General features: G+C 61.2%; 48 protein-coding genes and 1 pseudogene (1 of these 49 running past the window's edge). 26 read left to right on the forward strand and 23 right to left on the reverse strand.

Annotated features, from left to right (window positions below):
• Both CKO42_RS28495 and CKO42_RS11465 read left to right on the forward strand, forming a co-directional pair.
• Nucleotides 1-99: pseudogene (locus CKO42_RS28495) on the forward strand (IS1 family transposase); the annotation flags it as partial.
• Nucleotides 100-137: 38 nt separating this feature from the next.
• Entirely contained in the window at nucleotides 138-857 is a 720-nt protein-coding gene (locus CKO42_RS11465; protein WP_274608907.1) for a dicarboxylate/amino acid:cation symporter, read from the forward strand.
• A 97-nt stretch (nucleotides 858-954) separates the two neighbouring features.
• Here CKO42_RS11465 and CKO42_RS11470 read toward each other — a convergent pair whose 3' ends face one another.
• A complete protein-coding gene (locus CKO42_RS11470) occupies nucleotides 955-1,584 on the reverse strand; it encodes a cytochrome c3 family protein (protein ID WP_200243920.1) in 630 nt (209 codons plus the stop codon).
• Entirely contained in the window at nucleotides 1,581-3,119 is a 1,539-nt protein-coding gene (locus CKO42_RS11475) for a multiheme c-type cytochrome (RefSeq protein ID WP_242479317.1), read from the reverse strand. Before CKO42_RS11475 ends, CKO42_RS11470 begins: the two co-directional genes overlap by 4 nt.
• Before the next feature lie 320 nt (nucleotides 3,120-3,439).
• On the opposite strand from CKO42_RS11475, the gene CKO42_RS11480 reads away from it, so the two are divergent.
• Complete coding sequence (locus tag CKO42_RS11480) at nucleotides 3,440-4,744, forward strand: cytochrome c family protein (RefSeq protein ID WP_200243928.1); 1,305 nt, start codon at nucleotides 3,440-3,442, stop codon at nucleotides 4,742-4,744.
• Between the two features lie 329 nt (nucleotides 4,745-5,073).
• Here the strand turns inward: CKO42_RS11480 and CKO42_RS11485 are convergent, their stop codons facing one another.
• Genes CKO42_RS11485 through CKO42_RS11505 form a run of 5 tightly spaced genes read right to left on the reverse strand, consistent with a single transcriptional unit; the run spans nucleotide 5,074 to nucleotide 8,858 of the window.
• Nucleotides 5,074-5,811 carry a type IV pilus modification PilV family protein gene (locus CKO42_RS11485; RefSeq protein ID WP_200243932.1) on the reverse strand — a complete coding sequence of 246 codons (738 nt, stop codon included), beginning with the start codon at nucleotides 5,809-5,811 and terminating at the stop codon, nucleotides 5,074-5,076.
• Nucleotides 5,812-5,814: 3 nt separating this feature from the next.
• Entirely contained in the window at nucleotides 5,815-7,038 is a 1,224-nt protein-coding gene (locus CKO42_RS11490; RefSeq protein ID WP_200243935.1) for a PilX N-terminal domain-containing pilus assembly protein, read from the reverse strand.
• A 25-nt stretch (nucleotides 7,039-7,063) separates the two neighbouring features.
• Nucleotides 7,064-7,897, reverse strand: a complete 834-nt coding sequence (locus CKO42_RS11495) for a PilW family protein (RefSeq protein ID WP_200243937.1) — start codon at nucleotides 7,895-7,897, stop codon at nucleotides 7,064-7,066.
• On the reverse strand, nucleotides 7,888-8,406 hold the full coding sequence (locus tag CKO42_RS28500; protein ID WP_420844290.1) for a GspH/FimT family pseudopilin: 519 nt from the start codon (nucleotides 8,404-8,406) through the stop codon (nucleotides 7,888-7,890). The genes CKO42_RS11495 and CKO42_RS28500 overlap by 10 nt, the downstream gene beginning before the upstream one ends.
• The gene (locus tag CKO42_RS11505) at nucleotides 8,403-8,858 is read right to left on the reverse strand and encodes a type IV pilin protein (protein ID WP_200243950.1); all 456 of its coding nucleotides are present in this window, start codon (nucleotides 8,856-8,858) and stop codon (nucleotides 8,403-8,405) included. Before CKO42_RS11505 ends, CKO42_RS28500 begins: the two co-directional genes overlap by 4 nt.
• 319 nt (nucleotides 8,859-9,177) lie before the next feature.
• On the opposite strand from CKO42_RS11505, the gene CKO42_RS11510 reads away from it, so the two are divergent.
• The 3 genes from CKO42_RS11510 (at nucleotide 9,178) to CKO42_RS11520 (ending at nucleotide 11,764) form a co-directional block, all read left to right on the forward strand.
• Nucleotides 9,178-10,065 carry a carbon-nitrogen hydrolase gene (locus CKO42_RS11510; RefSeq protein ID WP_207148717.1) on the forward strand — a complete coding sequence of 296 codons (888 nt, stop codon included), beginning with the start codon at nucleotides 9,178-9,180 and terminating at the stop codon, nucleotides 10,063-10,065.
• Between the two features lie 156 nt (nucleotides 10,066-10,221).
• Nucleotides 10,222-11,322, forward strand: a complete 1,101-nt coding sequence (locus tag CKO42_RS11515; protein ID WP_200243953.1) for an anthranilate phosphoribosyltransferase — start codon at nucleotides 10,222-10,224, stop codon at nucleotides 11,320-11,322.
• A 112-nt stretch (nucleotides 11,323-11,434) separates the two neighbouring features.
• Complete coding sequence (locus tag CKO42_RS11520; protein WP_200243955.1) at nucleotides 11,435-11,764, forward strand: Rieske (2Fe-2S) protein; 330 nt, start codon at nucleotides 11,435-11,437, stop codon at nucleotides 11,762-11,764.
• On the opposite strand, the gene CKO42_RS11525 is transcribed toward CKO42_RS11520, so the two are convergent.
• Nucleotides 11,754-12,359, reverse strand: coding sequence for a DUF2726 domain-containing protein (locus tag CKO42_RS11525; protein ID WP_200243957.1), 606 nt, complete (start codon nucleotides 12,357-12,359; stop codon nucleotides 11,754-11,756). The two genes, CKO42_RS11520 and CKO42_RS11525, sit on opposite strands and share 11 nt — an antisense overlap.
• A 344-nt stretch (nucleotides 12,360-12,703) precedes the next feature.
• Between CKO42_RS11525 and CKO42_RS11530 the strand changes: the two genes are divergently transcribed.
• The 4 genes from CKO42_RS11530 to CKO42_RS11545 all read left to right on the forward strand — a co-directional run bounded on the left by CKO42_RS11530 (nucleotide 12,704) and on the right by CKO42_RS11545 (nucleotide 20,716).
• Nucleotides 12,704-15,049, forward strand: a complete 2,346-nt coding sequence (locus CKO42_RS11530) for a methyl-accepting chemotaxis protein (protein ID WP_200243959.1) — start codon at nucleotides 12,704-12,706, stop codon at nucleotides 15,047-15,049.
• 409 nt (nucleotides 15,050-15,458) lie between these two features.
• Nucleotides 15,459-16,244 (forward strand): hypothetical protein, encoded by a 786-nt coding sequence (locus CKO42_RS11535; RefSeq protein ID WP_200243961.1) that lies wholly within the window; start codon nucleotides 15,459-15,461, stop codon nucleotides 16,242-16,244.
• A gap of 132 nt (nucleotides 16,245-16,376) precedes the next feature.
• The gene (locus CKO42_RS11540; RefSeq protein WP_200243963.1) at nucleotides 16,377-18,398 is read left to right on the forward strand and encodes a sodium-translocating pyrophosphatase; all 2,022 of its coding nucleotides are present in this window, start codon (nucleotides 16,377-16,379) and stop codon (nucleotides 18,396-18,398) included.
• A 419-nt stretch (nucleotides 18,399-18,817) separates the two neighbouring features.
• Nucleotides 18,818-20,716 carry a mechanosensitive ion channel domain-containing protein gene (locus tag CKO42_RS11545; RefSeq protein ID WP_200243964.1) on the forward strand — a complete coding sequence of 633 codons (1,899 nt, stop codon included), beginning with the start codon at nucleotides 18,818-18,820 and terminating at the stop codon, nucleotides 20,714-20,716.
• 28 nt (nucleotides 20,717-20,744) lie between these two features.
• Here CKO42_RS11545 and CKO42_RS11550 read toward each other — a convergent pair whose 3' ends face one another.
• The 3 genes from CKO42_RS11550 to CKO42_RS11560 all read right to left on the reverse strand — a co-directional run bounded on the left by CKO42_RS11550 (nucleotide 20,745) and on the right by CKO42_RS11560 (nucleotide 24,718).
• On the reverse strand, nucleotides 20,745-21,575 hold the full coding sequence (locus CKO42_RS11550) for an endonuclease/exonuclease/phosphatase family protein (protein WP_200243973.1): 831 nt from the start codon (nucleotides 21,573-21,575) through the stop codon (nucleotides 20,745-20,747).
• A 5-nt stretch (nucleotides 21,576-21,580) separates the two neighbouring features.
• Nucleotides 21,581-24,067 (reverse strand): VTT domain-containing protein, encoded by a 2,487-nt coding sequence (locus CKO42_RS11555; protein WP_200243979.1) that lies wholly within the window; start codon nucleotides 24,065-24,067, stop codon nucleotides 21,581-21,583.
• Between the two features lie 87 nt (nucleotides 24,068-24,154).
• Nucleotides 24,155-24,718 (reverse strand): hypothetical protein, encoded by a 564-nt coding sequence (locus tag CKO42_RS11560; protein WP_200243980.1) that lies wholly within the window; start codon nucleotides 24,716-24,718, stop codon nucleotides 24,155-24,157.
• A gap of 224 nt (nucleotides 24,719-24,942) precedes the next feature.
• Here CKO42_RS11560 and CKO42_RS11565 point away from each other — a divergent pair, with 224 nt between their 5' ends.
• From CKO42_RS11565 to CKO42_RS11590, 6 genes are all read left to right on the forward strand, one after another.
• Nucleotides 24,943-25,512: a hypothetical protein gene (locus CKO42_RS11565; RefSeq protein ID WP_200243981.1), complete on the forward strand. Its 570-nt coding sequence runs from the start codon at nucleotides 24,943-24,945 to the stop codon at nucleotides 25,510-25,512.
• Nucleotides 25,509-25,868, forward strand: coding sequence for a response regulator (locus tag CKO42_RS11570; RefSeq protein ID WP_200243984.1), 360 nt, complete (start codon nucleotides 25,509-25,511; stop codon nucleotides 25,866-25,868). The genes CKO42_RS11565 and CKO42_RS11570 overlap by 4 nt, the downstream gene beginning before the upstream one ends.
• Nucleotides 25,869-26,287: 419 nt before the next feature.
• Nucleotides 26,288-27,397, forward strand: coding sequence for an efflux RND transporter periplasmic adaptor subunit (locus CKO42_RS11575; protein WP_200243987.1), 1,110 nt, complete (start codon nucleotides 26,288-26,290; stop codon nucleotides 27,395-27,397).
• Nucleotides 27,394-30,552, forward strand: coding sequence for an efflux RND transporter permease subunit (locus tag CKO42_RS11580; protein WP_200243991.1), 3,159 nt, complete (start codon nucleotides 27,394-27,396; stop codon nucleotides 30,550-30,552). The genes CKO42_RS11575 and CKO42_RS11580 overlap by 4 nt, the downstream gene beginning before the upstream one ends.
• A gap of 33 nt (nucleotides 30,553-30,585) precedes the next feature.
• Complete coding sequence (locus CKO42_RS11585; protein ID WP_200243994.1) at nucleotides 30,586-31,011, forward strand: BLUF domain-containing protein; 426 nt, start codon at nucleotides 30,586-30,588, stop codon at nucleotides 31,009-31,011.
• A 22-nt stretch (nucleotides 31,012-31,033) separates the two neighbouring features.
• Nucleotides 31,034-31,720, forward strand: a complete 687-nt coding sequence (locus CKO42_RS11590) for a hypothetical protein (RefSeq protein WP_200243997.1) — start codon at nucleotides 31,034-31,036, stop codon at nucleotides 31,718-31,720.
• A gap of 29 nt (nucleotides 31,721-31,749) precedes the next feature.
• Here the strand turns inward: CKO42_RS11590 and CKO42_RS11595 are convergent, their stop codons facing one another.
• The 5 genes from CKO42_RS11595 to htpG all read right to left on the reverse strand — a co-directional run bounded on the left by CKO42_RS11595 (nucleotide 31,750) and on the right by htpG (nucleotide 37,658).
• A complete protein-coding gene (locus tag CKO42_RS11595) occupies nucleotides 31,750-32,271 on the reverse strand; it encodes a hypothetical protein (RefSeq protein ID WP_200244000.1) in 522 nt (173 codons plus the stop codon).
• A 53-nt stretch (nucleotides 32,272-32,324) separates the two neighbouring features.
• A complete protein-coding gene (locus CKO42_RS11600; RefSeq protein WP_200244002.1) occupies nucleotides 32,325-32,870 on the reverse strand; it encodes a hypothetical protein in 546 nt (181 codons plus the stop codon).
• Nucleotides 32,871-32,965: 95 nt separating this feature from the next.
• Nucleotides 32,966-35,230, reverse strand: a complete 2,265-nt coding sequence (locus CKO42_RS11605) for a cache domain-containing protein (RefSeq protein WP_200244004.1) — start codon at nucleotides 35,228-35,230, stop codon at nucleotides 32,966-32,968.
• Nucleotides 35,227-35,727, reverse strand: coding sequence for an ATP-dependent zinc protease family protein (locus CKO42_RS11610; protein ID WP_200244006.1), 501 nt, complete (start codon nucleotides 35,725-35,727; stop codon nucleotides 35,227-35,229). Before CKO42_RS11610 ends, CKO42_RS11605 begins: the two co-directional genes overlap by 4 nt.
• Nucleotides 35,728-35,732: 5 nt before the next feature.
• Nucleotides 35,733-37,658: a molecular chaperone HtpG gene (htpG, locus tag CKO42_RS11615; RefSeq protein ID WP_200244008.1), complete on the reverse strand. Its 1,926-nt coding sequence runs from the start codon at nucleotides 37,656-37,658 to the stop codon at nucleotides 35,733-35,735.
• Nucleotides 37,659-37,837: 179 nt separating this feature from the next.
• On the opposite strand from htpG, the gene CKO42_RS11620 reads away from it, so the two are divergent.
• The 6 genes from CKO42_RS11620 to CKO42_RS11645 all read left to right on the forward strand — a co-directional run bounded on the left by CKO42_RS11620 (nucleotide 37,838) and on the right by CKO42_RS11645 (nucleotide 45,274).
• Nucleotides 37,838-39,472: an alpha-D-glucose phosphate-specific phosphoglucomutase gene (locus tag CKO42_RS11620; RefSeq protein ID WP_200244010.1), complete on the forward strand. Its 1,635-nt coding sequence runs from the start codon at nucleotides 37,838-37,840 to the stop codon at nucleotides 39,470-39,472.
• 126 nt (nucleotides 39,473-39,598) lie between these two features.
• Nucleotides 39,599-39,802 (forward strand): hypothetical protein, encoded by a 204-nt coding sequence (locus CKO42_RS11625; protein ID WP_200244012.1) that lies wholly within the window; start codon nucleotides 39,599-39,601, stop codon nucleotides 39,800-39,802.
• 483 nt (nucleotides 39,803-40,285) lie between these two features.
• A complete protein-coding gene (locus tag CKO42_RS11630) occupies nucleotides 40,286-41,023 on the forward strand; it encodes a glutathione peroxidase (RefSeq protein ID WP_200244104.1) in 738 nt (245 codons plus the stop codon).
• A gap of 121 nt (nucleotides 41,024-41,144) precedes the next feature.
• Nucleotides 41,145-42,506: a glutathione-disulfide reductase gene (gene gorA, locus CKO42_RS11635; RefSeq protein WP_200244015.1), complete on the forward strand. Its 1,362-nt coding sequence runs from the start codon at nucleotides 41,145-41,147 to the stop codon at nucleotides 42,504-42,506.
• Nucleotides 42,507-42,694: 188 nt separating this feature from the next.
• Nucleotides 42,695-43,438 (forward strand): Fic family protein, encoded by a 744-nt coding sequence (locus CKO42_RS11640; RefSeq protein ID WP_200244024.1) that lies wholly within the window; start codon nucleotides 42,695-42,697, stop codon nucleotides 43,436-43,438.
• A gap of 39 nt (nucleotides 43,439-43,477) precedes the next feature.
• A complete protein-coding gene (locus tag CKO42_RS11645) occupies nucleotides 43,478-45,274 on the forward strand; it encodes an AAA family ATPase (protein WP_200244028.1) in 1,797 nt (598 codons plus the stop codon).
• Between the two features lie 3 nt (nucleotides 45,275-45,277).
• Here CKO42_RS11645 and CKO42_RS11650 read toward each other — a convergent pair whose 3' ends face one another.
• Nucleotides 45,278-45,913 carry a TolB family protein gene (locus tag CKO42_RS11650; protein ID WP_200244029.1) on the reverse strand — a complete coding sequence of 212 codons (636 nt, stop codon included), beginning with the start codon at nucleotides 45,911-45,913 and terminating at the stop codon, nucleotides 45,278-45,280.
• Nucleotides 45,914-45,996: 83 nt separating this feature from the next.
• On the opposite strand from CKO42_RS11650, the gene CKO42_RS11655 reads away from it, so the two are divergent.
• Nucleotides 45,997-47,784: an AAA family ATPase gene (locus tag CKO42_RS11655; RefSeq protein WP_200244031.1), complete on the forward strand. Its 1,788-nt coding sequence runs from the start codon at nucleotides 45,997-45,999 to the stop codon at nucleotides 47,782-47,784.
• Nucleotides 47,785-47,823: 39 nt separating this feature from the next.
• On the opposite strand, the gene CKO42_RS11660 is transcribed toward CKO42_RS11655, so the two are convergent.
• Nucleotides 47,824-47,985, reverse strand: a complete 162-nt coding sequence (locus CKO42_RS11660; RefSeq protein WP_200244032.1) for a hypothetical protein — start codon at nucleotides 47,983-47,985, stop codon at nucleotides 47,824-47,826.
• Between the two features lie 332 nt (nucleotides 47,986-48,317).
• Here CKO42_RS11660 and CKO42_RS11665 point away from each other — a divergent pair, with 332 nt between their 5' ends.
• Nucleotides 48,318-50,453 (forward strand): NAD(+) synthase, encoded by a 2,136-nt coding sequence (locus CKO42_RS11665; protein WP_200244035.1) that lies wholly within the window; start codon nucleotides 48,318-48,320, stop codon nucleotides 50,451-50,453.
• Between the two features lie 105 nt (nucleotides 50,454-50,558).
• Here the strand turns inward: CKO42_RS11665 and CKO42_RS11670 are convergent, their stop codons facing one another.
• Nucleotides 50,559-51,158, reverse strand: a complete 600-nt coding sequence (locus CKO42_RS11670; RefSeq protein WP_338034904.1) for a hypothetical protein — start codon at nucleotides 51,156-51,158, stop codon at nucleotides 50,559-50,561.
• Nucleotides 51,159-51,164: 6 nt separating this feature from the next.
• The gene (locus tag CKO42_RS11675) at nucleotides 51,165-52,247 is read right to left on the reverse strand and encodes a hypothetical protein (protein WP_200244036.1); all 1,083 of its coding nucleotides are present in this window, start codon (nucleotides 52,245-52,247) and stop codon (nucleotides 51,165-51,167) included.
• Between the two features lie 206 nt (nucleotides 52,248-52,453).
• Between CKO42_RS11675 and CKO42_RS11680 the strand changes: the two genes are divergently transcribed.
• Nucleotides 52,454-53,101, forward strand: coding sequence for a DUF938 domain-containing protein (locus CKO42_RS11680; protein ID WP_242479319.1), 648 nt, complete (start codon nucleotides 52,454-52,456; stop codon nucleotides 53,099-53,101).
• A 163-nt stretch (nucleotides 53,102-53,264) separates the two neighbouring features.
• On the opposite strand, the gene CKO42_RS11685 is transcribed toward CKO42_RS11680, so the two are convergent.
• The 3 genes from CKO42_RS11685 to CKO42_RS11695 all read right to left on the reverse strand — a co-directional run bounded on the left by CKO42_RS11685 (nucleotide 53,265) and on the right by CKO42_RS11695 (nucleotide 56,644).
• Entirely contained in the window at nucleotides 53,265-53,774 is a 510-nt protein-coding gene (locus CKO42_RS11685; protein ID WP_200244037.1) for an Hsp20/alpha crystallin family protein, read from the reverse strand.
• 103 nt (nucleotides 53,775-53,877) lie between these two features.
• Nucleotides 53,878-54,924: a hypothetical protein gene (locus CKO42_RS11690; protein ID WP_200244038.1), complete on the reverse strand. Its 1,047-nt coding sequence runs from the start codon at nucleotides 54,922-54,924 to the stop codon at nucleotides 53,878-53,880.
• A gap of 139 nt (nucleotides 54,925-55,063) precedes the next feature.
• On the reverse strand, nucleotides 55,064-56,644 hold the full coding sequence (locus CKO42_RS11695; RefSeq protein ID WP_200244040.1) for a peptide chain release factor 3: 1,581 nt from the start codon (nucleotides 56,642-56,644) through the stop codon (nucleotides 55,064-55,066).
• A 143-nt stretch (nucleotides 56,645-56,787) separates the two neighbouring features.
• Between CKO42_RS11695 and CKO42_RS11700 the strand changes: the two genes are divergently transcribed.
• Nucleotides 56,788-57,671, forward strand: the 5' portion of a protein-coding gene (locus tag CKO42_RS11700; RefSeq protein ID WP_207148718.1) for a cation:proton antiporter. 790 nt of this gene lie beyond the right edge of the window; only the first 884 of its 1,674 coding nucleotides appear in the window; it begins with the start codon at nucleotides 56,788-56,790; the stop codon falls past the right edge of the window.

Consider the following 57,671-nt stretch of genomic DNA (forward strand, 5'->3'; position numbering starts at 1 on the left):
GCAAGAAAGACAATCTGTTTCTCTAAACTTGAAAAGATGCATGACATTGTCATCGGCCTATTCATCAATCGCTACGAGTTTGGGCTAATAATTCAGTAGGCAGCAGGTACATATCTATAACACTACCCTTCAACGGCATGTTTCAGATCATGATGCAGATCACCGATCTGGTCATGCGCTTCGCGCCGCTCGGCGTCTTTGCGCTGGTCGCCAAGACCGTCGCCAGCACCGGCCTCGAGGCCTTTGGACCGCTGGCATTATTCTTTTTCACCGTCGTCATCGCACTCGGCATCCATTTCGCCGTCACTCTGCCGCTGCTGCTGCGGTTCCTCGGTGGCGTCAGTCCCCTGCGACACTATCGAGCCGTCAGCCCGGCGCTGCTGACCGCGTTCTCGACCGCCTCCTCCTCGGCCACCCTGCCGCTGACCATGGAATGCGTCGAGAAGAATGCCGGCGTCTCGAACAAGACCAGCAGCTTTGTGCTGCCGCTCGGCGCCACGGTCAACATGGATGGCACTGCGCTCTATGAATGCGTCGCGGTCATGTTCATCGCCCAGGCCTATGGCATCGAGCTCGGCCTGGCGACGCAGTTTACCGTCGTGCTGCTGGCACTAATGACGTCGATTGGCGTTGCTGGCATCCCTGCCGCCAGCCTGGTCGCAATCGCCATCATCCTCTCCGCCGTCGGCCTGCCGCTCGAGGGTATCGGCCTGATCCTGGCCGTCGATCGTATCCTTGACATGATGCGTACTGCGGTCAACGTCGCCGGCGACTCAGCAGGCGCTGTGATCATCGCCAAATCAGAAGGCGAGGAAGGCATTCTCGAGGACGCCCTGCCGCAGCGCGTCTCGGGCTGAGCGCCGGACCCGATTGCCCGCTAAGCAGCTGTCCTGCCCGCTAAGCAGCTTTCCGCGTTCCCCCTTCCCGGTGATCGCACGACAGTGGTCCTCAAAGTTACTCGCTACTCAGCAGTTGAGCCGCAGTGCCCGGCTCAAGCCCAAACTCCTCTTCGACCATTGCATTCCAAGCCTCGCGCTTAAAGGTCTGCTCGCTCGGCACATGCCGATGCACCAGGTTGTAATGGCAGTCGACGCAGGTCTTGCCGCCCGTCTCTTCTTGGTGGATCGCCGCTGTATTGGCCCGAACGCCCTGAATCGCCTCTAGGGTGTGGCAGCGCATGCAGGTCGCCGAATCCCGCTTGCGAAACCAGTCTCGGGCCGCAAATGCGGCCTCTGGCAGATGCAGGAGGTTCACCACCGGGTCATCGTAATCGGGCCCGAACAGTTGCTTGATTAGGTCCTTGGTGCCGATCGCATGATCGTAGGTAGCCATGATGATGCCTTCCGAGACATGGCAGTCGCCACAGCTCGCACGCACCCCAGACGGCGAGTTGTAGTGCGGTGTCGACTGATAGCTGTCATCGGCATAAGTCATCGAGTGGCAGGTGGTGCAGAACTCATTCGAGCTCGTGTAGTGATCGAACTCGAGTAGAAAGAACATAAACACAACACCACCAATGCCGCCGGCCACCAGCGCGAAGAGCACATGCCGGGTGATGAAGTGAGGCGCCTGAAGCTTGATCATTGGGCCGCCTCCTCGTTCTCAGCGGCAGCGGCAGCCGCTGCCGGAGCCAGCTGCATGGCTGCTGCCGGGACTTCTGCCGGCTCGACTGGCGGCTCGACTGGCGGGGCTGCTGGCGCCGGAGGCGGCATCCAACCGAGGATCGGATTGGCCTGCTGCGGCTCCCCAAGCCACTCATGTTGACCCGTGCTAGCCAACACCGGATCGATCAGCTCTGCCGCCTGCTCACCAGCCACCGCTCGCGCTTGCGGAATGAAGCGGCTGTAGAAATTACGCCCGACCAGGTACATCCCCTCCCACCAGGCATGATTGGCGCTCATCATCGAGGCACCATGGCGGGCGCGCGCACCTTCGTCGTGCCAAAGCTCCCAATAGGTAAACTCGAGCGGCTCATCAAAGGGTAGCGGTGTCAGCAGACCACGCTCGTAAAGGCTCGCCATGATCGCCTCAGCCGGCTCGCCAAACTTGCTGTTGTACAGCTCGACCACGTTATCGAACTGGGTCATGAAGGCGTCGGTAAACCCCTTTCCATGGCACTCCAGGCAAACCAAGCTCATCACCTTGCGACGCCGATCTGGCGTGATCACGGCCTTGACCTTGGCCATGGTTCCGTCAGCCTTCTCAAGCTCAGTGCCGCGCTTCGGCGCCTTCTCAGTAGCCGGCAGCTCAAGCTTACTGCCGTCCTCAAACAGCACCAGATACTGTTGGTAAGACACCGGCTGATTCAGATTCCAGGCGTTCCTGAGTCCGACATCATGCGTGGTCGGGATCTTGCCCGCGGCACCCATGTGACAGGTGGTACACGTGGGTGCTGCGGTGTAGTCCTGACCGGCAACCCAAGTATCGGCGTGGAGATTCATCTGCTCGCGCTGCGCGGCATAGAGCATGCCGTGCTTTGACGCCTCAAAGACCTCTTTGTCGGGCGAATCCGGCCCTGAATGGCAGCGCACGCAGGCACTCGGCTCGCGCGCCTGGGCCTTCGAGAAGGCATGACGGCCATGACAAGAGGAGCAGGAGCCTTTCGAGCCATCAGGATTGATGCGACCGATGCCTGAATTCGGCCAGGTCGCCGGGTCCAGGGTACCGTCGCCGCGCACCTTGACCAGCGAGCCATGGCACTGATCACAGCCGGCAGCTTGCATCGCCGATCCAGTCATATTGTGGGCCAGCGCTGGAATCCGATCCTTGATGATCGCATAGGCCTCCGCATGCACTGATCCCGCCTGCTCCTTGAATTCCTGCTCGTGACAGCGCCCACAGTCCTTTGGCGAGACGATGGTCGCGATGATCTGCCCCTCGTGCTCGATCGCGTCCGCGTCTGATTGCTCGGCCTGGTGGCAGTCCATGCAATTCACGCCCGCCACCTTATGCGCACTGTCATGCCACTGCTGCGCCAACCCGGGTGAGGCCTTTTCATGGCAGCTCACACAATTCTCGCCCTCTGGATGTCCCCAGTTATCTGGGTCCAAGGCAACCTTGACGGCCACCACCTGCCCGAGACAGCCGAATAACAGGACAAATAAAAGGGTTTTGGCCAACAAGCCAGGCGAAGGGAGCGACAGCAATCTCATTTTGATCAGGCCTCGTGATCGCGATGCAACACGCGTCAAATAAAAAACGTCTCGCAGCAATAAGCATCATGGAATAAGCGGATACTTATTTGCTAATTAACTGATCAAGGTAGTTCAGTCACCATTGATCGCAGAGGATTACAGCAGCATCCCGAAAGAGCGGCAATGCAGAGTATTGATCCTAAGCATGTTCGCGAGCGGTCAGGCACGAAAGAATGTCCATGACTATTGCAGTCGTACCAGACATGAGAAAACCAAAGCCTGAGATCCAAAGGAGGATGCTGATGATGTCACGTCCCACGTGCATCCATTCCGTCGTCACGACCCTGCTCTTCGCCCTGCTGGCCCTTCCCAGCTTCGTCATCGCAGCCGAAGGCGAGTCGATCCATCACGTGTCAGCTGAGGTCTGCGCGAACTGCCACCAAGACATCTACAAGCAGTGGAAGGGTTCGATGCATGCCAATAGCACCGCGCTCAAAGACCCCATCCATGGCACCTTCTACCAAATGGTCGCCGGCTCGCCGACCGAAGAAGGCGTGCTGCACAAGGCCTCTGGCAAGTATCCGATCTGCCTCCAGTGCCATGCGCCCAACGCCGCGATCGACAAGACCACCAAGCTCGACGCAATGGCCGCGTACAGCGAGGGCGTCAACTGCGTTGCCTGTCACACGCTCAAGAGCTACAAGGGCATTCAGGGCAAAGACGGCAAGCTGCAGCTCGGGCTCAAAGCCTATGAGGTCTCCGATATCCTGCAAGCACCTGCAGGCATCAACGACGGCGTCAGCAAGCTCGCTTCAGCCGGTGACGACCTATTTGGCGGTGCAGGGCTGGCCGACAGCTCGCAAAAGCCGAATCCGCACCTCGGTGAGCCGGTTGAATACGAAGGGGAAGAGATCCCGGCACTCGCAATGGAAGCCAACCCACGGCTGATGAAGACCTCAGACGCCTGCATGGGCTGCCACGACCAACGCAACAACCCGCATGGCGTCCCGCTCTGTCAGACCGGCAACGAGTACATGGCCAGTGGCTCCCAAGTGAACTGTCTGTCCTGCCACATGCCCATCGCCAACGGCATGGCCGACCACAGCATGGGCGGTGGACATGACCCCGCCATGCTCAAGCGCGCCGTGGTGTTTGATGTCAACGCGGTTGAAGACGGCGACATCCTCAAGACCACCGTCTATCTCAAGAACCAACTGCCGCACGCGATGCCAACCGGCGCGCCGTTCCGCAACCTGTTCCTCAAGCTGACGGCTTATGACGATCAAGGCAATGTCGTCTGGCAGAACGCCGAAGGGCACCCATCCAAGTCCGATCCGCAGGCCTACTTCTCGTACTCCATCACCGACGATGAAGGGATGCCCGCCCCCCCGCCGACGGCCACCAAGCCCGGCGACGATACCCGCCTGAAGCCCCATGAAGAACGCGAACTGGTCTACGACATCCCGGCCGAGGGTGTTGTCTTAGTCCGCGGCGAGCTGTTCTACAACCTGCTCTGGCCAGGTCTCGTGAAGAAGTTCGACCATCTACCGACCGATCTCACCGACCCAGTGCTCATCGCCGACTACGAGCAAACGATCGCGGTCAACTAGAGGCCGGATGACACGGCGCTCCAAGCACCGTCATATCACGCTTATGGCCGCACCTTCGGGTGCGGCTTTTTTTGGCGCCGACCAGCAAGGCAATCCCTTCTTCAAGACTTACATACTTGAAGAGGTACCCATTCCTCTTGTCGTAAACACACATTAAGGATCCAGCTAATTTATAGAAGGCGCATCGCTCAAGTGCACAAAACACCAATTTTTCATAACGTCGGCGCATCTAAGCCGCTAAATATTCAAAAGAAGAAAATCGATTAACTTGCTAAAAGCCACTGCCCCACCCAAAGCTTTAAATGCTTTTCGAACACTTATTGTCGAAACTATAAACTCGGACAGCTAATCTGGAACCCAACATTATTCCTAACGTCCACATTACTCTCACAACATGACACAGAGCATCCAGCTGGATTATCGCCTATCAGCGAATAGCCATCCTGATTCTTAAAAAAGCAACTGCACAAAACCATAGCACCTGGGTCATCCGGGTTTGGGTCATCCGGGTTTGGATCATCCGGGTTTGGATCATCCGGGTTTGGGTCATCCGGGTTTGGGTCATCCGGGTTTGGATCATCCGGGTTTGGATCATCCGGGTTTGGATCATCCGGGTTTGGACCTGCACCATGAATCATCGCCAATGTCACGCCCGCCTTTACGGGATCTATACCGGCAATATAAGAAGTCAAAACTACTTCTTGCTGATCACCGTTGTGATCACTCCAAACAACTGAGACATTCACCTGCTTGCATTCAACCGAACCTGGACAATCACTTATCGTCCAGGCCCGGGTCAAAGACGCATTAACCCCAGAGAAATCATCACTAGCACTATCAGAATATACTTCGTAAACGCTGTAATTTACAAAGCCACGCAGTTCTTCGATCTTGTCCTGCGCCAAAGCTAGGGCTTGTGTCTTTGTCCTGCTATCTCCTAGCGCCATCATGCTCTGGCTTTGAAGCTTGACTAACCCGAGCATACCAACGCCAACAATGACGAGTGCAATCAACGCCTCAATGATTGTGATACCACTTACTCTTACCCACATCGGTTTCATCATCATTGTCTAGAAGTCTTTCCAGGTTCCAGGCACATAGGCCGCAGAGTCCAGGTGCATGTTGAAGACGTCGTTGAGATCGCCGAGTAACTGGTAGTCTACCTCAACAAATTCTGTATTTGCGTTAGGCTTATAGACATCGCCCTCCCAAATAACAGAGCCATATACTGTCATGCCGCCCCAACCATTCGTGTCACAACTGGTCGTCGTCTCGAAATAGATGATCCCGTAGACGGTCATACCCCCATTAAACTTAGGGCATCCGCTCGAACTCGGAAAGATCAGCAAGACAGGCTCTCCGGGTGCGCCAATCGTGTCGCTATCTACGCCCGCCCCAGAGCATGAGCCTGATATGTCCGCCGCATTAATCGGGCCATTGTTATTCACTACATAAATCGACGGTGGCGATACTGCCGCACCACAAGGAATACTGCTGAAGACATGCCCAGCATCTGTGGCTGCATCCTTGGCATCTTGCAGTGCCATCTTAAACATCGCGTTCCATGAGCAACTTGCTGAAGGACAACCCGAGAATGAACTGCGGTTAAAGGTAGTAGTCCCAATGGTATCGCTGCCATCTTTGTAGCCGCCACCATCGTTATCGATCCACGTCTTTGCGGTGAAATGCCCTTCCGGCAAGCACGAAGTGTCTGCTATTGAGCCAGTGGCAACCGCAATGTTGTTTTCATCCAAGATATAGACGTCAGGGTTACCAGTCGGATCCGTCATACAGCCAGCGAGTACCATAGGTGGCGGCATTTCTGCTTCGAAAGCGAAAAGCTCTTTCGGCAATTGCTTGATATGCCTCTCTACCGTCGCAGTCAGCGCACCATCGGCGTTGCCTGCCGAGGTTGCGGAAACTTTGACATATGCCGCGTCAGGATCAGTGCGCGAGTAAATTACAGATAGACTGTAAGTTTCACCCGAACTCGACCCAGAAACACTAGCAAACGTCGGACAACCGTCCTCCCCGGGGCAACTAATAGTGTTGCCACCGCTCGGCCAGGGAATTAGGTTTGCACCTGCCCAGGCCACAGCAAATTCAAGTCCCGCTTCAGCGGCCTCTTGAGCTTCCCGAGCCCTCAACTCGTTACCGACAGTTCGCTGTTCCATGATGCCGACTGACGTCGTGGCCAAGGTCGCAATAGCGACGACCGTAGTAAGCATTAGCACCAAAAGCAACGTCGCCGCTCCTCGTTGACTTTCTTTTACACCTGCGACAAGAGGCAACATAATCACAACTCCTGAGTCATACCGGTTAGGGCACCGCTGGAATGAACCGATCGTTGCGAATACGTACTTGTTCGCTCAACGTTTGCGTCACACTTTCATCACCCCTAAGTCGACCGTTTATTACGATATTGACTGAGCGTACAGAAAGACATGCAGGATCGGGACTGCCATCGCGAGTACAGGTATTGCAAGCCTCACCCGAGTTGCACACACCGTTACCATAGTTTCCAGTATCGCATGGATTGGAAGCCACATTAGGATTTTGGTCATCACCATCCAAACAGCCATCGCCATCGGTATCCGTCATCATGCTAGTTACGTTCAGGCTGTTTGATGAAAGCACGAAAGATAGACCCGTAATCTCAACTTCTGGCTCAGTCAATGTCTCCCATGACCCATTGGAACAGTTTTCGTTGGTATCGCCGCTACGGCGCATTTCTAACTCTCCATTGTTCGCAAGTCGGAAGCCATAACGTTCGTTTGAATCAACGGTATCATTCAGATTGCGATTGTAAGCATAAACGAAACAGTTCGCATTACCAGCGCCATAACTATAGATAGCGATTTCAGTCGTAGCCCCTCCCGGCATCGTACTGAAAAATGAATTGGGATCAATTAGATCGTGATTATTTTCTGGATCATTGGTTACAAAACCAGCACGTCGGATATCCCGAACCATTATATCCAGCATGGCACGCAAGTCCTGATTCAGTCGGGCCAGCTTTATGTTATCGTTCTGCGCCTGGAGCGATAGGATAAGTATTCCAAGCGCACCTGTTGTAACTAGTAGTCCGACAGTCATTCCTATCAGTAGCTCAATCAGTGTGGCACCATTTTCGACTCGCGGACTTATGGACACGGCTCATACCCTCCAGGTGCATCACAAATGCGAGCGCGTCCAAGGGTGCTGACGGTTACGGTTGCGCTAAAATCATCCATGTCAAGTACAACTCTACCATTGTTGGGATTGATACCCCGTATCGGATCAAAAGTAGTGTATGAGCCACTTCCGAAACTCGCCGATGTCAGCGTTGAGCCAGGAAAAGTTGTCCCATTGAAGGTCTTAATCAGAGTATTGGCAGACCCAGGATCAGCGTACACTCTGTATGACCAAGGATTACCTGGGTCAAACACAACGCGCACTTTCACATTTCGCTTAATCGCTTCAGAGCGAGCCCAACGTAGGTCTGAAAGTATTGTTTCCGCAGCAGCAAGCACGCGATTTTTAGCAATTAATGCGGTGAACGTTGGCGCAGCAAGAGTCACTAATACTCCAAGGACTGCAATCGTAACTATTGTTTCAAGCAAGCTATAGCCACGAACAGGTATAGAGTACGGGGGCACGGAGATTCTGCCAACACTATTCATTTCTTCCAGCAACCATTCACATCGGTGGTGGTCGAACCACCACTAGCGTAAGTCACCGCTCCACCACTTGCCAAAACCAGGGTTAAAGTATTGCAGTCGCTGTCATCAGCCTGTTGGCCTCTCGGCGTAGCGTTGACAGTGAAACCGGTTGCCGTCACATCAGAGAGTGATAAACTGTAGTGACCATCTGAAGAAAGGTAGCTTCCACCAACTCCTGCCGAAAATCCGACCTGACTCAGGTTAGAGCTGTAAATTGTGTGGCCAGTGCGGTACTTTTCCTGCTCAATCAGAACGCGTCCAATCGCTGCCTGCCCATCTGCGCGACGCGCCTTTAATATATATGACTGATAAGAGGGAATCGCTATGGCCGTCAGTATACCAATCAATGCAACGACAATCATTGTTTCAATTAGCGTAAACCCCTGATCACGAACTGCAAATTTTTTAGCCATTGCCATTAATATCTATATGATTAGTACAACTAGCCACATCAAGCGGGACAGGCCCCAGTAAATTTACTAATCCCACTTGTCCCACTTGCTAGCACCTCAGTTATTATTTTACCTCCTCACAAGTATAGTTTAGACGGATTCTAGCCGATGTCGAAAATGCGCTCTGGCTTCAGAAAATGAGAACAGAGTGCCATTTTCAACATTTTGTTGTGCTCGGCGATCTAGAGCGACTCGCAGCAAGCGTTTGTAGTAATGCAGGTACTTAGTGGAAGCTAGAGTACGCTTGAGTTACTGCGTCGCTGCCCAACCATATTTACCCATGATTAAAACAGCACTGATACAGATTCGCAATCAACAGGATTCCAGTCGTCAAACTGATAGTATCGAGCGTCAAGCCAAGCGCGCCGCCCTTGCGACTGGCTGCAGCCTGCTCGTAATGCCTGAACTCCACAACGGCGACTATTTTTGTCAAACCGAGGACACGAACCGATTCAATTCAGCAGAGCCGATTCCTGGCCCCACCACCGACTGGCTAGGTAGCATTGCCGCGAAGTATCGCCTAGTCATCGTCGGCTCGGTGTTTGAGCGCAGAGGGCCGGGTGTCTATCACAACACGGCGGTCGTCCTAGACGCGGATGGCAGCCTAGCGGGCGTGTATCGAAAAATGCATATCCCGGATGATCCCGGCTTCTACGAGAAGTTTTACTTTACACCTGGCGATCTGGGCTTTGAGCCCGTCGACACGGCTGTGGGCCGGCTTGGAGTGCTGGTCTGCTGGGATCAGTGGTTTCCGGAGGCGGCGCGTTTGATGGCGCTAGCCGGGGCGGAGCTGCTGCTGTATCCGACTGCCATCGGCTGGGATCTGAATGATGATGCTGCCGAGCAGGCGCGCCAGTTGGATGCCTGGATGACAGTGCAGCGCGGTCACGCGATCGCAAACGGATTACCGCTACTGGCTTGCAATCGGGTTGGGTTTGAGTCGGCTCCGGGCGCGACTGATCCCAAAGATGGCATCCAGTTCTGGGGCAACTCCTTCATCTGCGGCCCGCAGGGCGAGATCCTGGCGCGCGCTCCGTCCGACCAGGAGAGCCTGCTCGTTGCTGAGATCGACCTAACCCGCAACGAGCAAGTGCGCCGCATCTGGCCGTTCCTGCGCGACCGACGCATCGATGCCTATGCTGATCTCCTGAAGCGTTGGCGCGATTGATGCCGGCGCTCAACGCAACCTCTCAGGTCCACGGACCTCGCACGACGCCTTGAACACAGCCCTACAAACCCCGAGCTTTGCGCTTCAGCGCGGCGCGCCAGTCATCACCCATCTTTCCAGATACCACTTTTCAGCCTGAACGAGATGTCCCCACTCATGAACGAAACCCAACGCTCGATGCGCTCGATCCTGCAACGCATTGCCACTGGCCCGGAGTTGTCGAAGGACATCTCGCTCGATGAGGCGCGCCTCGGTATGAATGCCATCCTGGACAGCGCTGTCGATCCCGTCCAGGCCGGTATCTTCCTGATCGCGCTGCGCATGAAGCGCGAGACCGATGATGAGCAGCGCGGCATCCTCGATGCCGTGCGCGATGCGACTGATCATGTGGTGGCCGAGGTCGACGAGGTGGTTGACCTCGCTGATCCCTATGACGGCTACAACCGCTGTCTACCGTCTTCCCCCTTCCTCGCGCCACTCTTGGCCGAGTGCGGCGTGGCGGCGGTGTCGCACGGCGTTGATGCGGTCGGCCCTAAGTTCGGGGTCACGCATCGCCACGTACTGGAAGCGGCCGGCCTGCCCGTCGATCTCAGCCCAGCCGAGGCGGCTGCACGCGTCTCGGACCCGGCGATCGGCTGGACCTATATCGACCAACGCGCCTTTGCGCCGAAGCTGCATGACCTGGTGCCGCTGCGCAGCACCATCGTCAAGCGCCAGGCCATTACCACGGTCGAGGTGCTGGCGCGGCCGATCCACGGGCGCAACAAGACCCACCTAGTCACCGGTTATGTACACAAGCCCTATCCGCGCATCTATGCCCTGCTCGCCCGCCACGCCGGGTTCGACTCCGCGTTACTGGTGCGCGGCGTCGAGGGCGGCATCGTGCCCTCGCTGCGGCAGAACGGCGTCTGCTTCAACTATCAGCAATTCGGCGAGGAGCAATCGTTCGATATCAATCCAGCCGAGATCGGTATCGAGCAAAATGTGCGCGCGGTGCCACTGCCCGACGATCTGCCCACCGCCAGCCGTCCGAATGACGATATCGCCGTCGCTGTTGATGTTCCCGCCACTGCGAAGGCAGCCGCACAAGCCGGCATGGCGGCGCTAGAAGGCCAACGCGGCCCGACCTACGACAGCCTGGTGTTCTCCGGCGCACTGGTGCTCTGGCACCTGGGACGCGAGCAGACCATCGCCGCCGGCGCCGATCGCATCCGCGCCGCGCTCGACTCAGGCGCAGCCGCTCGGCGCTTGCGCTAAGCAAGCCTGCGCCAAGACACTGTCCATCAACTTCTTCCTGATTTGAGGTCACTGCAGTGCGCTCATCGGGAAGTAAACAATAGACAGCTACTCACTCAGGAGACTGACACTGATGGAATCACCTTTCGTCGAGGTCGCCAAGGCCGACGAGATCTCGCCCGGCAAGTTCATCCGCGTCGAGGTGGCACGTAAGCCATACATCATCGCCCGGGTCGATGACCGCTTCTATGCCGTCGAAGACAACTGCAGCCACGAGGACTATCCGCTCTCCTATGGCTGCCTGGATGGCAACCGGATCAAATGCTCACTGCACGGCAGCCGCTTCAGCCTCGAGACCGGCGCACCCGAGGATGAGCCGGCCGATGAGCCCATCCGCACCTACCGGCTCGAGCTGTGCGAAGGTCGCCTCTGGCTCGACCCCAGCCCGGACATCAGCGGCTAACGCGTCCATCCGGGTCGCGCATGGCCGCGGCGAGATCGGATAGGAGCGCATCCTCATCCTCGCCACTCGCCGGCTCGGCAAGAGCGACCAGGCGCACATCGGCCATCGCGATCGCCTCCGCAACCAGCCCACGCAAGCGCTCCGCAGACGGCAGATCGCCCACCGTGAGTTCGATGACGGGCATGCCAGCGGCCGCGAAGGCCGCTCGCAAGCGCACTGCCATCCGGCGTTGCGCCCGACCTGACTTGGCAGGCAGCAACCGCACCACGGCCAACGGGTGGAGGTCAGAGGCCGCGCAGATCAGCAGATCCGCCCAGCCCTCAGCCAAGAGCCCCTGCGCCAACCGCCGCTGGTCCCGACCCATACGCGGCAGAGGCCGCAACAGCGATAACGCCGCGACCTTGGGGCAAACGCGATAGGCATCCCCAGCCGCTTCCGAGATCATCTGGTAACAGCGCAGCTCATCCGCCGACAACAGCGGCCGTCGCTCGAACGGCTCCCCGCGCAGGCGCGTGCCGCGTCCACGCAATACGGAGACCAACATCGCGACAATGATCAGGGTCGCGACGGCCAGCAGTAGATAGAAGGGAGTCAAGCCAGTCTCCTCAGACGTTAAAGATCCAAACCTGGGAACGCCCAAGCGCCCCCAATCGCGTCGAACGCGACAAAATAATCGCCCAAATTGCGACAGACCGCACAGTAATGACCGATTGAGGGGAAAACCCTAGGCGAACTCCAGCAACACCCTTATGGTCGCGCGCGTTGTAGGCTATAGTTGTGGGCGGACAAGCGTAAATAGACAAAGACCTGGCCAACGGATTCCAGAAATTGGCTGAGGTGCCCCTCGCCCACCGCAGAATCGCTCTCAAATAAACAAGTTGTCGTTGCTCTGCCTGGAACAGATCAGACTTCCATCGACTTAAAGACGCCAGAACGAACATGTTTCAAAACCTAAAGCTTAGCAGCAAGATCATCTTGGGATTCGCGGCACTGATCGCGATTACCGCGGTGCTCGGCGGCATCGCGACCGTCAACATGCTGACCGTCAAGAACCAGTCGGCCATGTTGGCCGAGGAGTATGTACCTGAAGTCGACGTCGCCACTCGGCTGCGCGGCGCCGCAAATCGGCTCATGTACGCGATGCGCGGATACAGTTTTACCAACGGTAACGAGACCTTCTGGCGCGAAGCTCAGACCGAGGCCGGGCTCCTTGACGATGCGCTCAAGGATGCGCGCAAACTCAACCAGAACGCGAAGCATCTAACCGCACTCGGCGGCCAGCTCGACACCGCCCAGCAGGCGCGCGACAGCTACTTCGAGCTGAGGGAGCAGACACAAGAGCTGCAGGTGGCCTTGGCCAGCAACCGGCAACAGCTCGACACCAACGCAGCGGCCTTCATGCAAGCCGCAACCAATTTCCTCGACGCACAAAATCAGCAGTTCGACCAAGCACTCGAAGAACGCACAACCAAGGTCGAGGCGATCACACGTGTAGTCGAGCTAGGTTCCAGCGCCCGTATTGCAAACTTTAGGGCACAGGCCACCGGAGAAACGGCATCAAGGCAGGATGCAATCGAGAGTCTGCAGCAGATCCCAGCAATCATCGACGCGCTCAGACCGATCACACGTGCACAAGTGAATATCGAACAACTCGATACGATCGCCGAGAGTGCGGCCAACTACCAGGAAGGCATCGAGGCGTTCGGCCGCGAATCAGACAAAGGCTTCTCAGCAAGCGAGCAACTGCTGGCGAGACTGCGCAACGACATGGACCGAGCAGCCGATGCCTTCGTCTCAACCTCGACGGCCTTTCTCGATAGCCAGATCGAGACCTTGAAGGCGGATATGAACAGTCGCCATCACGCGATCTCCACCACCACTGACATCATCAATCAGGGCAATGAGACCCGGGTTAGCGCATTCAAGGGCCAGGCGCTCAACGACCTGAGCTTTATCGAACAAGCACTGACCAACAATCTGCCGAAGATCCAAGAGCTGCTGGACCAACTGAAGGCGACGACCACTGACAGCGCACTCCTCGCCGAGATCGAGAATACCCGGGCTGCGGCAACAGGCTATGGCAAGACCTTAGAGCTCCTTGTCAACAACACCCAGGCCAACGACCAGTTAGCGACTCAGCGCACGGTCGCAGGCAACGAATTGATCGCTGCGACCATCGCTACCGCCGATGCCGGGCTTGCCGGGACCCAGCGGATTGCCGATGAGACCATGCAGAGCCTGACCCTCAGCAGCCTGGTGGTGATGATCGGTCTGATCATTGCCCTGATCGTCGGCATCGTGCTCGCCTGGCTGATCACCCGCTCGATCGTCGGCCCGATTAACCGCGTGGTGAAGGGCCTGCAAGAGGGCAGCGATCAAGTCGCCACCGTCAGCGGCCACGTCAACATCAGCAGCCAGCAGATGGCTGAGGGTGCAGGCGAGCAGGCCAGCAGCCTCGAGGAGACCAGCTCCAGCGTTGAAGAGATGGCGGCAGGCACGCGCCAGAATGCTGAGCATGCACGCGAGGCGGATGCCCTCAGCCGCACGGCGAACGATAAGGCCGATCAAGGCGTCAAGGCGGCTCGAGCCACGGCCGACGAGGTCAGGACCCGACTGCAGAAGCTTGACACGGCGATCAAGGCGATCGAGGAAAGCACCAACAGCACCGCCAAGGTGGTTGGCACCATCGACGGCATCGCCTTCCAGACCAACCTGTTGGCGCTCAACGCGGCGGTCGAAGCCGCGCGCGCTGGTGAGCAAGGCAAAGGCTTCGCCGTCGTCGCCGATGAGGTCCGCAAGCTGGCTCAGCGCAGTGCCGATGAGGTCAAGAACACCAATGAGCTGATGAAATCGGCGCAAGAGAACACCGTCCGCATCAAAGAGGTGTCCGCCGAGCTAGAGAAGTACTTGGGTAAGGCCGTGGCCGAGGATATGGTTTCGCTGTTCGAGGAGACCGTGACCGCAAGCACCCAGGTGACGAAGTTGATGAGTGAGGTGGCAACGGCCAGTGATGAGCAAGCTCGCGGTGTTGAGCAGATCAACCTCGCCGTCTCGCAGATGGACAAGGTCACCCAGATCAGCGCGTCGAATGCCGAAGAGTCCGCGGCCGCCAGTGAGGAATTGGCCAACCAGGCCTCGCAGCTCAAGCGGATCGTCGACGACCTGCGCTTCCTAGTCGATGGCGTACGCTCTACCAATACAACGGTTGCCTCGAGCAATGAGGGTCAGTCGTTGACCAGCCATCCACCCTTATTGCAATCGCACCACAAGGACGATGATTTCTAGGCCCGTCTTCGCCTAATAAGGCTCGGCCAGCCGCCACTTCGCGGCTGACCGGTTATTTAAAGGTCGACAGCGCGCAGGTGCTGCCGGCCTTTTTCGTGTCTGGGGCTCTTTACCTCCAAGCAGCGCTGGCGGAAGCTCAACGGTAAAGAAGCGTCGGCGCCATGACGCGGATCAAGTGGCGCAGGAACACTGGGCGGGAAAATACTGCATAATCCGGCGCTTTCCCGCAGCGACCCAGGGGAAACCGAGTCAGTGCACGGCCTCGCCACAACGCGATGCCGCGGCAAAGGCCCCATCCAGAAGCGCATTCCTGATCGCGCTGGTGGCCCAATCGAACAGGTCTCATCGGCGCCGACCACAGGGCTTTCAGCTCGCAGTGGATCGCGTCGCCCAACCAGGGGAATCGAGCATGCAATACGACAGTCACCTCTATCAGATCTTGGCCCCAAACCCGGCTTTGGTTGCCTCCCAACTCGACCCAGAAGCCTTCGCCAAGCATTACACCGCCGGCTCGGTGCGCTACTACGCGGGCAAGATCGTCTTCGCCGAGATCGACATCAACTACCGCCATCCGTATTTCAAGATCGACGACGCACTCGCGGCACTCAAACCGCATCCCGATGGCCGGCCCAAAGCGACCATCTTCCTCTCGACTTACCGCGTCCTCGAGCATATTGAGCTTGACGCCATCAAACGCGTGTTCCTCAGCACACCGGAGGGCTACACCTTAGCCCTCGACGCCGCGCCTTATGACAAGACGCACGAAGAAGGCTTCCTGCGCATCTACGCCGAGATCGCACCACTGCGCATGCTGGTGATGTCGCGCATGGACTTTCCCGCATTCGGCAAGTACATCACCGATCCCACCTTCCCCAAGGGCGCGCCGAAACAGTTCTATACGCAAATCGAGCTGGACATCGAGCACTTCCTCGAAGAGTTTGAGGATCGCCCGACCATGCATGCACCCATCCCCGGTCTGCATCCATCGAACCTGCGGGCGGCGATCATGGAGCTTCGCGCTGATCCGGGTAAGCAGAGCAAAGGCCTCCGGCTCGACAGCGCCTTCGAGACCATTCCTTACAAGCTCATTCGCCACGGTTTCATGTTCGCTTCTCAAGACTCGACGCGCTTCTTTCCAATGCCCGCTCGGGCTGAGATCGAGGCGACAAACTATCGATTCTGGCGCGCCATGTAACAGCATTGCTCTCGGCGTGGTTGCGCGCGCAGCGCGACCCGCCCCATCGGCTGCTCGGCGCAATAGACTGAGCAAGCCCACCTTTCCCTAGAAAAAACAATCACTTCGAGCGAGAGGGAGAACCATCAAGCCATGAGCCTGAATGCTCTTATACCCATCTTTTTCGGCATCGTCGGACTCTGGACGGCGCATCTGATCTTTCGAACCGTGATGGCCTATCCGAAGGGCGAAGCAAAAGTCGCCGCCATCGGCGATGCTATTCACCTCGGCGCCATGGTCTTCATGCGACGGGAATATACCGTGCTCGGCGTCTTCGCCGCCGTGCTCCTCGTGGTGCTGTATGTCTTTCTCGGTTGGAAGACTGCATTAGCCTTCTTGGTTGGCGCCCTGACCTCGGCGCTCGCCGGCTACATCGGCATGAACACCGCGACCAAGGCCAATGTACGCACCACCGTCGCCGCACACACCAAGGGCGCCGCCGAGGCGCTCACGGTGGCGTTCTTTGGCGGATCGATCATGGGCCTTGCAGTGGCCTCGCTGGGGCTACTCGGTCTCGGTACGCTGTACCTGCTCTTCGGCGGTGACCCTGAGACCGCCCACGCCATCCATGGCTTCGGCATGGGTGCGTCGAGCGTGGCACTGTTCTCGCGCGTCGGCGGCGGGATCTTCACCAAGAGCGCTGATGTCGGCGCTGACCTGGTTGGCAAAATCGAGGCGGGGATTCCAGAAGACGACCCGCGCAATCCTGGCGTGATTGCTGACAATGTCGGCGACAACGTCGGCGACGTCGCCGGCATGGGCTCAGACATCTTCGAGTCCTATTGCGGCGCCATGATCGCCACCATCGCCATTGCCTCAACCCTGGCGGCCGATATCATCGATCCCATTGGGGAACGCGAGGCCTTGATGTTCCTGCCGCTGGCGCTGTCGTCGGTCGGCTTGCTCTGCTCCATCGCTGGCATCTGGCTGGTGAAGCGCTTTTCTAGCCAGTCGCCCGAGCGCGCTCTGCGCATCGGCACCATCGGCGCGAGCCTGCTGTTCATGCTGGTCGCCTATCTCGTCATCATCGGTACCGGCATCAATGGTGCGGTCTGGGGTGCCGTGCTCATCGGCGCGCTCGGCGGCATCGTGATTGGCTTGGTCACCGAGTACTACACCTCGTCGAAGCCCGTCGCCAGCATCGCGCTAGCCGGTGAGACGGGTGCCGCAACCGTCATCATTACTGGCTTCGCCGTCGGCATGCGCTCGGTCATCGTGCCGATGCTCACCATCAGCGTCATCATCTTCGTCTCGAACCAATTGGCCGGGCTCTACGGCGTTGGCATCGCCGCGGTTGGCATGCTCGCCACCGTCGGCATCACCATGGCCATCGATGCCTATGGCCCGGTCGCCGACAACGCCGGCGGCATCGCTGAGATGGCCGGCCTCGGCGTCGAGACCCGACGCATCACCGATTCCCTCGATGAGCTCGGCAACACCACCGCCGCGATCGGCAAAGGCTTCGCCATCGGCGCAGCAGCGCTAGCGGCACTGGCCATCATCACCGCCTATATCGAAAGCGTGTCGCTGCATGTGCCAGACTTTGAGCTCCTGCTGAGCGACCCGATGGTGATCATCGGCCTATTTGTCGGCGGCATCCTGCCCTTCGCCATCGCCGCTATGACCATGACCGCGGTCGGCGAGGCCGCCTTTGCCATGATCAACGAGATCCGCCGCCAGTTCCGCGAGATCGCCGGCCTGCTGGAAGGCACCGCGGAGCCAGACACCGCCCGCTGCGTCGACATCGCCACCACCGCGGCGCTGAAGAAGATGGTCATGCCCGGCGTGGTCGCCATCGCCGCGCCCTGGGTGGTGGGCTTCATCCTCGGGCCAGCCGCACTCGGCGGCATGCTCGGCGGCGCCCTGCTCGGCTGCGTGCTCCTAGCGCTGACAATGGCCAACGCCGGCGGCGCTTGGGACAACGCCAAGAAGTTCGTCGAGAAAGGCAATCACGGCGGCAAGGGCTCGGATACCCACAAGGCCACGGTGGTCGGCGATACCGTCGGCGACCCCTTCAAGGACACCTCTGGCCCATCGATGAACATCCTCATCAACGTGATGGCCATCGTCAGCCTGGTGATCGCACCGCTGCTTGGCAATAGCCTGCTGGGCTGAGGCGTTCGCCGGACACTTTGGTGCCGAATGGCGCCGAATTGTCGTTTCTCTTGAAAGGAGCGTTGCCGGGAGCATAGTCCCGGGCTATGTGACCGGCGACGCAAAAAGCAGAGGCAACGACCTGTTCACGCTGTCTTGAACCGTTCCTAAGTCGCGTACAACCGAGCCAGCTGTTCTCGAAGATCGTTGTCGATCATTTGCAGCTGCCCCATATTTGCCGAAATGCTGTTCGACTCCGATCGCAGCGCCCCCTCCAACAGCGCGGCGGCTTCTTGAAGAGATTTTAGTCCGCTCCGCGAGTGGCAGCCGACTCAAGGCCAAGCTTAGTCTGCGACCCCACTCTCGGGCTCGCTCTAAGGACGTTGAGCACGCATGCAGACCGCACTGCGCATCAGCGCTTACAACCGATGAGAGTCGCCGTGCCGTTGATCAATCTGCGTAACAACCACAGCCCTTCGTCGAACAGGGTCCGCGTCCAGAGAGGCGAGAAGGTGCCGATTCGCCGCATGCGAGCCGCTGCCTGGCTGCTCCTGATCACGTCACTACTCACCCTGCTGATCATGCTGCAGTCAACGGCGACCGCAGGCGCCGAAGACGGCCTCAAACGGAAGCTCGGTGACGCCTTATCGACCGGCAATCACGCGCCTAGTCCGCTATTTGTCAAAGACAGCCGCAGCCCAAGACAACTGCTCCAAACATTTGATGAGCTGGCCACTGAGATCCGAGACGTCTTTAACCATGGTAGCCGACAAGGAGACATCGACGGCGCACAGGAGCAGCAACTCATCGAGCTGTACACGCAGATGGGGCAGCTCATCAGCGCCTCGATCCTCCCCGAGAGCGAGCGCTTCGCCCGAGCCAACGCTGCCCTGTCGCAGCTCGCGGAGGTCATCGCCCGAGTTCCGTTACCACCGACGCAAGCGATCCCGGACCAGGCTGAGGTCGCGAAGCAGGGGCTCGACTATTGGCGTCTTCCGGGAACCACGATCGCTTTCCAGCGGATACAAGAAGGACCGCGGACTGGCGACTGGACCTTCTTTGACGGCACCGTTAAAGACGCCGAGATCCTCTATCAAGCCGCGCTCGCAAAGTCTCCGCCCGATAACAACGAGACCACGCTGATCGAGCACTATCTGGCCTATTCTGGCCCCCTGATCTCAACCCAGATCACCGATGCCATGCCGGCGATCTTGCGCCAGCCACTGTTTGGTCAGCCGTTGTGGAAATACCTAACCACCACGGTGATCCTACTGATCAGCTTGATCTCCGCACTGGTGGTCTATCGCATCAGCCGGCTCCTCACCAACCGCTGGAACGACCCCAGCGAGATCCGCTTTAGTCTGGCGCGACTCGTCCTGCCGCTGCTGCTGCTCGCCTTTATCCCGATCTGGATCCAAATCATTGCCCTCGATGTGCGGCTACGTTTGCTTCCGCTGGAGGTGATCGACGATGTGCTCTGGGTCTGGTTCTATGCCGCAGTCACCTGGGCGCTATTGGTCGGTGCCAATCTGGTGGCCGCGATCATCATTCGCTCGCCCTCGATCAGCCCGGCAGGACTGGACGCCAGTATGGTGCGCCTCGCCTGCCGCCTGGTGGCCTATGCGCTCGCCATCTGGGTCTGGGTGGAGGGTCTGCAGGCCCTGGGCGTCTCGCTCATTCCGCTGCTGGCTGGCGTGGGTGTTAGCGGACTCGCGTTTGCACTCGCTGCAAAGCCAACGCTCGGGAACTTGCTCGGCGGCGTGATTCTCTTCGCGGACAAGCCGTTTCGGGTTGGCGACCGGGTCGTCATTGGCCAGCACCAAGGCATCATCGAAGAGATCGGCTTACGCTCCACGCGGCTGCGGACCCTCGACGGTCATTTGGTCAGTCTGCCAAACGATGAGGTCTGTACCTCGAGTATCGAGAACGTCGCAGCGCGCCCGAACATCAAACGCCTGCTGAACATCACCCTGACCTACGACACTCCACCGGAGAAGATCCAACGCGCGATCGAGATCACGCGGCAACTGCTGTCGCTAGAGGAAGACGGCGATCGCAGCGAGGAAGAGCTGGGGCGGCCGACCAACCAGCGCATCCACGTGGATGACGAAAATCTACCGCCACGGGTCTACTTCAGCGACCTCAACGCAGACTCCCTGAACGTCCTGGTCATCTACTGGTTCTCGCCGCCTGACTACTGGGCCTACCTCGAGCATGCCACCTGGGTGAACCTGCAGCTTATCGAACGCTTCAATGCAGAAGGCATCGAATTCGCGTTCCCTACTCAGACCATAGACTTCAAGCCGCGCGGGCCCGCAGCGCTGGAGGTGGCGACCTAGAGCGGCTGGGTCTGTAACCTCGATCCGGTCAGTTGGGTTTGCACAAACGCAGTCTAGCCAGAAGCGGCAGATGGTCCGAGGCGGCGCGGGTCGCGGCGGTGCTCACCACCAAGCCATCGACCAGCTCGAGCCCAGGCCCGTGCCAAAGCCGGTCCAGCGCCAACAACGGCCACCGCGACGGAAAGCTCGCCGGCATCGCTGCCGGTCGCAGCAGCCGATCGATCGGCGCAAGCCGGGGGCTGTTGCGACGCCACTCGTTGAAATCCCCCATCAGCACCGTTAGATCACAATCTGCGGGGACCGTATCGCAGAGATGCGAGCAGATCGCTGCGATCTGATGCCGACGCTCGGCGGCGCTCAGGCCAAGATGGGTCGCAAGACAGCGCAGCACCAATGGAACGGCATCTCCCTGCGCTCTGGCGTCTGCCGACGAGCCCGCGTCTAACGGCGAGCCCGCCTCTGCCGACGCGCCCACGCCTACCGGTGAGCCCGCATCCGCCTGCTCACTCAGTGGCGCCAAGGTGATGCTGATATCGATGAGCCCGCGCGGCTCGCGCCCTGGCTGGCTGATGTCCAGCAGACGGTGGCTGAGCACCGGTAAGCGGCTCAGCAGGAGATTGCCGTAGTGATGCGCCCCGCGCTGCAGGGTGTGGCCGAGCCGCGCCTCATAGCCGAGCGCCTCCAAGCGCTGCAAAAAGATCAGCGGCGCATCGGCAACGGGCGTCTCGACCTCCTGCAGCGCGATCAGATCCGCATCGAGTTCGGCGATGGTCTCGGCGATGCGCACTGGGTCCTTGCGGCGATCCGCTCCGACCGCACGATGAATATTATAGGTAGCAACCGTCAGGGCCTCGCGCACGCCAGCTAGTCCAACCTGCGTAACAGATGCCGCCCGAGCCAGAACAGCGCAACGCCAATGAGGATGCCGCCAAGCAAGAACGCCAGCGAGCGCATATCGGCACGCCCCAAGAGCTGGAGCAGGCCCTGAGAGAACAGCGCCATCGCAATCACCGCTGGCGCCATGCCGACTAGGGTGCCGATCAGATAATCGCGGAACCGAACCTGAATCGCCCCAGCGATCAGATTGAGGATGGCGAAGGGCGCCACCGGCACGATACGCAGCACCACGACCGTAAAGATGCCGCGCTTCGCCAAACGCTGGCGCAGGTCGCTAAGCCGTCCGCCGAGACGCTTCTCAGCCGTGCCAGCGCCGGTGAAATGGCCGATCTGATAGCCGGCAGCAGCCGCTAGCACCGAGCCTCCAAGCGCAATTAAGGCGCCAGACAGCGGATCGAACACCAAGGTGGTGACCAAGATCACCAGTGTCACCGGAACCGCCGCCACGCTCGCGACCACAAAGACGCCAAGCGCGACCGGCACACCCCACAGCGAGTGGGTCAGCGCCCGAGCCGCCTCGGCCAGCTGCTGCGGCTCTAGCCAGTCGCCCACCGGCGTCCAGCGCCACAGCGCCGCAAGCACCAGAAATGCGAGCAGCAGGCCAACGCCGAGCAGCGCGCGCCAGCGTGCGTGCGGCTGGTGCTCCTCACCGACGACGACATCGCCAACCCAGTCTGGAGCCAGCGGGCGATCCGGATCGATCAGTCGTTCGTCAGGGACTTGGCGATCCCATTCGGGGTCGATGCTAGGTTCGAGGCGACGCAATCGCAAACCTGGGCGGGTCTGGTTTCGAGGCGAGCTATCAGCCTCTCTATCAGCCTCTCTATCAGCCTCTCTATCAGCCTCTCTATCAGCCTCTCTATCAGCGCGATCAGGCCGGGGATCGGCGCCAAGAGCGCGATCGCAGTTGACGAGGGCATCGCGCTGCGACCCATCGGCTTCCGCTTGCTCTTCCGCTGCCGCTTTGGCGCCAGCCCCACCGCCGTCGACCAACTGAGCAAGCGCTCCAGCCAGACCTATCGCCGCCGAACCCTTGCCGTTGGCGAACGAGCGCCGGCATTCGGCCTCCAGATCCGCAAGCGTCTCAGGGTCAATCGATAGGAACATCGCGAGCAGGCGCCGACGCAGACGCTGGATCTCGGTGCGCGCGACCTCGGTGTCGCCGACCAGGCAGAGATCGCACTCGCTATCGAGCCCCATCGAGCGGTTGCTGAGATTCGACGAACCGATCCGCAGCACGCGGTCGTCGATGATCATCAGCTTCGCGTGCACCATGAGGCACTTGTCACCAAGCGCAGGCAGGTCCGGATAGTAACAATGCAACCGGCCATGCCGATCTGCGTCGCGCAGTCTCTCGAGGATTCGGGCGCGAATCAGGTCCATCGTATGCTGCTCGAGCCAATGTCCGGTCTCGCGCGGCAGAATGATCAAGATCAGCGGACCTTCCGGCTGCGCCAAGCGGCGCTCCAGTGCCTCGGCGACCGATCGCGAGGTGAGGTACTGATTCTCGATATAGATCAGCTCTCGGGCCGCCGCGATCATGTCCAAGTAGAGCTGCTCGGACTCCCGAACCTCGGCGCGCCCGTTAAACAGCGGCAGGGTGCGTGCAATGCCGATTGCCTGCTCATGCAAGAACGGCTCGAGCTGCGCCGGCCAGGCGTCATCGGCACCGCCATCATCATCCGTGCCGCCATCACCCGCGCCGCCATCATCACCCGTACCGCCATTGGCAGCATCGACATCAGCCGCCCTAACATTGGCTGTTGCCGCCTCTGAGCCCGAATGCAGCACCTGCGGAACCCCACCCCCCGCCCGCTCCCAACGCACGGCAAAGAGCTCACAGAGCGCGCTTGCCGCATCGCCGTCGACCAGCAGCTGTAGATCATGGAACGGCGGATAAGGATCACCGCTGGGATCTCGCCGGCGCGGCTCATCGGCACGATGCGCCTCGGTATCCCAACGCCATTTGCTGATATCGAAGCCACCACACCAGGCCAAGGCGCCATCGATCAGCACCAGCTTTTGATGTTGGCTAGCCATCAGCGGATGCACGTCGTCGAGGATAAAGTGCAGGCGCGGATGGCGCTTGTCCGCATCCTTGTGCCAGGGCACCTCGCCAAAGAACAACGGCTCACGCTCGAGGGCGTAGATCGGCGCGTAGTCCCAGAGCAGGATGAAGATCTCCAGCTCGGGGCGCAGCTCGAGCAGGCGCAGCAGCAGATCCCCAAACGCGGTTGGCCAACCGTCTTGCGGGTCTGGACGGGCCAGCTCGAGCTGACTGTGGATGTCCCAAGCCGTGATGGCGATGAACCGACGCGCTGCGATCAGGCTCTGGCGCAGCATGCCGAAATAGCACTCGCCATCGACACAGAGACCGACCCGCCGCGCAGTCTCTACCCGCCAGCAATTGCGCCCAGCAACCAGCCGCAGATCAGTCGTTATTGATGCTTTCACTGCTCGACGCACCCCGACCCTCAGCAGCCAGGCTACCTTGGACCGGAGACGCTGCCTCCTAGACTCTTTTGCCCTGTGATCCGGCTGCTACTTGACCTCGCCGATGATCACGTTCTGGAAACGCGCAATCACACCATCGCCAACCGAGATGCTGCCGAGCAGGCTTGGATCATCGACATCGAGCGTGCGGGTCTGGTTGGGCCCTTCAATCGTAACGGTCCCCTTCGCGCTATCCATCCCGACCACTTTGCCGTAAACGGTGAGCGTGTCCGTAATGCTACCCGCGGGCTTCTTGCCGGGCTGACGATCGACGTCCGTGCTCCGCTCGCTGGCGACCGGTCCGGCCTCGTCGGCTGGAACGATCTCGATCAAGGCGGATGAGATCTCCGCGATCGTCACCTCATCGCCGATCTTGATCTGATCGATGCGCGTCACCTCCGGCGGCACATGCAACACGTGATAGGCCCCATCAGCGTCCTTCAATGTCATCAGCCGCGTCTCGGGATTGACCACCATGACCTTCCCGGTCAGCTGCGCCCCCATCATCCCCGCCACTGCTGGCTCAGCGGCCTGCGCCAGCAGCGTGCCAGGTAACACGGTGCCTAGGATCAACGCGGCGCCGAGCAACATCTCGATCGGTTTCTTCTGCATGGTCGATATCCTCTGGTGTCTTCTGGTGTCTTCGATTGATCGCGTGCCAGCCACAAACTAACGAGGTCCGCCCACCGGCGCAACCGATGAGGTGAAAGCAGCAACTGAAGACCGCTGGTAACGACCGCGCAGGGCAACACCGCTCGTCAACACAAAAAATGCGTGTAATGACCGTTCTATATCCAGGAGATCTGCTAGGCTTTGGTTAGATGGCGGATCGTTTTATGTCTACCGACCCCTCAAACACAACCTATGTGCATCGCGTCGATGCTGGGCTGCGCATCAGCTTCGTCAGCGCAGAATGGCTCGCGTTCGCCGCCGAGAACGGCCGTGAAACGACCGCAGCTGCAGAGCTAGGCCGGCCGTTGTTCTCAGTCATCGTGGACGAGGGGACGCGCCACATCTACCGGCTCCTGATCGAACGCGCACGCTCAACTCACGAGGCGTTGCAATTTGGCTACCGCTGCGACTCGCCGGACTGCCGCCGCTGGATGCAGATGCAGATGCGCTATCTCGCCGATAGCGACGAGATCGAATTCGCGAGCCGGTTGCTGCGCACTGCGCCACGGCCATACATGCCACTCGTGGCGGCTAACCAAAGCCGGCAAACGTCATCGCAGGTATTGTCGATGTGCAGCTGGTGCAAGGCGGTCCTCGCCGAGCAGGCCTGGGTTGAGGTGGAACAAGCCGTGATGCAGCTCCGCCTATTCGCCGCAGATGCCAAGCCGCGCATTACCCATGGCATCTGTCCCGACTGCAGCAAACGTTTGTTATCATTGGAGTCTTCGTCATGAGAATCCTCGTTGTGGACGACAATCGGTTGCTTGCGACCATTCTCGCCGATCATCTGATTTCGCGTGGCCATGAGGCCGTCGCCGCCTTCGATGGCCATCTCGCGGAGATCTTCTGTGACCGTGATGGCTATGATCTGCTCGTGATCGACATGGTACTGCCCGAGATCGACGGCGTTGATCTACTCGAACGTCTGCGCCGAAAACATCACCACTGCCGCGCCATCGTCATCACAGGCTTCTCGGAGCTGCATGAGAGAGAAGCGGAGCGACTCAAACATCTCGATGTTGCCGCCGTCCTGGAAAAACCGTTTTCATTCTCCGAAGTGGACGCGATCGTTGAGGGCGTTGCGGCCTAGCAACCAAGCCCAAGCAGGGCCTTTCGCAACAGATTCGCAAGAAGGTCCGCAAGAAGGTCCGCAAGAGATCAGCCTTGCAAACGCGAACCTAAACCCGGACACAAGCTCTAAGGTTCATAGCGCGTCGTCGTATGGACGATGAAGCGCTTGTTTCGCGGTAACGTCCATAGCGCGCCCCCTGGACGATGGAGCACGTGTTGCACGGTAATGTCCATAGCGCGTCGCCACCCCGGACGATAAAGCGCTTGTTTCACGGTAATCTATGCGCCACTTAAGTGGCGACATTACTGCTCTCTCTTGCTCCGACCGGAGCTATGCCCCCTGATCTCCGCGCCCGATACGGCATGCTTGCCAGGCATGCTTGCCACACATGCTTGCCACACGGCCGCGGCGTCCTTCAATGAAGAGAATGTATACGCATGAAGCGTTCAGTCATCTTGGCGATCGGACTCGCAATCGCGGTTGCGCTCTGGATGCTCAGCGGCACCCTCGTCGACGCCTCGCGCACCGAGAAGCAGCCCGATGCGGGCATTGGGTCAACAGCGGTGGCACAGCCGATGCGCGTGCAGGTCACGCACAGCGAGGCCTCGGTCGTCGATCGCAGCATACGGGTTCTGGGCCAGCTCGAGCCGCGACGGCGGGTCATCCTGCGCGCCGAGACCGAGGGCAAGGTTGCGCGACTGCCCGTTGCAAGGGGCGCCCGGGTTGAGACCGGCGCCGTGCTGGTGGAGCTGGCGGAAGACGACCGACCCGCGCAGCTGGCTCGGGCTGAGGCAGAGCTTGCGGCGCGCGAGCTTGAGCTCGCCGCCTCCGAGAAGCTCGGGAGCCAGGGCATGCAAGCCCGCACACAGATCAAACAGACCCAAGCCGCATTGGCAAGCGCCAAGGCCGAGCTGGCCCGGCTCAGGGTTGATATCGATCGGCTGCAGATTCGCGCACCCTTTGCCGGCGTGGTCGAGACCCGCGACGTCGAGCTTGGCAGCCTGGTGCAACGCGGCGACGAGGTCTTGGAGCTGGTCGACAACAGCCGTCTGAAGGCGGTCGGCCAGGTCCCGCAGCAAAGCGCGGGCGAGCTGGAGCTTGGCCAGCGGGTCAGGGTCGCGCTGCTGGACGGTACCGAAACCAGTGGGCGGCTCAGCTATCTCTCGCAGGTCGCCGACGCCCAGACACGGAGCTTCAAGATCGAAGCCGAGATCCCGAACCCTGAGCTGGCCTTGGCCAGTGGTGTCAGCGCCGAACTCAGCATCAAGGTCGGCGAAGAACGCGGCCATTTTGTGTCGCCGGCGGTGCTTACACTCGACGACGACGGACGCATCGGCGTTCGAACGGTCGACGACAATGACCAGGTGCAGTTCTACCCAATCAACCTGATCCACGCCCAGATGGACGGTGTTTGGGTCTCCGGACTGCCGCTGCAGGTGCGCATCATCACCCAAGGTCAGGGCTTCGTCAGCGAGGGTGAGCAGGTCAAGCCGGTAAAGCCGGTAAAGCCGGTCAATGAGACTGAAACCAACCGGGAGCGCTCGTGAGCCGGCTGATCGAACTGGCATTCTCACGCAGCCGCACGGTGCTGCTGACGCTGGCCTTCCTGCTTGCGGCCGGGCTCGCCGCCTATCAGTCGATCCCCAAAGAGGCCGAGCCCGATGTGACCGTGCCGATCATCTACGTCGCCATGACCCACGACGGGATCTCACCGGAAGATGCCGAACGGCTGTTGGTGAGGCCGATGGAAACGGAGCTGCAGTCCATCGAGGGCGTCAAGGAGATGGCCAGCACCGCTGCTGAAGGGCGTGCCTCCGTGCAACTGGAGTTCATGGCCGGATTCGACAGCAAACGCGCCCTCGCCGATGTCCGCGAGCGGGTGGATATCGCGCAGAGCGAGCTGCCCGCCTCCACCGACGAGCCCAGCGTGCACGAGATCAACGTCGCGCTGTTCCCGGTGCTGACGATCGCCCTCTCCGGGCCGATGCCAGAGCGTGGTCTGATCCGCATCGCCCGCGACCTCAAGGATCGCATCGAGACCCTGAGTGGCGTGCTCGAGGTCGACATCGGCGGCGATCGTGAGGCCTTGATGGAGGTGATCGTCGACCCGGCCATCATGCAGACCTACGGGGTCGATTACGGCACGCTGTTCGAGCTGATCAGCAGCAACAACAGGCTGGTCGCCGCCGGCGCCATCGATACGGGTGCCGGCCGCCTGGTGCTGAAGGTGCCGGGCGTGGTCGAGACCCTCGATGACATGCTTTCGATGCCGGTCAAGACCGCCGCCGATCGGGTCGTCACCTTCGGTGATGTCGCCAGCGTGCGCCGCGCGTTCAAAGACCCGGAGGGCTTCGCGCGCGTGGGCGGACAGCCGGCCGTCACGCTCGAGATCAAGAAGCGCGTCGGCGCCAACATCATCGAGACCATCGCCGCAGTGCGCGAGATCGTCGAGCGCGAGCGTGAACATTGGCCCGCCAGCCTGCAGGTGGCCTACATGCAGGACAAGTCAGATGAGATCCGCGAGATGCTCGGTGACCTGCAGAACAATGTGCTCTCGGCCATCCTACTGGTGATGATCGTGATCCTGGCCGCGCTCGGCGCGCGCTCGGCGCTGCTGGTCGGCATCGCCATTCCCGGCTCCTTTCTGACCACCATCCTGGTGCTGAACAGTCTCGGATTCACCATCAACATCGTCGTCTTGTTCAGTCTCATCCTGGTGGTTGGCATGCTCGTGGACGGCGCCATTGTCGTCACCGAACTGGCCGATCGGCGTCTCGCGGCTGGGCAAGCGCCGCTGGCCGCCTACGCCGGCGCCGCGAAACGGATGTCCTGGCCGGTTGCGGCCTCCACTCTCACCACCCTGGCGGTGTTCTTTCCGCTGCTGTTCTGGCCTGGACTGGTCGGCGAGTTCATGAAGTACCTGCCGATCACGGTGATCATCGCCCTCTCCGCCTCCCTGACCATGGCGCTGATCTTTGTTCCGGTGCTGGGCTCAGCGATCAGTCGCCGCGGCGTTCAGCCGAGCCAGCGGAAAACCGGGGACGGCCTGGCCACTCGCACCTATCTGCGCCTGCTCGAGCCGCTGCTGCGACACCCGGCCATGACCTTGGGCGTCGCCCTGCTCGCGCTGATCGGCTCGTACGCGGCCTATAGCCAATTCGGCAAGGGCGTCGAGTTCTTCCCCGAGGTCGAGCCGGAGCTGGCGCTGGTGCAGGTGCATGCGCGCGGCGACCTCTCGATTCGCGAGAAGGATCGGATCGTGCGTCAGGTCGAAGGGCGCATCCTCGGCATGTCCGAGCTGGCGTCGGTCTACGCACGTTCCTATAACAGTGCATCCGGACAAGGCCGCGCGGCTGAGGATGTGATCGGCACCATTCAGCTCGAGTTCGTCGATTGGGACCAGCGCCGGCCGGCGGAGCTGATCCTGAGCGAGATCCGCGAGCGCACCGCCGACATCCCTGGGATTCGCGTCGAGACGCGCAAGGCCGAAGGCGGACCCTCGGAGGGTAAGCCGATCCAGATCGAGCTCAGTGCGCGCGATACCAGTCAGATTGCGGCCGAGGTCGAGCGCGTGCGCGCGCTCATCGAGCGTCTCGGCGGCTTCGCCGACGTCGAGGACGATCGTCCGCTGCCGGGCATCGAATGGCGGTTGGAGGTCGACCGCGAGCGCGCGGCCCGTTATGGCGCCAATGTCGCGCTGCTCGGCAACGCGGTGCAGATGGTCACCCAAGGCATCCTGGTCTCTGACTATCGGCCCGACGACAGCGACGATGAGGTCGATATCCGGGTGCGCTTCCCCTACAGCGAGCGCACGCTCGGACAGCTGGATAGCCTGACCGTGCCGACCCCGGACGGGATGGTGCCGATCAGCAACTTCGTCGAGGTCATACCGGCACCCAAGGTCGGCACCCTGCATCGCATCGACGGCCGCCGTGCCATCACGATACAGGCCGATGTGGCGAAGGGAGCACTGGTCGACAGTCAGTTGACGCGCCTGCGGGATGCACTCGCCGAGACCGAGGGCAATCCAGCGGTCAGCATCCGCTTCAAGGGCGAAGACGCCGATCAGCGCGAGGCCGCAACCTTCCTGACCAACGCCTTTGTCAGTGCCATCCTCTTAATGGCGTTAGTCTTGGTCACCCAATTCAACAGCGTATATCAGGCCCTGCTGGTGCTCTCGGCCATCGTTTTCTCGACCGCTGGCGTGCTGATGGGTCTGCTGATCACCGGCCAGCCCTTCGGCATCGTCATGGTCGGACTCGGTATCATCGCGCTCGCCGGCATCGTGGTGAATAACAACATCGTCTTGATCGACACCTACAATCGGATTCGCGCTGCTGGCGAGGACGCCGTCGCCGCCGCGCTGGAGACCGGCCGCCGACGACTACGGCCGGTCTTTCTCACGGCATTCACCACGGTGCTCGGCCTGATGCCGATGGTCTTGTCGATGAACATCGACCTGGTTGGCCGCAGTATCAGTTTCGGCGCACCCTCGACACAGTGGTGGACACAGCTCGCAAGCGCCATCGTTGGCGGACTTAGCTTCGCGACTCTGCTAACCTTAGCCCTCACCCCCTGTCTCTTAGTGCTTGGAGACAACCTCAGCAACAGCCTTCAACGCCTGCGCCGACGCTCCTCGCCTTCGGGACCGCACCAGCTCGACAGTGGCAATCGTTACCAGCGCAGCCTTGGCCGGGCCTAACAGCGGCCGACACAGTTTCCGGAGAGTATCGCGATGCATTTGACCCGCATTACTTATTGCAGCGAAATCATCAAGAATATTGGCAGTGAAGAGCTCAGCGACATCCTCGAGGTCTCGCGCCGCAATAATGAAAAGGACTCGATCACCGGGGTCTTGCTCTTCAATTCCAACTTTTTCCTACAATGCCTCGAAGGTTCACGCGAGGTCGTCAATAGGCTCTATAGTCGGATCTGTTGCGACAAACGACATCACAATGTTCAGATCGTCGCTTACAGCGAGGTCAGCAAACGTCAGTTCGCGGACTGGGACATGGCTTACCTGCCCTGGACCGAAACAACACGAAAGATCATCGCCCAATACTCGATCGGGGCCGAGTTCAACCCCTACCAGATGAGTGCTCAAAGCGCGATCGAACTCCTCGACGATCTCGGTCGAATACTGCAAAAGGGCGACAACTAAGGAACACCTCTTGGACACCATCATGACCCATCAAGAAGCAAGGGAGCATGTGCCCGGCCGGCTGCATGAGATCTTCGCCTCGCCTTATGACGCCTTCTCTAACGAGGCTGTCGAACGCCTGCTGCATATCCACATCATGCTGCATCTGCTCGTCGTCCGACCCATGCGGCGGCGCCACCTGATCCTCCGCGTGATTCATGGCTGGGAAAACGGCAGCTTCTCGCCAGATGAGCTTCAGTACATCGATTACCCACTGCATACCTTTGATGACTTTCAGCAGGTCAACGAGACCTTTCAGCGAGCGAGAGAGCAGCAAGAGCCACTGCCGAGCAATGCCGTTTCACTGTTGGCTGAGCCACTCGATCAGGCCATTGCGGCAGCTAACGCAAAAGGCCAAGTGATTGACGAGGAAACGCGTTCGATTCCAGCGCGATGGCCGACTTTTCCGAAGGGGCTCAGCCTCTACACCATGTTCAAGATGTGCAACCGCCTTGTTTACGGAGAGGACGACCCCTATCGCTCAAGCCACTGCATGACCGAGGAAGGCCTGCGCGAGATCCATGAATTCCACTTAGAGGAAGGCGAGTTCGCGATCGTCATCCCTCCAGGTCCGCAGAACAAGACCGAGAACACCCTGATGGTCATGCACGAGAGCCAACTCGAACCGGTTTCAACGATCTTTGCTCTGAGCATCCCTCTGTTTGAGTAATCGCTTCGAGTAATCGCTTCGAGTAGTCGCTAAGGCAGAGGCCGTGCCATCTGATTGACATCGACCCCCATGGCGCCAACGCTTCGATTCAGCCCATGAAAGCGCAGAGCGATGTCGTGCAGATTGCCATCCATGATGGCGACCGAGTCACCCAGACGTGCGGCAGCGCGGTCCATGAATGAGACCGATTGCTCCATCACCGTGACATGGGCAGACATCTCGCGCATCTGGTCGGCAACCACCGGCATCAGCAGCACGTTGCGCTCGATCGCATCGATCTCAATACTGATCTGGTCCATGCGCGCCGAAACCCGAGTGAAGAGGCTGTTCATTTCTTGCATGCGCGTGATCACCAGGCGCACCTCGTCGGTTAGATCGTTGACGAAGTAGAGGTTGGAGAGCGCAAGCGCGGCGACTAAGCCAATCACAACCCGCACCCAGAGCTCGACCCCGCGGTGCCGACGCCCAGTCAGGCTATCGCTACGATCCAGATCCTGCTCGAGCTCAGACATGAGCTCGGTCAGTGCCTCGATGCGATCACGCTCAATCATGGTGAGGCTCTCGGGCTGACTGAGCGATCAGGGGCGGACTCATGTTAGGTCGCTCACTGAAACGGGTTCATCCAGTTGAACATCCGCATCGGCTGCGACAGATGATTCACATCGTGTCCCATACGGCCCACGGTATCCTCCATCAGCTGAAATGATTGGCGCATATCGGTCAGATTCGTCGACATCGTGCCAACGCTGTCATCGATAGTCGCGATTGACTGGGCAATCTGGGTCACATCCTGAGACATAAAGGCGATCCCACCATGCATGGTATCGACGTGGCCGATCACCCGGGGCAGGCTCTGCATCCCGGCGTCGATGACCCGCATCGAATGCTCAATGCGATCCATATTATTGGCGACTTGCGCGAAATGCTCATTCAATCCAGTGACCGCGGCGGTCGCATCCGGGATCTGACGCGAGAGGATGATGGTCAGGAACGACAACGACGCGACCAAGACGATCACCGCACCAAACAGCAGTTGATAGAGCAACGCCACCCGGGCTTCGATCCGGCTCTGACGCGCATCGATCCGACGCATCAGGCCGGCGAAGCCAGCCATGGCCTGATCAAGCGCTTGTTCGTCTCTCAGCTCCATCGCTAACCGTCCTTGCGCAGACCAAATGGTTGTGGATGAGTCAGGGTGTTGCAGCGCATGAGGTTCATAGCTGTTTGGTCTGGGGCGAAGTCTCGCTAACCCTTCGGATCGTTCGCATTTATGGCCGGCCGCTCTCCGCTGTCGAGGCTCAGCCCTGGCGAGGCGACGGGTCGGGTGACGAAGGGTCCGCTCAGCATGTCATCGCCTGGGCCGGCCAGCCCGGGCCAGAAGCAGGCGTCGCGTGTGCCGCAGCGCGACAGCATCAGGGCCACCGCAAAGTCCGTCGGATCGCGATCAGCCAGCGGCTGGAAGATCGCCTCGGCACGCTCCCAATCGGCCTCGAGCAAGGCCTCGAGACCTGCCTCATAATGAGAGATGGCCTCGAGCCGTTCCGGCGCCAGCATCCGATCGCGCCGGTCGATCAGTTCAAAGACCTCCAGTTTGCGCGCGCCACTGTTCAGCGGCAGCACGTCGAGTCGGCGCGTCCAGTAACGTTCAGCCACCTGCTCGCGCGCCTCACCGCTAATGATGATCCGTGTGCCATAGCGGCGATTCAGCTGATGCAGATCCCAGCCCAGCGCGACGTTGTCGCCAATCGCGGTCCAGCTCATGCGCTGGCGCGAGCCAATGGCACCGACAATGGCGCGACCATGATGCACTGAGAACAGATTCAGCGGCGGTGCCGGCTCGCCCGGCGCAAGCGACTTGGCCCAGTCGGCATGCAGCGCGGTCTCGGCATCGCGGCAGGCGAGCACGGCGCGGCAGGCGCGATCGACGCTATCCTCGAGCACCACGGGGGCACCCCAAAAGGCCAGTATGCTCTCACCGAGAAAGTTATCGATGGTGCCCTTGTGGCGCAGGATGGTGCTGGTGAAGATATCGAGTTGGCGCCCCAGCAGCTCGGTGATGCGCGCCGGCGGCAGCGCCTCACACAGGCTCGCCAGGTCCGAGGCGCCGGTAAACAGCAGCGTCAGCTCGCGCACCTCGGCCTCAGGCTCGGCCCGTTTACCGGATTGGATCAGCCGCCGGCCGACATCGATGGGCACAAACTTCTCCAGCGAGCGCAGGCCCTGACTCATCTTCCAGAGCGCCTCGTCCATGGCCTTGATCTCGGCGAAGCGCGAGGGCACCCGCTTGACATCGGCGAAACGGAACTCGCGAATCAGCTCGGTGTTCAGCACCAAGCGCTTGAGTGGCTGAAACAGCCGCAGGGCGAGAAAGGAGACCGCGATCGCCGCCGCCAAGAGCAAGATCAGGGAGATGGCGGCCGCCTCGCTGAACAGGCGCCGCGCGGACTCGAGCAGGGTGATCTCGGGGACCACCAACATCAGCTCCCAGTCTTCGCCGACACCAGGCGGAAACGCCTGCCGTTGAGCCAGATAACGCTGTCCGTCGGTGCGTGACAGACTGTACTCGGCCCGATTGATGGCAGAGCGCTGTTGCGACTGTGCGTCCTGCCGATAGGCGTCGACTAGCCAGGGCACGCCGAGGTCTTCGACCCGTGGCAGCCGCGCGTCGGCAACAGCTGTTGCAGCTGCCGAAGCCGCATCCACAGCGGACAGATCAGCATCCACCGCAGCGGTGCCCGAACCTGCGCCCTGGCGTAGCTCGACACTCTCCGGAAAGGCGATCAACTGCCGATCGGCGCCAACAATCAGAGCGATGCCGCCGCGCGCGATCCGCTGTCCGCTGAGGAACTGCGACAGGCTATTCAGCGAGATATCAACGCCAACCACGCCGATCAGCGAGCCATTGGGCTCGCGCACGGCGACCGCGGCCGTGATACCACGCTCGCCGGTATCGGCAAATTGATAGACCGGGGACCATTGCAGCCGCTCGGCAGCAACGGCCTGGCGATACCAACCGCGCTGGCGCGGATCGTAGGTCGCATCGCCGTTGATCCGGGCGATCGGCGCAAACTGTGCGTCGCGATAGACCAGGCGCTCAGTCGCCTGGCTTGGGTCCTCGCCCTGCGCTGCCTCGCGTCGTATCAGCCGCGTCATCGACTGTGGCGAGCTGCGCGCCTGAATGAAGTCGCCGTTCGGGCCAGCGACATACAGGGATTCGATCTGTGGCAACAACGCCAGCTGCCGCCCGAACAGACGGAACAGCGCCTGGTCATCCGCAAGACCGCGCTCGCCAACCAACAGCGCATTGATCTCGACCACATCCCGCGCTGCCTCGAACCGCGCCGAGGTTTCCGCAACCACTTTGGCTGACATTTCGGACAAGATGTCCGCCGAGAGATCAAGCGAAACCCGGGTCGCATGCCGATAGGTGTTCACTGAGACCGCAAACACCGTCAACGCCAATAGGCCGACAAAGAGCGCGACGAAGGCGACCTTGTAGCTACGGATCATCGCGCAGGGCCCGCCCCAGCGGAATCGGCAGACTCACCGCTGCGGTAAGCCGCAGCGGCATCGGCGTGCCTCCCTGTCAGATAGGAGTGCTGCACATCCACCAGTGCCCGACCGCTGAGGGCGGTACGACCCACCAACATGCGAAACCGCATGCTATCGCGATCGGTTAGGGTCAGTTCGACCGGCCAGCGTTGGCCGCCGACCTCCAGCATCGAGGCCACCACCGCGCGCTCCTCGCGATGGCCACCGGAGTCAGTGACACAACGCCGATCGAGCAACGGCGCGGCACAGCGGACCACGAGATCATCCCGCCCCTGAAGCGGGTGCACCGAAAAGCGCACCCAATCGGCTCGATCCTGCACGAAGCGCTCGACCTGGAACGCGTGCAGCGCCGAGGTCCGCGCCCCGGTGTCCACCTTGGCCTTGATCAGCGGCAGCCCGAGCTCGGGCAGACCGACCCATTCGCGCCAGCCAAGGGTCACCAGGGCATCAGCCATTAGGATCAGGCACCACTCATGAACATGTTCAACATCAGCTTGTTGAGACGCCCGACGAACGCCGACGGATCATCGAGCTGACCACCTTCTGACAGGATAGCCTGATCGAGCATGATCAGGCCAAGATCATCGAAGCGGCCCTGATCGGACTCCGACTCCAGGCGACGCACCATCGGATGCTCGAGGTTGACCTCGAGCGTTGGCTTCATGCTCGGGGCATCCTGACCCACGGCCTTCAGCACCCGCGCCAGGTTCGCGCTCATATCGTGCTCGCCGACCACGATACAGGCCGGCGAATCGACCAACCGCGTCGAGACGCGCACCGCCTCGACCCGATCACCGAGCGAGTCCTTGAGCCGCTTGAGCAGATCTTTATGCTCCTTCTCAGCCTTCTCTGCCTTCTCTTTCTCTTCCTTGTCCGCCAGTTCACCGAGGTCGAGCTTGCCCTTGGTCACCGACTGCAGATGCTTCTCCTTGTACTCATGCAGGTTGTTGACCAGCCATTCGTCGACCCGATCGGACAGCAGCAGCACCTCGACGCCCTTCTTGCGGAACACCTCCAGGTGCGGGCTGTGGCGCGCCGCCGCCGGGCTGTCGGCGGTGATGTAGTAGATGTCTTTCTGGCCTTCCTTCATGCGCTCGATGTAGTCATCGAGCGAGACGGTCTGGTCATCGTTGTCGTTGTGGGTGCTGGCAAAGCGCAGCAGACCACCAATGCGCTCACGATTGGCGAAGTCCTCGGCCGGACCCTCTTTCAGGACACGGCCGAACTCGTTCCAGAATGTCTGATACTTCTCCGGCTCGTCCTTGGCCATGGTCTCGAGCAGGCTCAGGATACGCTTGGTGTTGGCACCGCGGATGGTGTCGATCTTGCGGTTGTGCTGCAGGATCTCGCGCGAGACGTTGAGCGGCAGGTCGTCGGAGTCGACGATGCCTTTGACGAAGCGCAGCCAGTGTGGCATCAGCTTGTCGGCCTCATCCATGATGAAGACCCGGCGCACATAGAGCTTGACGCCGTGCTTCTGCTCGCGATCCCACATATCCCAGGGCGCGCGCTTGGGCAGGAACAGCAGCGTGGTGTACTCGTTGTTGCCCTCAACCCGATTGTGCGCCCAGGCCAGCGGCTCATCGAAGTCGTGCGAGATGTGCTTGTAGAACTCCTTGTAGTCGTCGTCCGACAGCTCGGACTTGTTGCGCATCCAGAGCGCAGTGCCGCGGTTGACCTGCTCCAGCTCCGGCTCAGCGTCCTTGTCCTTCTTCTCATCGTCCTCGCTGCCGTAGTCCTCTTTGACCATCTCGATCGGCATCGCGATGTGATCGGAGAACTTGCTGATCACGCTGCGCACGCGCCAAGCGTCGAGGAACTCTTTCTCGTCCTCTTTCAGATGCAGGGTGACATCGGTACCGCGGCCTGATTTTTCGACCGTCTCCAGCGTGAAGCTGCCACGGCCGTCGGACTCCCAGCGCACGCCATGCTCAGCGGTCAGGCCGGCGCGGCGCGAGGTCAGGGTGACCTTATCGGCGACGATATAGGCCGAGTAGAAACCAACACCGAACTGGCCGATCAGGGCGTTATCGGTGGTCGCCCCCTCGGACATCGCCTCGAGATAGCGGCGGGTGCCGGAGCTGGCGATGCTGCCGATGGTCTCCACCACCTCTTGGCGGCTGAGGCCGATGCCATTATCGGAGACGGTAATGGTGCCAGCGTCCTTATCGACGCTGACCCGGACCCGGAGCTCGGGGTCATCTTCGAGCAGGGCCTCGTCGGTCAGCGACTCGAAGCGCAGCTTCTCTGCGGCGTCGGAGGCGTTGGAGATCAGCTCGCGGAGGAAGATCTCCTTGTTCGAGTACAGCGAGCGGATGACCAGGTCTAGGACTTGGCTCACCTCGGCCTTGAACTCGAGGGTTTCCTTATGCGCATCAACGGTCATGGGTGTCGATCACCTGTCGTCGTAGGGTTGAGAGTTATCGAAGACCGGGCCGCAGAGGCCCAGCGCTTCTGCAATTTGATCGGTCGCAGGCTGGCCGCACTGGTTACAATTGTGCTTGCCAAGCCTCGCCGGCGCCGCTGTGGTAGAGGCAAACCAACTTAAAATCAAGGGTTATGTCGATGCAAGCACCTGTCATCAGCACCACGCCGTTCGATGGTCAAAAGCCAGGCACCTCCGGACTGCGCAAGAAGGTCACCACCTTTCAGCAGCCGCACTACCTGGAGAACTTCGTCCAGGCCATCTTCGATACCCAGACCAAGCTCAACGGCGGCATCCTGGCGCTTGGCGGCGACGGTCGCTTCTACAACCGCGAGGCCATCCAGGTCATCTTGCGCATGGCGGCGGCCAACGGCGTGGCGCGCGTCTTGGTTGGTCAGGGCGGCATCCTATCGACACCGGCGGCATCTTGCATCATCCGCAAGTACCAAACCCAGGGCGGCATCATCCTCTCGGCCAGCCATAACCCTGGCGGACCGGACGAGGATTTCGGCATCAAGTTCAACATCGATGCCGGCGGTCCAGCGCCGGAATCGGTCACCAATGCCATCTACGAGCGCACCCAAACCATCGATCAGTATCGGATCATCGAGGCCGACCCGGTTGATCTGGATCAGGTCGGCGAGTCGAGACTCGGCGCGATGATCGTTCAGGTGATCGACCCGGTCACCGACTATGCCGAGCTGATGGCCAGCCTGTTCGACTTCGACGCCATCCGTCAACTCTTCAACTCCGGCCACTTCCGCATGCGCTTCGACGCCATGCACGCGGTCACCGGCCCCTATGCGGTCGAGATCCTAGAGCAGCGACTCGGCGCCGAGCCGGGTACGGTGATGAACGGCGTCCCGCTCGAGGACTTCGGCGGCGGTCATCCAGACCCGAATCTGGCCCATGCGCAAGCACTCGTCGCGCTCACGCAAGGGCCGGACGGCTTGGATTTTGGCGCCGCCTCCGATGGTGATGGCGATCGTAACATGGTGCTCGGGCGCGACTTCTTCGTCACCCCCAGCGATAGCCTCGCGGTGCTTGCCGCCAATGCCGAGATCGCGCCCGGTTACAAGAACGGCATCGCTGGGGTCGCGCGCTCGATGCCCACCAGCCAGGCCCCGGATCGGGTCGCCGAAGCGCTCGGCGTCAACTGTTTCGAGACGCCAACCGGCTGGAAATTCTTCGGCAATCTGCTCGATGCCGGCAAGATCACCCTCTGCGGCGAGGAGAGCTTCGGCACCGGCTCCGATCATGTGCGCGAGAAAGACGGCCTCTGGGCGGTGCTGTTCTGGCTCAACCTGCTCGCCGTCAAACGCCAATCGGTCGCCGAGATCGTCCGTGAACACTGGCAGCGATTCGGGCGCAACTACTACACCCGACACGACTACGAAGGCATCGACAGCGAGGCCGCAGAGGGCCTGGTCAACCATCTGCGCATCCTACTGCCGAGCCTACCCGGGCAACAGCTCGGCACCTTCAAGGTCGCCTTCGCCGATGATTTCGCCTACACCGACCCGGTCGACGGCAGCGTCGCCGAGCAGCAGGGCATTCGCATCGGCTTCGAGTGCGGCTCACGCATCGTACTGCGACTCTCTGGCACCGGCACCCAGGGCGCCACGCTGCGCGTCTATATCGAGCAATATGAGGCCGATAGCGCAGGCCATGATCGCCCCGTGCAAGAGGCGCTCGCGCCACTGATCCTGATCGCCCGCGAGCTGGCGCAGATCGAGGCGCGCACCGGCCGCGCTGAGCCGGACGTGATGACCTAGCGCGCATGGCGCGACGCCACCCTGGAACATGAATCGCGTGAGATTCAGGTTAAACCGAGGGGTTGTGGCGCGGCAGCAGCGGTCCCATACTCCAAACCGTCGGAGACGCATCTTTTGCATCCCGCCATGATTAACATCAATCGCGTCCGTCGCGAGGAGCACATCGACATGAAGCTGCGTACTGCAACCCTGGCTACCGCTCTGATCTTTGGCCTGACCCTGATCCTCAGCGCCGGCACCGCTGTCGCTGGCGACGGCAAGAGCTGCGGCGGCAAGAAGAAGGATGGTGAAAGCGCCGCAGTGGTGATGCCAGCCCAGCCGCGCGCTTGAGCCTGCCCGACTCCGGGCGCCGCTCGTGCGCGTTCAGACGCTCAGCGTCAGGACTAGGGCTGATCTGACTTGGTGCGGGGCCGATTCTGGAGCCCTGACCTAGCCATTCGCCGCGCTGCGACGGCAAAGCGGATGCTCAGGTCCACAGCATCGAGGATTCAGTCCAACAGGCAGTCCAATATGGCCCTGCTCGGGAAACCGACAGGGCCATCTTCTTTTTCAATCGTCCTTCGATGAGCCAATCGACCAAGATTAAGCCGATCGCCCAGGATGGGGCGGATCTATGCTTATCGAGCATCAAAACAAACTCGTAATAGCCATTTGTACCCGCGACACCCGCCAACGATCGGTTAAACCGATCGCCATGATCTAAACAATCCATTTGGATGCTCGCGGTTTTTACCCCATTCTGTGGGCTGAGCGAGACGACAGCTCCGCTCGAACCCTCTTTCCTCGTTCCACTCAACCACGCACGGAGTATCCCTGATGCTGCAAGACCGCACCGGCCAAAAAGTCCCGAACGTCACCTTCCGCACCCGCACCGACCACGACTGGAAGGACATCACCACCGATGACCTGTTCAAGGGCAAGACCGTTGTCGTCTTCTCCCTGCCCGGCGCCTTCACCCCGACCTGCTCCTCGACCCACGTGCCGCGCTATAACCAGCTTGCGCCGGCCCTGAAGGCCGCGGGCGTCGACGATATCATCTGCATGTCGGTCAACGATGGCTTCGTCATGAACGCCTGGAAGGACGACGAGAACGCGGACAACCTGACCTTCATCCCAGACGGTAACGGCGAGTTCACCGATGGCATGGGCCTGCTGGTCGACAAGGACGACCTGGGCTTCGGCAAGCGCTCCTGGCGTTACTCGATGCTGGTCAAGGACGGCACCATCGAGAAGATGTTCATCGAGCCAGAGGAGCCGGGCGACCCCTTCCACGTCTCCGATGCCGACACCATGCTCGAGTACATCGCGCCGAATGCGGCCAAGCCGTCGGACATCACCGTCTTCACCCGCCCCGGCTGCCCGTTCTGCGCCAAGGCCAAGACCATGCTGAGCGATGCTGGCATGCAGTATGAAGAGCTGGTGCTAAACAAGGACTACACCGAAGAGACCCTGCGCGCCGTCGCCGCCGCGACCAGCGTGCCGCAGATCTTCATCAACGGCACCAAGATCGGTGGCTCCGACGATCTCGAGAAGTGGATGGCCAACCGCTAAGCCTGACCTGACCGAGGTGAGCGCCCAGCGTCGTCGCCGACGCAGGGCTTGAGACCGACAGCCGCTGGTGCTTCTGCCTAGCGGCTGTTTCGTTTGGACTGCACGCAAATAGGCAATTCTCATGGACAAACACTTTGATCTCATCGCCATCGGCGGCGGCAGCGGCGGTCTCGCCATCGCCGAGAAGGCCGCCGGCTATGGCAAGCGCACCGCCATCGTCGAATCCAGCCAGCTCGGCGGCACCTGCGTCAACGTCGGCTGCGTGCCGAAGAAGCTGATGTGGTATGCCTCCGAGATCGCCCAAGCGGTGCGCGACGCGCCCGAGCTGGGCGTCAACGCCGAGATCAGTTCGATCGACTGGCCGACCCTGGTCAAGGGCCGCGAGGGCATGATCGATGGCATCCGCAACTACTGGAATGGTTACGTTGAGAAGCTCGGCATCACCCTGCTACAGGGCGCCGCGCGCTTCGTTGATAACAAGACCATCGAGGTCAACGGCGAGCAATACACGGCTGAGCACATCGCTATCGCCACCGGCGGCCAGCCGATCGTGCCGCCGGTGCCAGGCCATGAGCTGGGCATCACCTCCGATGGCTTCTTCAAGCTCGATCAGGCGCCGAAGCGGGTGTGCGTGATCGGCGGCGGCTACATCGGCGTTGAGCTCGCCGGCATCCTCAACTCGCTCGGCTCCGAGGTCACCATCGTCGCGCTGGAGCCGAAGGTGCTCGAGACCTTCGACCCCCTGATCAGCGAGACCGTCAAGCACAACCTGGAGCACGAGGGGATCAAGCTGAACCTGCCGTTCGCGGTCGGCTCGCTGGAACAGCGCGATGATGGCATCGCGGTGATCGACCGGGACGGCAACGCGCTGACCGGCTTCGACACCGCGCTCTGGGCGGTGGGCCGCCGCGCGAATACCGCCGGGCTCAACCTCGAGGCGACCGAGATCGAGCATCTCCCCAACGGGGTGATTCCGACCGATGCCTATCAGAACACCAATGTGCCTGGCGTCTATGCGCTCGGCGACATCACCGGCCGCGCGCCGCTGACCCCGGTCGCCATCGCCGCCGGGCGTCGACTTGCCGAGCGGCTGTTCAACAACCAGCCCGAGCGGCATCTGGACTACGAGAACATCCCCACCGTGGTGTTCGCACATCCGCCCGTCGGCTCGGTCGGCATGACCGAGGCCAAGGCGCGCGAGACCGGCGAGAAGGTCACCCTCTATCAGACCACCTTCACGCCGATGAAATACGCGCTCAACGAGCGCGAGCCACGCACCGCGATGAAGCTGGTCTGCCTGGGCGAGAAGGAGCAGGTGGTCGGCATCCACATGGTCGGCGACGGCGTCGACGAGATGCTGCAAGGCTTCGCCGTGGCCGTGAAGCTGGGCGCGACCAAGGAGGACTTCGACAACACCGTCGCCATCCATCCGGTCAGCGCCGAGGAACTGGTGACGCTGAAGGAGCCTTACACCGAGGACTAACGGGCATCGCCTGTCGATACTGGTCATGGCGTATCGACGCCCTTGCAGGTGAAGCTGCTCGTTCACGGCAAAGGCTGTCGACGGCATCTATAACGCCCCGCACTGCGGGGCGTTTGTCGTTGTTGCGCCGGCTTTGGTTTGCGTCTAGCTTGAACAGATCGGAGCGATTGACAAACCTGGAATCCGCTGTGGAGCCATCGACGAACCATCAGCGCGCGAATCGCGTCATTGAGTCGCACTGGGGCATGCAGGCAGACCGGGACAAGGCCCGCATGCTGGCCCAGCGCGAGGTTGCCGCCTTCGTCTGCGACGCGGTGAATCTCGAGGGGCTGCCCTTCACCCTGCCGGAAGTCCAGACGCTGCTGGAGGGCATCACCGTCGGTGGTCATCGGATCAGCGACCAGCAGATCGTGCTTAACCAAGGTAACGCCTGGCGCTGGCTGTTCGAGGCACTGCGTGCACAAAGCTTCTCGCTCAGCCAAGCGGTCGCCTGTGAACTACATGCCATCGCCGCGAAAGAGGAGGCCTTGGTGTGGGGCGCCTTCCGCACCGGCGGGGTGACCATCGCTGGCACCGATTGGATGCCACCTCCAGCCGCTGAACTGCCCGAACGCTTTGCGCGGATGTGCCGACAGGCCGAGCGCCTAGAGGACATCTATGACCGTGCGATCTGGATCTTTCTCGAGATGGCGCGCAACCAGTTCTTTTATGATGTCAACAAGCGCATGGGCCGCTTCATGATGAACGGACTGTTACTCGACGCGGGCTTCCCGGCGATCAACCTTCCCGCCCATCGCCAACTGGAGTTCAACCAACTGATGCTGGCCTTTTATCCTTCGGGGAATCATGGCCCCATGACCGCCTTCATGCGGTCCTGCCTAGACCCGAGGCTAGTCGAGATCATGCAGGAAGCGCCGCTAATACCGGGCTAAGCACCCGCGACGGCTCATGCCAATACTCGGTTATTCACCATGAAATTCCCCTACGGCACCGCTGATTTCCATGCCATTCGCTGCGAAGGCTACTACTACGCCGATCGCACCGACCGCATCCGCACGCTGGAAGACGCGGGCAAACAGCTGCTGTTTCTGCGCCCGCGCCGTTTCGGTAAGACCGCCTGGCTGACCACGCTGGAGAACTACTACGACCTCGCCCGGGCCGCGGAATTCGACGAGCTGTTTGGGCCGCTTGCCATCGGTCAGAACCCCACCGCGCGGCGCAACCACTACTTCGTGCTGCGCTGGGACTTCTCCATGGTCGATGCCAGCGGCAACCTGGCCGAGATTCGCCAGGCACTGCATGATCATCTCAACAGCCGAGCGCGCGCCTTTTTCGCGCGTTATCGGAATCAACTGGGCGACTGGCCGCTGACGCTGCAACCCGAAAACGGGGTGGTCGCGCTCGAATCCACCATCAGTGCGGCGCGTGCGAGCGGCCATGATCTCTACCTGCTGATCGACGAGTACGACAACTTCGCCAACGAACTGATGCACGGGCGCCGCGCCGATTACGACGCCTTAGTCTCCGGCGAAGGCCTGCTCAAGACGCTCTTCAAGGCGGTCAAATCCCTGGCTTCGGGCCAAGGCATCGATCGGGTCTTCATCACCGGTGTCTCGCCGGTGGTGCTGGCCGACATCTCCAGCGGCTACAACGTCTCCAAGGATCTGAGTCTCGACGCCCGGTTTGTCGACCTGTGCGGCTTCAGCGAGGGCGAAATCGCCGCTGTGCTGAACCAGCTCGGCGTCGAGCAACAGCGCAATCCCGCCTGGTCCGCGCGCATGCTCGAGACCATGCGGATCTGGTACAACGGCTACCGCTTCGGCTACGAGCCCGGTCCGGGTCTCTATAACCCGACCCTGGCGCTGTACTTTTTCGAGGCCTTGGCCACCACCGGCGCGCCACCGCGCGAGATGCTCGATAGCAACCTGGCCATGGATCGCAACCGCATCGACTTCGTCGCCCGCCAGCCGCATGGGGAGGAACTCATCGGCGCCGCGCTTGATCCCGAGCACCCGCCGGTCATCGCCAGCCTGGCGCACCGCTTTGGTGTTGAAGACCTGCGCCGTGCGCCCAGGGATGCGCCTTATCTCGGCTCGCTGCTGTATTTTCTCGGCGCACTGACGCTCAGGGACCAGACCCCATTCGGTGAACTGGTGCTGGGTATTCCAAACCTGGTCATCCGCAAGCTCTATGTCGAGAAATTCCGTGATCAGCTGTTCCCCAACTATCCCGAGCGCGAAAGCCTCACTCAGGCCGCCAAGGCCCTGTACGCGGAGGGAAAACTCGCCCCTTTGGTTGAGGTACTGGAAGCCAACCACCTGCGCGTCTTCGATAACCGGGACTATCGTTGGTCAAATGAGCTGACGGTCAAGACCGTCTTTCTCATCGCCCTGTTCGCCGACATTTTCTACGTCATGGATTCGGAGACCGCCATCGAGCGCGGCCATGCCGATCTCTCGCTGATCGTGCGCGAGGAGATGCGCCGCTTTGCGCTGCTCGATCACCTGTTCGAGTTCAAATACCTGAGCCTGCAGGACCTCGGCGACACCGCCGAGACCCTGCGCGCGCAGTCGCGCGAGGCGCTCATAACCCAGCCCAAGGTGGCCGCCTGCCTGGATGCGGCCGAGGCCCAGCTGGCCCGTCATCGCCAGGGTCTGGAGCAGGCCTATGGTGAGCGCCTGCGGCTCCACACCCATGCCGTGGTCGCGCTCGGCTTTGAGCGCCTGCTGTGGCGGAGTTGCTCGGGTGCGCCGGCGGTAGCGGGTTAACGGTTAACGTAGGTGGCCTGCCGCGAGTGGATTATCTAGCACGATCGGCTCGGCCTGTCCGGGCAGGGACCAGAACAGGGTATCCGCCTCGGGCGAGAACCTCGGGCGCACTGAATCGCTAGCAGTGGCGAGCGCTTCAGGACAGGCCTGACGATGGTAGACCTCGGTGCTGCGGTCAAAGACATGCACCTGGCAGCTCTGCGCCTTCTCGGACACCGTCTCCTCTAAATAGGCCACAAAGCGCCCATCGGCACTGATAACTGGATGGTGGTTATCCAGCGCCGCGCCTGTAGGGGTCTCCGCCAAGCTCAGGGTGCGATGGTCGCTGGCATCGAGCAGGTTTCGGGTCTGCACCGAGCGCAGCCCGGAGGGGGCTTGCTGGTCGAAGACCACATCGCCACCACTGGCATCGATGCCGGGATGGGCTGAGGCGTACTCGGCCTCGGTCAGGCGTTGTGTGTGTCTGAAGGCGATGTCATGCAGGAAGATGTCGCTCACCCCGTTGCTGTCGCCTGAGACCAGGTTATCGGCGGCGCTCTCGAAGACGATCAACTCACCCGTGGCATCGACGGCTGGAGCGCGGCTGGGACCGTTCCCGGCCTGGCCAATGACTTCAGCGAGCGGCTGCCGCCTGAGCAAGAAACCCCGCGCCCTATGCACAGATGTGATGTCGCTCGGCTGCTTCTATACTCACCGCAGGCCTCGCTGCTCAGATAAGCACCATGAAATTCCCCTACGGCACCGCTGATTTCCACGCCATTCGCTGCGAAGGCTACTACTACGCCGATCGCACCGACCGCATCCGCACGCTGGAAGAAGCGGGCAAGCAGCTGCTGTTTCTGCGCCCGCGCCGTTTCGGTAAGACCGCCTGGCTGACCACGCTGGAGAACTATTACGACCTCGCCCGGGCCGAGGAATTCGACGAGCTATTTGGGCCGCTTGCCATCGGCCAGAACCCCACCGCCCGGCGCAACCACTACTTCGTGCTGCGCTGGGACTTCTCCATGGTCGATGCCAGCGGCAATCTGGCTGAGATTCGCCAGGCACTGCATGATCATCTCAACAGCCGAGCGCGCGCCTTTTTCGCGCGTTATCGGGATCAACTGGGCGCCTGGCCGCTGACGCTGCAACCCGAAAACGGGGTGGTCGCGCTCGAATCCACCATCAGTGCCGCGCGTGCGAGCGGCCATGATCTCTACCTGCTGATCGACGAGTACGACAACTTCGCCAACGAACTGATGCACGGGCGCCGCGCCGATTACGACGCCCTGGTCTCCGGCGAAGGCCTGCTCAAGACGCTCTTCAAGGCGGTCAAATCCCTGGCGTCTGGCCAAGGCATCGATCGGGTCTTCATCACCGGTGTCTCGCCAGTGGTGCTGGCCGACATCTCCAGCGGCTACAACGTCTCAGAAAACATCAGCTTGGATGCGCGCTTCGTCGATTTATGCGGCTTCAGCGAAGCCGAGATTGCGGCCGTGCTCGGCCAGCTCGCCGCCGAGCAGCAACGCGACCGGGATTGGTCGGCGCGCATGCTCCAGACCATGCGGGTCTGGTACAACGGCTACCGATTCGGCTACGAGCCCGGCCCTGGTCTCTATAATCCCACCCTGGCGCTGTACTTCTTCAAGGCCCTAGCCACCACCGGCGCGCCACCGCGCGAGATGCTCGATAGCAACCTGGCCATGGACCGCAACCGCATCGACTTCGTCGCCCGCCAGCCGCATGGGGAGGAGCTCATCGGCGCCGCGCTGGATCCCGAGCACCCGCCGGTCATCGCCAGCCTAGCGCACCGCTTTGGTGTTGAAGACCTGCGCCGTGCGCCCAGGGATGCGCCTTATCTCGGCTCGCTGCTGTATTTTCTCGGCGCGCTGACGCTCAGGGACCAGGACGCGATGGGACGTCTGATGCTGAGCATCCCCAACTTGGTGATTCGGAAACTCTACGTTGAGAAGTTCCGCGACCAACGCTTTCCCAACTACCCCGAGCGAGAGCACCTGCGCGCCGCTGCCGAAGGCTTTTACAGCAGCGGCGAGCTCGCCCCTTTGGTTGAGGTACTGGAAGCCAACCACCTGCGCGTCTTCGATAACCGGGACTATCGTTGGTCGAATGAGCTGACCGTCAAGACGGTCTTTCTCATCGCCCTGTTCGCCGACATCTTCTACGTCATGGATTCGGAGACCGCGATCGAGCGCGGCCATGCCGATCTCTCGCTGATCGTGCGCGAGGAGATGCGCCGCTTTGCGCTGTTCGATCACCTGTTCGAGTTCAAATACCTGAGCCTGCAGGACCTCGGCGACACCGCCGAGACCCTGCGCGCGCAGTCGCGCGAGGCGCTCATGGCCCAGCCCAAGGTTGCCGCCTGCCTGGATGCGGCTGAGGCCCAGCTGGACCGTCATCGCCAGGGTCTGGAGCAGGCCTATGGTGAGCGCTTACGTCTGCACACCCATGCCGTGGTCGCGCTCGGCTTTGAGCGCCTGGTGTGGCGGAGTTGCTCGGGTGCGCCGGCGTGAGCCGGTGAGACGCCACTACCGTTGCAGCGCGTGCGGATGCTACTTGACCGAGGCGTGGTCGATGGAGACACCGAGCTGGCCATAGAGCGTCGGGCCGCTGTGATCGCTGGCGGTGTCCACAGCCTGAGGTTGGCTCGCGCAGGCGGTGAGGAGCCCGATCAACAGTGTCGAGAGGATGAAGGTCAGCGTGCGATGGATCATTCTGCGAGCCTATTGCGGTAGAGAGGTCCGTTGGGTGCGGCCTCGACATGATGTCGCGTGATGTTGTGACGTAGCAAGAAGAGGCTCGCGCAGAGGCGCAGAGGCGCAGAGGCGCAAAGGAAGAAAGGGCTTGCTCGATGTTCCCGGTGCGCTTCTCTTGTCCTTCTCTTCTTCTCTGCGCCTTTGCGTCTCTGCGCGAGATCTGTTTTTCTTGTGTCGTCTACGCGATATGGCACCATCAGATTGACATGATGCGGAGGCCGCACCCGGTCGGTTCATCTTTAAGCTGATTGGAGACCGATCTTCAGACTGCTCGCTAGGAACATAACGCATTGAGCGATTTCTTCAACCTCTATCAGCAAGGCCTGGCCAGGGCCGCCGTCTGCGTGCCCGAGGTGCGGATCAGCAACCCGCCGGCCAATGCAGAGGCGACCATCAGGCTCGCCCGTCGCGCCCATGACGCCGGTGCGCTCATCGCCCTGTTTCCAGAGCTAGGCCTCACTGCTTACAGCAACGACGACCTCTTCCATCAGCAAACCCTGCTCGATGCCGCCCTTGCGGCGCTCGCGCAAGTGGTTGAGGCCAGCCGCGTGCTGCGACCACTGATCGCGGTGGGGCTGCCGTTGCGCATCGATGGGCGCCTGTTCAATTGCGCGGTCGCCATCCATGCCGGTCGCATCCTCGGGGTCACACCCAAGTCTTATCTACCGAGCTATCGTGAGTTCTATGAGAAGCGCCAGTTTGCCGCCGCCGATGCGCTGCTCAGGCCTGAGATGGCGTTGCTCGGCCAAGCCGTCCCGATTGGGACCGACCTGCTGTTCGAGGCCAGCAGCCTGCCCGGCCTGGTCCTCCACATGGAGCTCTGCGAAGACCTCTGGGCGCCAATCCCACCCAGCACCTATGCCGCCATGGCCGGCGCCACGGTCCTGCTGAATCTGTCCGCGAGCAACATCACCATCGGCAAGGCGAGCTATCGCAATGACCTCTGCGCCGCTCAATCTGGCAAGTGCATCGCCGCCTATCTCTACTCCGCCGCAGGCCCGGGTGAGTCGACCACCGATCTGGCCTGGGACGGCCATGCCCTGATCTTCGAGCAGGATCGGCTGCTAGCCGAGTCCGAGCGCTTCCCGAACACCGAGCAGATGATCAGCGCCGACATCGATCTGGAGCGGTTGCAACAAGAGCGCCTGCGCGCGACCAGTTTTAGCGACAGCATCCGCGCCGAGCGCGAGCGCCTGCAATCAATGCGCCGGGTGCGCTTCAGCCCCGAGCTGCCAAGCGGTGATCTCGGCCTGCGGCGCGCAATCGCTCGCTTTCCCTATGTGCCGGCCGAGAGCGCCGAGCGCGACGCGCAGTGCTACGAGGCCTACAACATTCAGGTCCATGGTCTCGCCCAGCGCCTGCGCGCCACCGGGATCAACCGGATCGTGATCGGCGTCTCGGGCGGGCTGGATTCAACTCAAGCGCTGTTGGTTGCCGCGCGCACCATGGACCGGCTTGGGCTGCCTCGCGGCAATATCCTCGCCTACACCCTGCCCGGCTTTGCGACCAGCCGTGAGACCCGCGCAAACGCCCTAGCGCTGATGCAGGCCTTGGGCACTAGCGCTGAGGAGATCGACATCCGGCCGTCCTGTCGGCAGATGCTCGCGGATCTACGCCATCCCTTCGCCGACGGCGAGCCGGTCTATGACGTCACCTTCGAGAACGTCCAGGCCGGCGAGCGGACCTCGCACCTGTTTCGACTCGCCAACCATCACAACGCCTTAGTGCTCGGCACCGGTGACCTCTCCGAGATCGCACTCGGCTGGTCGACCTACGGCGTCGGCGACCAGATGTCGCATTACAACGTCAATGCATCGGTGCCCAAGACCCTGATCCAGTACCTGATCCGCTGGGTCATCGCCAGCGACCAGTTCGACGCCCACACCAACGCCCTGCTGCAAGCGATCCTCGATACCGAGATCTCGCCCGAGTTGGTGCCGGCGGATGCCAACTGGGACAGTACCGATGCAAAGACGGCAAGCGCTGATGCGCATGCGGCAACGACCGATGCGAAGACGGCAACCGGAGTATCAACAGCCAGCGGCCTACAGAGCACTGAGGCCAAGATCGGCCCCTACGAGCTGCAGGACTTCAATACCTACTGGATCAGCCGCTACGGACTGCGACCAAGCAAGGTCGCCTTTCTAGCCTGGCACGCCTGGCACGACAAGACCCGAGGCCTTTGGCCCGGGAACCTGCCCGAGGCACGCCGCCACCAATACGACCTCGCCGAGATCAAGCGCTGGCTCGAGGTGTTTCTGTTTCGCTTCTTCCAGATCAGCCAGTTCAAGCGCAGTTGCATGCCGAACGGCCCCAAGGTCGGCTCCGGCGGCTCACTCTCGCCGCGTGGCGACTGGCGCGCTCCTAGCGATGCCGAAGCAAAGATCTGGCTTCAAGAACTGCGCGAGAACGTGCCTGATCTTTGATCCGCAAGCATGGGCAGTCACCGGATTCCTATCCTCATGAGTAGGCAGCCCGTTCCGTGGCACCAACCCAGGCCCTGCCGGTCCTTGAGCTGCTGCCCTGACTAGTCAGTCGGTCGCGTTCTTGGGCTTCTTCCGCCGCCGGACCACCCCCGACGTCTGCGCCTCAAGCGCTGGGAGCTCTTCGGCAGAGGACGCGATCAACCGCTCGTTGTTCAGGGTTGCACTCTGGATGCGCAGGCGCTTCTCTTGGCGAACGCGGAGGCCATAACCGGCCGCTGCACCACCGGCGGTGGCGATCGTGAGCAGCCCAAGCGTCAGGAACTGGGCGAACATCATCGCCACTCCGACCCCGACCACGCCACCCACCGCAACCCCGGTGCGCAACTTAGCACCACCCGAATCCTTGCTCTTGCGCGCCGCCAGCTTGACCTTCTCGCGCTCGGCCTGCATGCGCAGCTTCTCGCGCTCGCGGACATGTCGCTTATTCTGTTGCGCTAGGGTCTGCTCGCGCACGGTGCCAACCACGGAATCGAACCAGAGCGCCACCAAGAAGCCCAGCAACGCGGCGACGCCGGCAAAGAGATAGACCGTCTGCTCGAGATCGGTCATCAGTGCCGTATAGGTCAGCAATGCCGTGGCTGACTGCAGCAGCAGAATGCCGATCATGAATCGAAGTAAACCGCTCAGTCGTCCGCCCAAGATCACACCTCCTCAAAAAGTCGCAGCCGCCGACGCAAGGCTCCGGCCGGGCTCACCGATCAGCCAAATCCAGGTTCCCGAAGGCGGCGGCGCAGCACCAGTATCGAGGCGCCGATTGGGAAACATGCCCTGCACCCGGCGTCCAATCGCCGACAGGCTCTCCGGGCGACCACGCAGCTCGCCGGGGATGGGTCGGTCATAAGCGTCGATCAGCGAGTACATGTATTCAGGCCCAAGCCTGTGGAGGTCGACGATCAGCAGCGGCACCTGCGCTGACATCGGGATCAACGCCGGTCGCAGGCTGGAGACCAGGAACGGGCCGCTCGAAGACTCGAGCCTGTCCGCCAACTCGACATGACCAAACACGCGCAGTTGCCGAGCCAGCGCCACCTGCATCTGCAATGAGAGCCCGGGCAGCGCCCGCTCCGCCAGCGAGGCAGCAGATGATCCAGCGTCGGAAGCCTGTTCAGCCTCTGACCCCGCATCAGAAGATAGTCCAGCATCGAACTGACCATCGAGCAAAGGATCGACCTGGACCAAGAAGCCATGCTGCCCGCGCGCCGCGCCCGACTCAGCAGGGTCTCCTAGCACATAGGTCTCGATCACGCGCAGCAGCTCATCGTAGGCCGCCGCTTCGGTACCCGGCTGCGGCCCAACCGGGCCACCGAGGACAAAGGTGTAGAGATCGTAGCCGGGGCGCGCATCCGCATAGAGCTCTGCGAGGCTGTTGGCGCGCTCAGTCTCGACATTGCTCGATGAGGGAAGATAGGCCATTGCGTAAAGCACGCCCTGATCGAACACATCGTTATCGAATAGGAGGCCTGCGTTCGGGAAGATCGGCGGCTCGCCAGATCCTTGCTGGCGCTCAGGGCCGCTCGTCTCGAAGGTGACTGAGGCCGCGGCACTGCCGACCGAGCCCGAGTCAAGTCTGCCACCCGATACACTCGCCCCGTCCTCCAAGACAGTCGCACGGCCTGCGCGCATCTCGCCCGGCGCCTCGAGCGCATCGCTGCCAGCATCGCGCAAGCCACCAGCGGCGCAGCCCGCAAGCAGCGCGACGCTGATCAGCACAGGGCTCAGGAGCGTTCCACGCATCGATGTCTCATCACGGAGGTCACGGAGGTTTATCAGGGGGCAATGCGGTTAATCAGGGGGCAATGCGGTCTATCGGGCTAGAATCCGTGAACGGCCAGCAGACGCGCATCATAGCTGATCCGCGCCCCCGGCATCAGCGCCGACTCAGGATGCCAGTTGCGAAAGCCACCCTCGAGCCTTAAATCACCGACACAACGGCGGCAACGATGATCTTGGCCCGCCGGCAAACCGAGCGAGCGGCCTCAGGCATGATGGACAAACCCTTTTCTCCTTCCAGCGAGGAGAACAAACAGCCGATCCTTGAGGTCATTGCGCCAAGGCTCACCTCGGCGCGCTCGGTGCTCGAGATTGGCAGCGGCACCGGCCAGCACGGCGTCCACTTCGCCGCTGCCTTGCCGCAGTTGCGCTGGCAATGCACCGATGTGGCCTACCACCTGCCCGGGATCAGGCTGTGGATCGAGGAGGCAGGACTGCCAAACCTGCCTGCCCCGCTGGAACTCGACGTCGATGCCGACTGGATCGACGCGTTCAGCGGCACTGACTATGACGCGATCTATAGCGCCAATACCGCCCATATCATGTCATTGGCGCAGGTTGAGCGGATGTTTACCGGCGTCGGCGCACTGCTACCAAGCGAGGGCCTGTTCCTGCTCTACGGACCCTTTAGCGTCGATGGCCAGCACAACAGCGAGAGCAATGCCCTCTTTGATCGCTCACTGCGCCTGCGCGACTCCCTCAGTGGTGTCCGCGACCTGCGCGATCTCGAGCGCTTTGCCGCTGCTGCCGGTCTCGCACTCGAGGCCGATATCGCCATGCCAGTGAACAACCGCACCCTGCTCTGGCGCCGGCGCTAAGATCAAGAAAAAGCAGATAAACGAAGCCCGGCCGAACTGCCGGGCTTAGGCCATGAAACCGCGAGCAAACCGCCAGCAACCGTCCGCTGCTGCGATGCTCCGGTCGCATCAGCTCAGGTTACGGCCAGCCCACTGGCGATCGCTTTGCGGCTCAATTGACCTCTCACTTGACCTCGATCTTCTGCCGCTTCGTCTCCTCTCGCTTCGGCAGATGCACTTCGAGGATTCCGTTCTTGAAGCTCGCATCAACTGCCTCGGTGTTGAGGCCTGTCGGCAGCCGGATGCTACGACTGAAGGCACCGTGAACGATCTCGGAACGGTAGAGATGATCACCTTCCTGAGTCTCCTCATGCTGGCGCTCACCATGAATGGTCAGCAGATCGCCGGCCAAGTCAAGGTGTAGATGCTCCTTATCGATACCCGGTACCTCCGCACGGATGAGCAGTTCGTCATCCCGATCCACCATGTCCACACGCGGAACACGGATATCAAGATCAGGCTGGAACGGTGCCCAATCCGGCCACAGGCTCCGAAACGGCTGCAGCACACCTCGGTTCATCATGCGATCGAAGGCGCGATCCATATCGTCGAGCCAACGATTCTCCCGTACTTGCAGCGTTTGCGCCTGTTTTCTCCCAGTCTCTTTCTTCAGTGATTTCTCTTTCGTGCTCATGCTAGTCCTCCTACTTGCTAGTCCTCCTACTTGCTGCCTCCTACACCTTAAACATAGATCAGAGAAGACCAGGTGGCAAGGTCAGGATAGATCAGGAAAACCCTTATTGAACAACGGACTGAGAGGCAACACGCTGCGACAGCGAAGGGCCACGACGCCAGAACTGGCGGAGCCCACCCCGGGTCAACTGCCAACGGCGACCATCGCAGAGATCGAGCTCGATGGCAGCGAGCTGGCCCGCGCGCAAGGCGGCGAATGCGCCCTCCAAGCGGGTCTCCAAACGCGCCGCAGCCACCGTCCAGAGCTCGGCATCGGCGTCGAGCATGCCGTCTGACATCTCATCGGCAACCATCAAGGTGCCAGGCTGATCGACGGGCGCCGCGGCTGACAAGACCTCGAGCCCGGCGGCCGCCGCCAAGCCCCGCGCCAAGGCATGATCAGTGCAGAGTCGCGACCAGCATCGCGAGCGATTCGGCTCCAACGCCAGCGGCTGCCAGTGCCCAGCGCCCGAGATCCAGAGCGCATTCACCGCCGGTCGCCCACGCTCCTGCCGCGCCTGGTTGACCGGCGACTGGAACAGCAGCATCTGCAGCTCGGTCATCAGCGCAGCCCAACGGCGCGCGTCCGGGCCAGTCGGCAAGAAGCCATCGATGTGGCGCCCGATCACAGTCTCGAGCGGATGCGTCTCGATCTGCGGCGACTCGGCCAGCTCCAGGTACCAGCGCGAGGCCACCGGCGCCACCAGCCGCAGTCCATCGTCGACAAGATGCGCGTTGACCTCCTGGACCAGCGCATCGGCTTCCGCCTGGCTGATGCCAAGATGGCGAGCATCAAACAACCGCAGCTGATCGCGATCCGGGCGCAGATGAACTGGATCGGCCTGCAGCACCACGCCCTGTCGATCCCAGCTCGGGGCATCCGCGGCGCGCGCATAGGGCGCACTCGACGCCGCACCGAACAGCTGCAACAAACGCTGTGTCAAGCCAGTTGGCTCGACCTGGGCCTTAGCATGCGGCGACCGACCGCGCTTGAGCAGCAGGTCGAGCACCGGTGTTGCTGGGACTTGCTCAGGCAACAGCGGCACCGGACCCAGCAGACCCGGCGCAAGCACCCGTAACCCCGCCTGGGCCCCCTGGTCATGCTCGGTCATCATTGCACCTCAGTCAGGCTTGATGGATAGCAACAGCAAGGATCTGTTTCCATCCGTGTCCATCCGTGGTTCTCAGTCTTTAGGACGAGGGTATGAGGTTTATCGGAAATCGTTTAACGCCCTTGGCAAACCTCAAACCTCAAAGCTCACGCGTGGCGAGGAAGCGGATCTCCGGCCAACGCTCCTGGGTCAGGTCGAGATTGACCCGCGTCGGTGCCAGGTACACCAGCTGATCGTCGCCATCCAAGGCCAGGTTCTCGTAGGCCTTCTCCTGGAAGCGCGCAAGCATCTTCGGGTCATCGCACTCGACCCAGCGGGCGGTATTCACGCTGACCGCCTCAACCACCGCCTCGACCCCGTATTCGCCCTTGAGCCGATAGGCGGCCACCTCGAACTGCAGCACACCGACCGCGCCGAGGATGATGTCGTTGTTCTTCAGCGGCCGAAAGACCTGGGTCGCGCCCTCCTCACACAGCTGTAGTACGCCCTTCTGCAAGGCCTTGGTCTTCAGTGGGTCTTTGAGCACCACGCGCCGGAACAGCTCGGGGGCGAAATAGGGCACACCCTCGTACTTGAGGTCTTCGCCCTCGGTGAAGGTATCCCCGATCTGGATGGTGCCATGGTTGTGCAGGCCGATGATGTCGCCCGGCCAGGCCTCCTCGACCTGCCGCCGCTCGTCGGCCTGGAAGGTGATGGCATTGGCCACCTGCACCGACTTGCCGATGCGCACATGGCGCATCTTCATGCCCTTCTTGTAGCTACCCGAGCAGACACGCAGGAAGGCGACGCGGTCGCGATGCGCCGGGTCCATGTTGGCCTGGATCTTGAAGACGAAGCCTGAGAATTTCGGCTCGCTCGGCTCGACCGGCCGCTCACGGGTCGTCCGCGCCAATGGCGGCGGCGCGTACTCGACGAAGGCATCGAGCAGCTCCTTGACACCGAAGTTGTTGATCGCCGAGCCGAAGAACACCGGCGTCTGCTGACCGGCCAGGTAGTCATCCAGATCCAGAGGATGGCTCGCGCCTTGCACCAGCTCCAGTTCCTCGCGCAGCTCATCGGCCTGGTCGCCAAGCAGTTCGTCCATGCGCGGGTTGTTCAGCCCCTCGATCACCTCGCCGGATTGGATGTGACCGCCGTGTGTCGCACTGAATAGATGGGTGCGATCATGGCGCAGGTCGTAAACGCCCTTGAAGCGTTTGCCCATGCCGATCGGCCAGGTCACCGGCGCGCAGCGGATCTGCAGCACGTTCTCGATCTCATCCAAGACCTCAATCGCATCCCGCCCCTCGCGGTCGAGCTTGTTGACGAAGGTCAGGATCGGTGTGCTGCGCAGCCGGCAGACATCCATCAGCTTGATGGTCCGCTCCTCGACGCCCTTGGCGACATCGATCACCATCAGGGCCGAGTCGACCGCGGTCAGGGTGCGATAGGTATCCTCGGAGAAGTCGCCATGGCCCGGGGTATCGAGCAGGTTGACGATCGACTCATGGTAAGGAAACTGCATCACCGAGGAGGTGACCGAGATGCCGCGCTGCTTCTCCAGCTCCATCCAGTCGGAGGTCGCATGGCGCGCCGCCTTGCGGCCCTTGACGGTACCCGCGAGCTGGATGGCGCCGCCGAATAGCAGCAGTTTCTCGGTTAAGGTGGTCTTACCGGCATCTGGATGCGAGATGATCGCAAAGGTACGCCGGCGGTGGAGCTGTTCTTCCAGCTGGGACATGATCTCTAGCTGCCGTGGTTGGCGCGTCGCAAAACCCGCTAGTGTAACCGAGGCTTGGCTGTGGCGGTGTCAGAACCTAAACGATCAGGCCCGGATCGCTGCTCGTGCTAGTGTATGAATTGGTTCTGATGATGGGTGAATTCATGCCGATTAGCCTACCAATCCTCGATCCATTCACCGAGCTGGCGCTGCTGCTGGTCCTCGCGGCGGCGGCGGGCGCGCTCGCGGTGCGACTGCGCCAGCCAGTGCTGATCGCCTACATCATCGTCGGTATCGCGGTCGGTCCGGCCGGGTTCGAGCTGGTGAAATCGCACGATCAGGTCAGCGTACTGGCGCAGATCGGCGTCTCGGTGCTGCTGTTCGTGGTCGGGCTCAAGCTCGATCTCACGCGCGTGCGCGACATCGGCAAGGTTGCGCTGGCCACCGGCCTAGGCCAGCTCGCCTTCACCATCGTCTTCGGCTTCCTGCTCATCCTGGCGCTTGGCAAAGGCGTGGTCGAAGCGCTCTATATCGCCGTCGCCCTGACCTTCTCGAGCACCATCATCATCGTCAAGCTGCTCTCGGACAAGGGCGAGCTCGATGCCTTGCACGGGCGCATCGCCATCGGCTTCCTGATCGTGCAGGACATCGCCGTGGTGGTGGCGATGATGGCGATGAGCGCGCTCGGCACTGGCGGCGACGCGCCAGCCTGGGAGATCGCCGTCTCGCTACTGGGTCGCATCCTCGGCGCGGCCCTGCTGATGTTCCTGCTCATGCGTTATCTGATCCCGCCCCTGCTGCGCAGCATGGCGCGCTCGCAGGAACTGCTGTTGATCTTTGCCATCGCCTGGGGCACCGGGCTGGCCGCACTCGGCGAATGGGTTGGTTTTTCTAAAGAGGCCGGGGCCTTCCTGGCCGGATTCTCGCTCGCCTCCACCGTCTACCGCGAGGCGATCAGCGCGCGCCTGAGTGGCATCCGTGATTTCCTGCTGCTGTTTTTCTTCGTCGACCTGGGCGCCGAGCTCGATTTCTCAACCCTCGGCGCCGA

The sequence above is a fragment of the Lamprobacter modestohalophilus genome, from assembly GCF_016583905.1.
Taxonomy (GTDB): Bacteria; Pseudomonadota; Gammaproteobacteria; order Chromatiales; family Chromatiaceae; genus Lamprobacter; species Lamprobacter modestohalophilus.

Coding starts and splice junctions, on each gene's coding strand:
- CKO42_RS11510 (WP_207148717.1), top strand. CDS start 9,178: ATGATTAAAACAGCACTGATACAGATTCGCAATCAACAGGATTCCAGT.
- CKO42_RS11485 (WP_200243932.1), bottom strand. CDS start 5,811: ATGATGATGAAACCGATGTGGGTAAGAGTAAGTGGTATCACAATCATT.
- CKO42_RS11645 (WP_200244028.1), top strand. CDS start 43,478: ATGAAATTCCCCTACGGCACCGCTGATTTCCATGCCATTCGCTGCGAA.
- CKO42_RS11565 (WP_200243981.1), top strand. CDS start 24,943: ATGTCTACCGACCCCTCAAACACAACCTATGTGCATCGCGTCGATGCT.
- CKO42_RS11595 (WP_200244000.1), bottom strand. CDS start 32,271: ATGATTGAGCGTGATCGCATCGAGGCACTGACCGAGCTCATGTCTGAG.
- CKO42_RS11575 (WP_200243987.1), top strand. CDS start 26,288: ATGAAGCGTTCAGTCATCTTGGCGATCGGACTCGCAATCGCGGTTGCG.
- CKO42_RS11605 (WP_200244004.1), bottom strand. CDS start 35,230: ATGATCCGTAGCTACAAGGTCGCCTTCGTCGCGCTCTTTGTCGGCCTA.
- CKO42_RS11660 (WP_200244032.1), bottom strand. CDS start 47,985: ATGATCCATCGCACGCTGACCTTCATCCTCTCGACACTGTTGATCGGG.
- CKO42_RS11685 (WP_200244037.1), bottom strand. CDS start 53,774: ATGAGCACGAAAGAGAAATCACTGAAGAAAGAGACTGGGAGAAAACAG.
- CKO42_RS28500 (WP_420844290.1), bottom strand. CDS start 8,406: ATGAATAGTGTTGGCAGAATCTCCGTGCCCCCGTACTCTATACCTGTT.
- CKO42_RS11690 (WP_200244038.1), bottom strand. CDS start 54,924: ATGACCGAGCATGACCAGGGGGCCCAGGCGGGGTTACGGGTGCTTGCG.
- CKO42_RS11530 (WP_200243959.1), top strand. CDS start 12,704: ATGTTTCAAAACCTAAAGCTTAGCAGCAAGATCATCTTGGGATTCGCG.
- CKO42_RS11570 (WP_200243984.1), top strand. CDS start 25,509: ATGAGAATCCTCGTTGTGGACGACAATCGGTTGCTTGCGACCATTCTC.
- CKO42_RS11515 (WP_200243953.1), top strand. CDS start 10,222: ATGAACGAAACCCAACGCTCGATGCGCTCGATCCTGCAACGCATTGCC.
- CKO42_RS11590 (WP_200243997.1), top strand. CDS start 31,034: ATGACCCATCAAGAAGCAAGGGAGCATGTGCCCGGCCGGCTGCATGAG.
- CKO42_RS11505 (WP_200243950.1), bottom strand. CDS start 8,858: ATGGCTAAAAAATTTGCAGTTCGTGATCAGGGGTTTACGCTAATTGAA.
- gorA (WP_200244015.1), top strand. CDS start 41,145: ATGGACAAACACTTTGATCTCATCGCCATCGGCGGCGGCAGCGGCGGT.
- CKO42_RS11625 (WP_200244012.1), top strand. CDS start 39,599: ATGATTAACATCAATCGCGTCCGTCGCGAGGAGCACATCGACATGAAG.
- htpG (WP_200244008.1), bottom strand. CDS start 37,658: ATGACCGTTGATGCGCATAAGGAAACCCTCGAGTTCAAGGCCGAGGTG.
- CKO42_RS11520 (WP_200243955.1), top strand. CDS start 11,435: ATGGAATCACCTTTCGTCGAGGTCGCCAAGGCCGACGAGATCTCGCCC.
- CKO42_RS11470 (WP_200243920.1), bottom strand. CDS start 1,584: ATGATCAAGCTTCAGGCGCCTCACTTCATCACCCGGCATGTGCTCTTC.
- CKO42_RS11600 (WP_200244002.1), bottom strand. CDS start 32,870: ATGGAGCTGAGAGACGAACAAGCGCTTGATCAGGCCATGGCTGGCTTC.
- CKO42_RS11535 (WP_200243961.1), top strand. CDS start 15,459: ATGCAATACGACAGTCACCTCTATCAGATCTTGGCCCCAAACCCGGCT.
- CKO42_RS11620 (WP_200244010.1), top strand. CDS start 37,838: ATGCAAGCACCTGTCATCAGCACCACGCCGTTCGATGGTCAAAAGCCA.
- CKO42_RS11560 (WP_200243980.1), bottom strand. CDS start 24,718: ATGCAGAAGAAACCGATCGAGATGTTGCTCGGCGCCGCGTTGATCCTA.
- CKO42_RS11675 (WP_200244036.1), bottom strand. CDS start 52,247: ATGCGTGGAACGCTCCTGAGCCCTGTGCTGATCAGCGTCGCGCTGCTT.
- CKO42_RS11465 (WP_274608907.1), top strand. CDS start 138: ATGTTTCAGATCATGATGCAGATCACCGATCTGGTCATGCGCTTCGCG.
- CKO42_RS11490 (WP_200243935.1), bottom strand. CDS start 7,038: ATGTTGCCTCTTGTCGCAGGTGTAAAAGAAAGTCAACGAGGAGCGGCG.
- CKO42_RS11585 (WP_200243994.1), top strand. CDS start 30,586: ATGCATTTGACCCGCATTACTTATTGCAGCGAAATCATCAAGAATATT.
- CKO42_RS11695 (WP_200244040.1), bottom strand. CDS start 56,644: ATGTCCCAGCTGGAAGAACAGCTCCACCGCCGGCGTACCTTTGCGATC.
- CKO42_RS11610 (WP_200244006.1), bottom strand. CDS start 35,727: ATGGCTGATGCCCTGGTGACCCTTGGCTGGCGCGAATGGGTCGGTCTG.
- CKO42_RS11680 (WP_242479319.1), top strand. CDS start 52,454: ATGATCTTGGCCCGCCGGCAAACCGAGCGAGCGGCCTCAGGCATGATG.
- CKO42_RS11655 (WP_200244031.1), top strand. CDS start 45,997: ATGAAATTCCCCTACGGCACCGCTGATTTCCACGCCATTCGCTGCGAA.
- CKO42_RS11540 (WP_200243963.1), top strand. CDS start 16,377: ATGAGCCTGAATGCTCTTATACCCATCTTTTTCGGCATCGTCGGACTC.
- CKO42_RS11480 (WP_200243928.1), top strand. CDS start 3,440: ATGTCACGTCCCACGTGCATCCATTCCGTCGTCACGACCCTGCTCTTC.